Origin of the sequence: Allobosea sp. BH3, assembly GCF_025499465.1 — a bacterium.
Classification (GTDB): Bacteria; Pseudomonadota; Alphaproteobacteria; order Rhizobiales; family Beijerinckiaceae; genus Allobosea.
In genome coordinates, this window is sequence record NZ_JAIMCA010000008.1 from 56,614 (window position 1) to 97,724 (window position 41,111).

At 67.2% G+C, this 41,111-nt stretch carries 31 protein-coding genes and 1 tRNA gene (1 of these 32 running past the window's edge); 19 read left to right on the forward strand and 13 right to left on the reverse strand.

All coding sequences use genetic code 11. The features are described 5' to 3' along the window. The 3 genes from BoBH3_RS23675 to BoBH3_RS23685 form a co-directional block, all read right to left on the reverse strand. Positions 1-1,210, reverse strand: partial view of a xanthine dehydrogenase family protein molybdopterin-binding subunit gene (locus BoBH3_RS23675; RefSeq protein WP_262333327.1) — the 5' portion only. 1,142 nt of this gene lie to the left of the window's left edge; only the first 1,210 of its 2,352 coding nucleotides appear in the window; its start codon is at positions 1,208-1,210; the stop codon falls past the left edge of the window. A 175-nt stretch (positions 1,211-1,385) separates the two neighbouring features. After that, positions 1,386-1,459 (reverse strand) — tRNA-Gly (locus BoBH3_RS23680). An 82-nt stretch (positions 1,460-1,541) separates the two neighbouring features. Then, entirely contained in the window at positions 1,542-2,570 is a 1,029-nt protein-coding gene (locus tag BoBH3_RS23685; RefSeq protein ID WP_262333328.1) for a trans-3-hydroxy-L-proline dehydratase, read from the reverse strand. Positions 2,571-2,808: 238 nt separating this feature from the next. On the opposite strand from BoBH3_RS23685, the gene BoBH3_RS23690 reads away from it, so the two are divergent. The 3 genes from BoBH3_RS23690 (at position 2,809) to BoBH3_RS23700 (ending at position 6,573) form a co-directional block, all read left to right on the forward strand. Next, positions 2,809-4,371, forward strand: a complete 1,563-nt coding sequence (locus BoBH3_RS23690; RefSeq protein ID WP_262333329.1) for a methyltransferase domain-containing protein — start codon at positions 2,809-2,811, stop codon at positions 4,369-4,371. Positions 4,372-4,435: 64 nt separating this feature from the next. Beyond that, a complete protein-coding gene (locus BoBH3_RS23695; RefSeq protein ID WP_262333330.1) occupies positions 4,436-6,217 on the forward strand; it encodes a transglycosylase SLT domain-containing protein in 1,782 nt (593 codons plus the stop codon). Between the two features lie 77 nt (positions 6,218-6,294). Further along, positions 6,295-6,573 (forward strand): hypothetical protein, encoded by a 279-nt coding sequence (locus BoBH3_RS23700; RefSeq protein WP_262333331.1) that lies wholly within the window; start codon positions 6,295-6,297, stop codon positions 6,571-6,573. Between the two features lie 118 nt (positions 6,574-6,691). Here BoBH3_RS23700 and BoBH3_RS23705 read toward each other — a convergent pair whose 3' ends face one another. Genes BoBH3_RS23705 through tssK form a run of 6 tightly spaced genes read right to left on the reverse strand, consistent with a single transcriptional unit; the run spans position 6,692 to position 16,731 of the window. Further along, positions 6,692-8,767 carry a serine/threonine-protein kinase gene (locus BoBH3_RS23705; RefSeq protein WP_262333332.1) on the reverse strand — a complete coding sequence of 692 codons (2,076 nt, stop codon included), beginning with the start codon at positions 8,765-8,767 and terminating at the stop codon, positions 6,692-6,694. After that, positions 8,764-9,588: a PP2C family protein-serine/threonine phosphatase gene (locus BoBH3_RS23710; protein WP_262333333.1), complete on the reverse strand. Its 825-nt coding sequence runs from the start codon at positions 9,586-9,588 to the stop codon at positions 8,764-8,766. The genes BoBH3_RS23705 and BoBH3_RS23710 overlap by 4 nt, the downstream gene beginning before the upstream one ends. Before the next feature lie 10 nt (positions 9,589-9,598). Continuing rightward, positions 9,599-10,306 (reverse strand): type VI secretion system-associated protein TagF, encoded by a 708-nt coding sequence (gene tagF / locus BoBH3_RS23715; protein WP_262333334.1) that lies wholly within the window; start codon positions 10,304-10,306, stop codon positions 9,599-9,601. A gap of 4 nt (positions 10,307-10,310) precedes the next feature. Then, positions 10,311-13,934, reverse strand: coding sequence for a type VI secretion system membrane subunit TssM (tssM, locus tag BoBH3_RS23720; RefSeq protein WP_262333335.1), 3,624 nt, complete (start codon positions 13,932-13,934; stop codon positions 10,311-10,313). A gap of 11 nt (positions 13,935-13,945) precedes the next feature. Next, on the reverse strand, positions 13,946-15,397 hold the full coding sequence (gene tssL / locus BoBH3_RS23725) for a type VI secretion system protein TssL, long form (protein ID WP_262333336.1): 1,452 nt from the start codon (positions 15,395-15,397) through the stop codon (positions 13,946-13,948). Next, positions 15,394-16,731 carry a type VI secretion system baseplate subunit TssK gene (gene tssK, locus BoBH3_RS23730; protein WP_262333337.1) on the reverse strand — a complete coding sequence of 446 codons (1,338 nt, stop codon included), beginning with the start codon at positions 16,729-16,731 and terminating at the stop codon, positions 15,394-15,396. The genes tssL and tssK overlap by 4 nt, the downstream gene beginning before the upstream one ends. A 286-nt stretch (positions 16,732-17,017) precedes the next feature. On the opposite strand from tssK, the gene BoBH3_RS23735 reads away from it, so the two are divergent. Continuing rightward, entirely contained in the window at positions 17,018-17,521 is a 504-nt protein-coding gene (locus BoBH3_RS23735) for a PAAR domain-containing protein (RefSeq protein ID WP_262333338.1), read from the forward strand. 158 nt (positions 17,522-17,679) lie between these two features. Continuing rightward, a complete protein-coding gene (locus BoBH3_RS23740) occupies positions 17,680-18,033 on the forward strand; it encodes a RidA family protein (protein ID WP_262333339.1) in 354 nt (117 codons plus the stop codon). A 124-nt stretch (positions 18,034-18,157) separates the two neighbouring features. Here BoBH3_RS23740 and tagH read toward each other — a convergent pair whose 3' ends face one another. From tagH to BoBH3_RS23755, 3 genes are read right to left on the reverse strand one after another with little or no spacing between them, the layout of a single operon-like run. Continuing rightward, positions 18,158-19,579 carry a type VI secretion system-associated FHA domain protein TagH gene (gene tagH, locus BoBH3_RS23745; RefSeq protein WP_262333340.1) on the reverse strand — a complete coding sequence of 474 codons (1,422 nt, stop codon included), beginning with the start codon at positions 19,577-19,579 and terminating at the stop codon, positions 18,158-18,160. 15 nt (positions 19,580-19,594) lie between these two features. Further along, a complete protein-coding gene (locus tag BoBH3_RS23750) occupies positions 19,595-20,143 on the reverse strand; it encodes a DUF6931 family protein (protein WP_262333341.1) in 549 nt (182 codons plus the stop codon). 21 nt (positions 20,144-20,164) lie between these two features. Next, a complete protein-coding gene (locus BoBH3_RS23755; RefSeq protein WP_262333342.1) occupies positions 20,165-22,021 on the reverse strand; it encodes a type VI secretion system Vgr family protein in 1,857 nt (618 codons plus the stop codon). 118 nt (positions 22,022-22,139) lie between these two features. On the opposite strand from BoBH3_RS23755, the gene BoBH3_RS23760 reads away from it, so the two are divergent. The 10 genes from BoBH3_RS23760 (at position 22,140) to BoBH3_RS23805 (ending at position 34,868) form a co-directional block, all read left to right on the forward strand. Beyond that, positions 22,140-22,697: an OmpA family protein gene (locus BoBH3_RS23760; RefSeq protein WP_262333343.1), complete on the forward strand. Its 558-nt coding sequence runs from the start codon at positions 22,140-22,142 to the stop codon at positions 22,695-22,697. A 74-nt stretch (positions 22,698-22,771) separates the two neighbouring features. Further along, on the forward strand, positions 22,772-24,247 hold the full coding sequence (locus BoBH3_RS23765) for a type VI secretion system protein TssA (protein WP_262333344.1): 1,476 nt from the start codon (positions 22,772-22,774) through the stop codon (positions 24,245-24,247). A 122-nt stretch (positions 24,248-24,369) separates the two neighbouring features. Next, on the forward strand, positions 24,370-24,897 hold the full coding sequence (gene tssB, locus BoBH3_RS23770; protein ID WP_262333345.1) for a type VI secretion system contractile sheath small subunit: 528 nt from the start codon (positions 24,370-24,372) through the stop codon (positions 24,895-24,897). Between the two features lie 33 nt (positions 24,898-24,930). Then, positions 24,931-26,436 (forward strand): type VI secretion system contractile sheath large subunit, encoded by a 1,506-nt coding sequence (tssC, locus tag BoBH3_RS23775; RefSeq protein WP_262333346.1) that lies wholly within the window; start codon positions 24,931-24,933, stop codon positions 26,434-26,436. A gap of 139 nt (positions 26,437-26,575) precedes the next feature. Beyond that, positions 26,576-27,058 carry an Hcp family type VI secretion system effector gene (locus tag BoBH3_RS23780; protein WP_262333347.1) on the forward strand — a complete coding sequence of 161 codons (483 nt, stop codon included), beginning with the start codon at positions 26,576-26,578 and terminating at the stop codon, positions 27,056-27,058. 112 nt (positions 27,059-27,170) lie between these two features. After that, on the forward strand, positions 27,171-27,677 hold the full coding sequence (locus tag BoBH3_RS23785; protein WP_262333348.1) for a type VI secretion system baseplate subunit TssE: 507 nt from the start codon (positions 27,171-27,173) through the stop codon (positions 27,675-27,677). A gap of 4 nt (positions 27,678-27,681) precedes the next feature. Beyond that, entirely contained in the window at positions 27,682-29,643 is a 1,962-nt protein-coding gene (tssF, locus tag BoBH3_RS23790; protein WP_262333349.1) for a type VI secretion system baseplate subunit TssF, read from the forward strand. After that, a complete protein-coding gene (gene tssG / locus BoBH3_RS23795) occupies positions 29,640-30,704 on the forward strand; it encodes a type VI secretion system baseplate subunit TssG (protein ID WP_262333350.1) in 1,065 nt (354 codons plus the stop codon). Before tssF ends, tssG begins: the two co-directional genes overlap by 4 nt. A gap of 10 nt (positions 30,705-30,714) precedes the next feature. Further along, positions 30,715-33,444, forward strand: a complete 2,730-nt coding sequence (gene tssH, locus BoBH3_RS23800) for a type VI secretion system ATPase TssH (RefSeq protein WP_262333351.1) — start codon at positions 30,715-30,717, stop codon at positions 33,442-33,444. Positions 33,445-33,593: 149 nt separating this feature from the next. Then, on the forward strand, positions 33,594-34,868 hold the full coding sequence (locus BoBH3_RS23805) for a peptidoglycan-binding domain-containing protein (protein WP_262333352.1): 1,275 nt from the start codon (positions 33,594-33,596) through the stop codon (positions 34,866-34,868). An 83-nt stretch (positions 34,869-34,951) separates the two neighbouring features. On the opposite strand, the gene glpD is transcribed toward BoBH3_RS23805, so the two are convergent. Beyond that, positions 34,952-36,502, reverse strand: coding sequence for a glycerol-3-phosphate dehydrogenase (gene glpD / locus BoBH3_RS23810; protein WP_262333353.1), 1,551 nt, complete (start codon positions 36,500-36,502; stop codon positions 34,952-34,954). A gap of 170 nt (positions 36,503-36,672) precedes the next feature. Between glpD and BoBH3_RS23815 the strand changes: the two genes are divergently transcribed. From BoBH3_RS23815 to BoBH3_RS23830, 4 genes are all read left to right on the forward strand, one after another. Beyond that, on the forward strand, positions 36,673-38,523 hold the full coding sequence (locus tag BoBH3_RS23815) for a TRAP transporter large permease (RefSeq protein ID WP_262333354.1): 1,851 nt from the start codon (positions 36,673-36,675) through the stop codon (positions 38,521-38,523). A gap of 55 nt (positions 38,524-38,578) precedes the next feature. Further along, complete coding sequence (gene pncB, locus BoBH3_RS23820; RefSeq protein ID WP_262333355.1) at positions 38,579-39,856, forward strand: nicotinate phosphoribosyltransferase; 1,278 nt, start codon at positions 38,579-38,581, stop codon at positions 39,854-39,856. Positions 39,857-40,051: 195 nt separating this feature from the next. After that, on the forward strand, positions 40,052-40,837 hold the full coding sequence (locus tag BoBH3_RS23825; RefSeq protein ID WP_262333356.1) for a hypothetical protein: 786 nt from the start codon (positions 40,052-40,054) through the stop codon (positions 40,835-40,837). Between the two features lie 151 nt (positions 40,838-40,988). Next, positions 40,989-41,111 (forward strand): GTP-binding protein (locus BoBH3_RS23830; RefSeq protein WP_262333358.1); only part of this gene is annotated, 123 nt, incomplete at its 3' end.

A 41,111-nucleotide genomic window follows, 5' to 3' on the forward strand; every position in this document is an offset into this window, starting at 1 on the left:
CCATCTCGGTGGCGGCGGCATCGATCAGCCGCTCCATGAAATAGTTGCCCTCGGGGCGGCCGGCGCCGCGATAGGCCGCGATCGGCACGGTATTGGTGACGACGCATTTGGTCTGCACCTCGACCAGCGGCGTCCGGTACATGCCGACGCTGTTCTTGCCGATGTTGAGCGTCGCCATCATCGGCCCGACCGGCGAGAGATAGGCGCCGAGATTGCCGATGCCGCTGAAGCGCGTCGCCAAGAAGCGGCCGCGCGCATCGAGCGCAAGCTCGGCGTCGAAGACCATATCGCGCCCATGATGGTCCGAGACGAAGCTCTCGGAGCGCAGGTCGGTCCATTTCACCGGCTTCTTGAGCAGGCGGGCGGCGTGCAGCAGCACGACATATTCCGGGAACACCGCCGACTTCATGCCGAAGGAGCCGCCGACATGACCCGTGAGCAGATGCATCCGGTTTGCGGGCACGCCCATCGCCGAAGCGAGGTTGTTGCGCATGCCGAAGGCCCCCTGGCTCGGGGCGCGCAGCACATAGCGCTTGGCCTTGCCGTCATAGCTCGCGATGGCGGAACGCGGCTCGATCGGGTTCACGATGATGCGGTTGTTGACGATCCGCAGCCTGGTGACATGCGCCGCATCGGCGAAGGCGGCGGCGACCTTGCCGGCATCGCCGAAATGGAAGTCGCAGATCAGGTTGCCCGGCACGTCGTCATAGAGCTGCGGCGCATCGCCCGCGAGCGCCTGCTCTCCCGAGGTGATGGCGGGCAGGACGTCGATATCGAGGAAGACGGCCTCGGCGGCGTCGCGCGCCTGCACGGCCGTACGGGCCACGACCATGGCCACCGGATCGCCGACGAAGCGGACCTTACCGGCCGCCAGAGCCTTGCGGACCGGCCGCTTCATCGGCGTGCCATCGCGGTTGGGAACGTCCACGACGCATTTCAGGGTGTCGTAGCCCTGACCTTCCAGATCTTCGGCCGTATAGACCGCGACGACGCCCTTCATGGCTTTCGCCGTCTCGACATCGATGCCCTTGATGACGCCATGCGCATGCGGGCTGCGGACGAAGGCCGCGTAGAGCTGCCCCTCGACGGAGAGGTCGTCGGTGTAGCGGCCGTCACCCTGCACCAGGGTCGCATCCTCGTTGCGGAGGACCGGCTGGCCGATTCCGAAATCCGGCGTGGAAAGCTCGGACGGGGAGGTGCGCATGTTCATGGGGATATACCGCGAAGTGAGCCGGAGGCCGATGCCCCGTAGAATAGAACTAAACTGCCCCGAAAAGGCGGCGCCCGCCTTGCAAGGGCCGCATGGGCGCCATCCCCGCCAGGCCGGCGAATGGCGCCGAACGCAATGCGCGCTTAGGCGGAATCTGATGATGTCGGGGGGATTTTGGAGCGGGTACCGGGAATCGAACCCGGGTATTCAGCTTGGAAGGCTGCTGCTCTACCATTGAGCTACACCCGCATGGGGGCCAAATTCCCCATCGCACCGGCAGGTGTCAAGGGGAGTGCGGCGCCGGCCCCGGCTTTGTTTGCGCTCTCGTCCCTCAGAGCTTCGGCCAGGTATCCGAGAGGCGATAGCCGGCCGGCCAGGGATCGTCGGGGTCGAGCATGAGCTGGTGCGTGCCGGTGATCCAGGCGCTGCCGGTGATGCGCGGGACGATTGCCGGCGTATCGCCGATCCGGGTCAGGCTCTCGATCTCGCAGTCGAAGCGCGAGCCGATGATGGAGAGGCCGATGAAGGGTTCGCCGACAGCGAGCTGCCCGCGGGCATGGAGCACGGCCATGCGGGCCGAGCAGCCGGTGCCCGTCGGCGAGCGGTCGATCTTGCCGGGGCGGATCGCCACCGCATTGCGCCCAGTCAATACGCCGTCGATACGCTCCACCGGGGCGGCGAACTGACAGAAGGAAATATGGTCCCAGGCCGTGTCGCCGGGATGGGCGAAGCCGAGCTGCTCGTTGGCGGCGCGGGTGATCTTCATGCCGGTCTCGGCGATCTCGCGCGCCTCGTCGGGCGCGATCTTGAAGCCGAGGCGCGCCGCATCGACGATGACGAAGCTGTCGCCGCCATAGGCGATGTCCACGGTGAGCGTGCCGAGCCCCGCGACCTCGATGGTCGCATCGAGCTGCGCGGCGAAGGAGGGCACGTTGCGGACGCTGATGGACTGGGCCTTGCCGTTCCGGCAGCTGGCGCGGATCTCGATCAGCCCGGCCGGGGCCTCCAGCACGATCTCGGTCAGCGGCTCCTGCATCGGCAGGATGCCGGTATCGAGCAGGACGGTCGCGACGCAGATCGAATTGGAGCCGGACATGGGCGGCGTATCGGCCGGCTCCATGATGATCCAGCCCATCTGCGCGCGCGGGTCCTTGGGCGGCACGAGCAGGTTGACGTGCCGGAAGACCCCGCCGCGCGGCTCGTTGAGGACGAAGTTGCGCAGCTTCTCGTCGGTGGCGATGAAGCGCGACTGCTCCCAGATCGAGGCGCCCGGCGGCGGCTGCACCCCGCCGACGATGACGTCCCCGACCTCGCCGGCCGCGTGGCAGCTGACGACATGGATGAGCTTGCTGCTGCGCATCTTGCGATCCCGGTGGCGGCTGGCGGCAGCCTAGAGGCCGGCGCAGGGCTTGCACAGCGGGTGCGGAATCCGGTGCTCTGCCGCTGATGACTGCCACGGCCTTTCGGCTATCATCCCGGGTTCCATAGCGGGATCGCCGTGATTTCCTGCCCACCCGCGTCGCCCGATCCTGCGAACGGATGAGGCGCGCCGGGTGCGGCCGGGGTGGAATGATCGCAACCGAGCCGGGCGGGCAACGATGACGAGTGCTTCAACGATCAACCCCTATGATGCGGTGGCCTATCCGGGGCATGCCTTCTCGCAGACCCATCCGGCGCGGCTGGCGACGATAGCGCATTTCCATGGGATGAGCCCGGCGTCGCCCTCGGCCATGCGGGTGCTCGAGCTCGGCTGCGGGCGCGGTGGCAACCTCATTCCGATGGCCGCGCAGTTTCCCGGCAGTTCCTTCCTCGGCATCGACCTGAGCGGGGATTCGATCCGGCAGGCGCAGCAGAACACGGCCGAGCTCGGGCTGACCAATCTCGAATTTCGGCAGGAGGACATCCTGGCGCTGCCGCCAGGGCTCGGCCAGTTCGACTATATCATCGCCCATGGCGTCTATTCCTGGGTGCCGGATGCGGTGCGCGAGCGCATCATCGCGCTCTACGGGGAGCTGCTGGCGCCGCATGGGGTGGCCTATGTCAGCTACAACGCTCTGCCCGGCTGCCGGCTGCGCGATCTGGCGCGGGACGTCATGCTCTATGCGGTGCGCGACATCGAGGACCCGCGCGAACGGGTGAAGGTGGCGCGGGCGGCGCTGAAGGAGGTGGCGGAGGCCAGCGAGCCCGAAAGCTTCCACGGCGTGGCCTTGCGGGAACGCTACAAGCAGATCGAGGGCATTCCCGACAACGTCCTATACCATGACGATCTCAACCCCGGCGCGCGCGCCTTCGCGCTGCATGAGGTGCTGTCGGCGGCGGGGCGGCACGGACTGCAGTTCCTGGCGGAAGCGTCGTTCCCGAATGCTTTCGGTGGGGCGCGGGGGCCAGCGCAGCGGATGCTGGCTCAGATCCCGATCGAGCAGGCGGACCAGCGCGAGCAGATGCTGGACCTGCTGATCGGGCGGGCCTTCCGCGAGACGCTGCTATGCCGGGCCGGGCTGCCGCTGAGGCGCGGCATCGCGGCAGATGCGCTGCGGCCTTATTGGCTCGCAGCCGATGTCCGGCCTGCGCCGCCCGAGGCGGAGAAGGAGGCCAAGCCCGGCGTCGAGCGATTCGTCTTCAAGGAGGGCGTCGGCCTCGCTGTCGATCTGCCGCTCTGCAAGGCTGCGCTCGGAATCCTGGGCGGGGCCTGGCCGGCCAGCGTCGCCTGGGACGACCTCGTCGAACGATCCTGCAACGAGGTCGGGATCGGGAACGGTCCCGAGCGCGCGCAGGAGATCGCCCGGCTGGAAGAGGCCCTGATCGCGATCTTCAAGGCAGGGCTGCTCGACACCCGCCTGGAGCCGCCGGCCTTGACGGCCGAGGTCGGCGACAGGCCCGCTGTCAGCCCGGTCGCCCGCTGGCAGGCGTCGACCGCATCGCTGGTGACCGATCTGCGCCACAGCTCGGTGCAACTCGACAGCATCGTGCTGCGCAAGTTCGTCAGCCTGCTCGACGGCTCGCGTGACCAGCGCATGCTGCTCGACGCGATGAACGCCTTCCTGGCGGAGGCCCGCGCGGCCGGCGCCGGCGCGCCGGATGTTCCCGAGCGCGCGACGGCGGAGGAGGTTGCGATGCACCTGAAGGACATCGCGCGGCTCGGTCTGCTGCGCGCATCTTAATTGTCCTCGGGCTAGAGGCGTCGTAACCTTGCGGAAGGGAGCGAAGGAGCGCGAGACCGGTAGGATGAGCGAGCGCTTCCGGCAATTCCAGGCGCTGTTTCCGGAGGAGGCCTGCCTCGCGGCGCTGATGCGCCTGCGCCATGGCGGGACCAGCATGGCCTGCCCAGCCTGTGGGCGCCCCGCGACGTTCGAGCCGCGCCCGAAGCTGCGCGGCTTTGCCTGCAACCACTGCAACTACCTGATCCATCCGGCGGCCGGGACGCCGCTGGAAAGCCGGCGCACGCCGCTCCAGCTCTGGTTCTTTGCGCTGAAGACCATGGCGGAGCGCCCGGACAAGGGCAGCGTTGTGAAGATTGCACGCGAGGCCGGCGTGCCGCAGCTCACCGCGCAACGGCTCTTTGACGAGCTGACGGCACTTGGAACGAAGGGCGATGCAGGCTGGTTTGCGGGGCTGCGACGCCTCGTGACGGGGGAGGCTGAGCCCTCTGCGCTGCCGGCGGAAGAGAAGCCGGCTCCACGCCCGGCGCCGCCCCCGCCGCCCGCTCCAAAGGCCGCTCCCGTGGCGCCCGCTCCACCGCGCGCCGCAGCTCCACCTCCGAAGGCGGTGGCCCCTGTCGTCGCCAAGCCGGCCGCGGCGCAGGTCGCTCCGGCTGCCGCGCCTGCTGCCGTCGACAAGGCTACGGCCGAGCCTGCCGGCAAGGCAGCGCCACCGAGGAAGGCTTCGTCCGGGCGCCTGGTGATCGCCGGTGTCGTCGCCGGGGTCACCTGTGTGGCGGCGGCTGTGCTCGGTCTCGCCTATGCGCGGCTGCAGCAACAGGACAGGCCGGCGCCGCCCGAGGGCGGCGAGGAGGTCGCAGGGCTCGAGGCTCCGGCGCTGAAGGATGCGCCCGCCCGGCCTTCGCTGATCCTGTCCTCGGTCGAGCAGGATCTGGAGGGAGCGCGGCAGGCGGCGCAGTTCGCGCTCGACAACGACCCGTCGCTGGCCGCGATCAAGCCGCAGGACGATGCGGCGCCGCAGCAGCAGGTGCCTGTGAACCAGCTTCAGCTGCCGTCCAATATCCTGCTGGTGCCGCCGAAGGGTGGTCCGCCCGTTGCCGCAGCGCCGGGCTCTCGCCCGACCGCGCCGCCGATGATCGCCAGCGGCGATCCCGACCAACTCCTGACCTTCGGGCCGATCCGCATCCGCCGGCACCTCGTCGACCTGATCGTGCGGGCGAGCAAGGTGGTCGGGGCGGATCCGACATTGCTGATGGCGGTCGCCGACAAGGAATCCTCATTCTCGACGGCGGTGAAGGCGCAGACCTCCTCGGCCACCGGCCTCTACCAGTTCATCGAGCAGACCTGGCTCGGCGTGATCTACGAGTTCGGGGCGAAGCACGGGCTCGCGGCTGAAGCCAAGCTCATCGGCCGTTCGGGCCGGCAATTCGTTATCGGCGACGGCAATGAGCGCCAGCGCGTTCTCGACTTGCGGCGCGAGCCCTACATCTCGGCGCTGCTGGCGGCGGAAATGCTGAAGCGCGACACGCTCAGGCTGGAGCGGGCGCTGGGGCGCCATCTCACCGGCGGAGAGATCTACCTGATCCATTTTCTCGGGCCCGATGCGGCGCAGACCTTCATCGAGACGATGGAGGAGCAGCCGGGCGTGAAGGCAGCCGAGCTTTTGCCGAAGCCGGCCCAGGCCAATCGGCCGATCTTCTACGCGGATGCCGGCGGCGAGACGAAGACGCTCTCGGTCTCCGAGGTCCACAAGAAGTTCAACGACATGATCAAGGTCCGGCTGGACCGCTACAGCGCGGTCCGGCCGACCATGGGGCCTGGCCTCGCGCGGCCGCAGCCTAAGAAGTGAGATTTCGCCGCGGGCGCTCCTGCGCGCGGCCATTCGCTCCCGGCCTGCCCGGCGAGCCGGAAGAGGAGTGAAGACGCATGGCGGTGAACCGTTTCGAGCAGGTCGACGAGCCGCAGGCCGACGCGATCACGCTCAGCCTGAGCGAGCGCGGCGGAGAGGCCTTCGGACGGGTTCTCTGCCCGGCCGATCTTGCCGGCGGGCATCTCGTCAATGATTTCGTCAGCGACGAACTGGCTGCGAAGGATGCGTTCCGCCAGGCGATCCGCCTCGCCAACGAATTGCAGGCGCCGATCGTCGTCGAGGATACGGCCGGCGTCTGGCAGGACGAGTGGGGCGTGCTGTATCGGGAGAATTGAGGGGCAGCCCAGCGCGGTTGGCCAGCGTCATGCCCGGGCTTGACCCGGGCATCTCTTCAACCAGAGCCTTCTCGTCATGAGATTCTCGGGTCAAGCCCGAGAATGACGCCCAGCATTTTCACTCGATCCGGAAATACTTGATGCCGATGCCGAGGGGGCCGGTCTGGCGGGCGAGATCGAGCCTGAGGTTGGCGAAGAACTCGGCGGAGGGCGCAGGGTTCGGGCCCGACAATGCCGGCAGCGGCTCGCGGCTGACGAGCGCGAGGACGGTCTGCGGACGCTGCGGGCCGCCGGTCGATTCCAGCTTGAGATTGAAGATCACCTTGCCGCCCTCGCGCTTCATGAAGCTGGCGAGGTAGTAGACGAGGCCGTCGTCGCCGATCAGCACGACGTCGAGGTTCTGGCCGCCGCCGGCCTCGACGGAGCCGCTCAGGATGTCGCCGCTCTTCATGTTGAAGGCGCCGATCTGGAGCCGCGGGCTGCGGTCGATCGCGACGCCGGGCCGGCGCAGGAAATCGACCATCGGGCATTGCGCCGCCGTGATCGGCCGCAGGTTGATATGCGCCTCGAAGCCCTGTGCGGCTTTGAAGGCGGTGTCAAAGGCGATGAAGGGCGCCGAGGCGCTGCCGAAGCCTTCCAGTGTCGTGCGTCGCTCGCCGATCTCGACCGGCCAGAGGAAGAAGCAGGGGCCGCCGTCATAGTCCCGGACAAAGCGCTCGATGCGCTCGACCGGAGTGCGCGGCTCGGGCTCCGGCGCGGCCGGCTGCTGTGGCTGAACCGGAGGTTGTTGCAGCGCGGCGGTTGCCGGCGGTTTGCCGGTCGTCTTCGGCTCCGGAGGCTGCTTGACCGGAATCTCGACGGCCGCAAGCGGGGGATTTTCGACGGCGGTCGCCACCGCGCCGGCCGCAGCGCTCGGCTGGGACTGTGCGGGCGGCGGGGCCGGACGCACCGGCGGAACTGATGGGGTGGGCGTGGCTGGCGCCGGCGCCTGTACCTGTGACGGCGTGGCCGGTGTCGGGGCGGGAGCCTGTGCGGCGCTGGCCGGTGGCGGCGACGGCGGGGGCGGGGCGGCAGGTGCGGCCGGCGCCGGCGGTTCCGTCAGCGTCGGCGGCGCGTTGGCGGCGCTGTTGCCCGGGGCGGCCGAGGGCTGCTCCGAAAGCGGCGGCGGATCGTTCAGGCGGGCGCTCTGGCTGCCGGGCGCCGGATTGAGCGTCCTCCAGGCATAGAAGCCGCCGCCTGCCAGAAGGGCGAGGATCGCGATGCCTGCGACGAGCGGCAGGGGCGAGCGGCCCTGCTTGGCCGAGCCGGGCTTCTTGGCCGCAGCCGCCTTCTTGCCGGCTGCCGATTGCCAGGTTGCGACCTCGGCCATGTCGGCGGGGCGGTCGTTCGGATCGGGCGCGAGCATCCGTGCGAGCAGCGGGCGCAGCTGCGCGTCGACGGCGGAGAGATCCGGCAGGCGGCGGCGCTTGTCGAGGATCTGGACCTGGGAGCCGCCCATGTCGAGGGCGCGCCCGGTCACGGCCTCCGCCAGCACCAGCGCGAAGGCATACATGTCCGAGCGGCCCGTCACCTCTCCATCGTAGAGGCCGAGCTGCTCCGGCGAGACGTAGTTGTATTTGCCGGCGAAACCGGAGCCGATCACCGTACCCTCGCCGAGCAAGCTGGACCGGGCGATGCCGAAATCGATGATCTTCGCGCGGGATGGGTCGCCGCCGGGCAGGATGATGTTGTCCGGCGAGATGTCGCGATGGATGATGCCGAGCCGATGCGCGGCATGAAGGCCAGGCGCCACGCGCTGCCGCAGGATGTCGGCTTCCTCGATCGTCAGCGGCTGCTGCTTGATGCGCTCGGAGAGAGGCTGGCCGTCGACGAACTCCATCGCGAGATAGGGCGTTTCCGTCACCGGATCGATGGCGAAGACGTAGTAGCGGACGATGGCCTCGTTATAGAGGTTGTGCAGCGCCGCCGCTTCGCGCCGGAACAGCGCGAGCACGGATTCATCGCGTGCCATGTCGGGCCGGATCATCTTGATCGCGACCGCGTCGCCGGTCTGGATGGCGCGGCCCTTGTAGACCTCGCCCATGCCGCCGACCCCGATCAGGCTCTCGATCTGGTAGATGCCGTTCAGCGTCGTGCCGAGGCGGGCATTGGCGGCGCGCGGTGCGAAGACGGTGCGCTCGGAGTCGTCGCTCATGGCCTAGCGTTCCCTGGCATGGTGCTCCCTGGCGTGGTGCTCCCTCGCACGGGTCGGTTCGGCATCCAGCGTGTCCTCTCAGTCGCAGCCTGTCGATAGCGGACTACGACGATGGTTACGTTGTCGCGTGCGCCGCGCTGAAGCGTCAGCGCCAGCAGCGCGTCGCAGGCTTCCTGCGCGCCGCCGGCCTCGACCGCCTGCAGCATTTCGGCGTCCGCGACATGTTCGGTGAGCCCGTCCGAGCACAGCAGGAAGGCGTCGCCATCGGCGATCTCGCCATTCTCCAGGTCGAGTTCGGGCGTCTCGTGCACGCCGATGGCGTGGGTGATGACGTGGCGGCGCGGCGATTGCTTCGCCTCCTCGGGCGTCAGCACGCCGCGATCGACCATCTCCTGCACTTCGGTATGGTCCCGCGAGATCTGGGTGATGCGGCCGCCGCGGATCAGGTAGATGCGGCTGTCGCCGGACCACAGGCAGGCGAAATGCCGGGCATGGACGAGCAACACCACGAGCGTCGCGCCCATGGTCGCGCCGCGCCGGCTGATCTCCTCACGCAGCGCCTCGTTCGCCTTGAGCACGCCATCTTCCAGCATGGCGAGCAGGGCGGGCGCGCTGTCGGCGGTGCCGACCACTTCCAGGGCGGCGACGACGGTCGCGCTCGCCAGCGCGCCGTTCTCGTGCCCACCCATGCCGTCCGCCACCGCCCAGAGCCCGTATTCGGGGCGCAGCAGGAAATTGTCCTCGTTGGCCTGGCGGACCTTGCCGGTATGGCTGACGCAGCCGGTCTCGAAATCGGCGTCCGGGCTCGCATTGTCGTTCATCGGCCGGCCCTCACGAGATGGCCCGTTCCGGGGCGAGGAAGGCATCGAAGCGGCCGGTCAGCAGGCCGGAGAAGAGGTAAGGATCTGGCAGCCCCTGTCCCGTCAGTGCGAGGGGCTCGAAATTGGGTCCGCCCACCGTCCAGAGATAGGCGGCATGGGCATAGGAACGCGCGTGATCCTCGACCCGCAATGCCGCTAGCCTTTCGGGAAAGTCGGCAGCGGTCGCGGCGCTGACGATGGTGCCGTCCGAGAGGCGCACCATGTCCTTGGGCGGAGCGGCGAGATGATGATCGTCCGGGAGGGGCAGGGCGGAGAGATGCTGCGCCACCGCTTCGTAGCTCGCGGCGGGTTCCAGCGCCTGCAGCAGGAAATCCTCGATCGCGCCGAACCATGCGTCCTGCGGATCGAGCTCCGGCGGCGGGATGGCCGCGCCCGGTGCGGAGATGGCGAAGACGGTCAGCGGGAAATAACGCCCGATGCCGTCGACAGAGGGCATGAAGGCACCCGCGACCGTATGACCGCCATGGGCCGCGCCCAGCCAGAAGCGCCAGATCGGGGCGTTGAGATAGGCCTCCTGCCAGGCCTGGCCAAGTTCGAGCCGGCTCGCGGTCAGGCCGCCCTGAAGCCATTTTTCGTAGACGGTCAGGAAGCCGCCCGGCGCGTTGAGCGCGATGAAGTCACGCTTCGCCGGGAGCTTGCCGAAGAGGCCGCAGGGCACCGGGTCAAATCCCGCTGGGGCAGCGGATTTCCCGCAGGGCCGGCAGGATCAGCGGGTTCTTGAGCGAGCCGACACCGAAGGAATATCCCACTTGGCGGCCGCCGGCATTGAGGTTGAAGCCGACATTGTCTCCCTGCTTCAGTACAGAGCCGGCATCGAGCAGGCGGAAGAAGGACCAGGTGCCTTCCTTCTCGAAGAGCTTCGCCTCGCCCTGGGGGGCGGCCTGCGAGCCCGAGGAGAAGAAGCCGCCGCCGAAGGCCCCGCCCTGGCTGCTGCCGCCGAGCGTTAGCGTCACGGCCGTCTTGCCGACGCCGCCACCCGGCCACATCACCGGGGTCGGCGTGTTGACGCCCTGCTGGCTCGTGACGGTGAAGCCGTTGATCTCGAGCTTGGCGCTGGCGGCATCGGCCGAGAGCGCCGTCGGCGTCACCACCATCTGGAAGGAGGGCAGGTTGCCGCCGGTCGGGAAAAAGGCTTCCTTGATCTCGCTGGCGCGCTGAAATTCGCGGAGCGTCGTCGGCGAGAGGGCGCGCGCGACGCGGCTGTCGACCCGCCAGTTCCACTGCGCCTTCGAGGTGTCGACGAAGGGCTCCAGCCGGTCCTTGTAGAACTTGTCGAGGATCTGGCCGGGGGCGAAGAGCCGGGCGAAATCGGCGAGCGGCACGTCGCGGGTGCTGGCCTTGGTGAAGGGGTAGCGGTTGTTCATCACCTCGTTGCAGACGCGGGTGACCTGCTCCGCCAGCGCCTGCCGAAGTAGGGCTACCGTGGCGCCCGTCGCATCGCCCTCGAAGTCGTTCACGGCCTGGATGACCATGGCGTCGAAGGGGGCGGGGTAGCGCGAGGAATTGGCGCGCAGCGTCGCGATCAGCGGCACCAGCGCGGCGTTCGCCGCTGCCGATTGGGCCGGGTTGGTCGCGGCGGTGGCGAGATTCTGATTGATCTCCGCAAGCGTCTGCAGAAGCTGGTCGACGGGTCGGCGGCCGAGATCGCCGTCGACGAGGACGTGGAAGGGCTTGAACTGCCCCTCGATATCGGCGCCCAGCGCCGCCTCGTTGCCGCTCGAGAGCACGCGGTCGACGCCAGGGGCGGCCAGCGGCAGATTGGTGCCGAGCCGGCCGAGCGCGTCGTTCGCACGCTGCTCCAGCGTCTGTGCCGCGGCCTTGGTAGCGGCCTGCGCGGCCGCCTTCTTGATGTCCGGCCGCTCCTTGGTGAGCTGCGTCTCGTCGCGCAGCGATTCCAGCACCTGCTTGAAAGGTGAGGTCGGTGCGGCGATAGCGCTCAGCGCGACATAGCGTGGCTTGTCGGCGTTGAGGGGGCGCAGCTTCAGGCGCCTGAGCGAGCGCTGCCAGGTCGCGACATAGTCGCGGCTGTAGAGCTTCATCAGGTCCTGGAAGAGCGTGGCGTATTGGGCGGTGATCGCCTGCTGGTCGACATTGTCGCCGAGAACCCAGCGTTCCTTCTCGATGCGGTCGCCGATATCGCCGAGGCGCTCGATGAAGGCGCGCTGGAAGCCGTCATAGGTGTAGAAATAGGGCACGCGGACCTGATCGAGGTCTTCGCCGCTCATGCCCTCGAACACCAGGCGCGCATCGGAGCCGCCGCGCTGGGAGGCGACCCAATCCTTCTGGCTCTGGCTGCGGGCCTGGGTGCGCAGCAGCTCATAGGCGCGCTCGGCGATGCTGAGGCGGCGCAGGGTGCGCTGGCTCTGCTCGATCAGGGACTGGTTGAGCTTGACGATGGGCTCGGCGTCGCCCTCGTCGAGATCGAGCATGGCGGAGAGATGCTCCTCCAGCGCCTCGCGGCCCTTGGCGTTGGCGGCGCCGGGGAAGAGGTTCTCGGCCCAGTCCAGCCGCATCCAGGAGGTGACGAGCTCAGGGTCCAGCTTCGCCTGGCCGCCGACCATCATGTAGACCTTCAGCGCCTCGTAGACGAAGCCGGGATTGTTGGCGTTGGCCTCGAGCTGCTCTTCCAGCCGGAAGATGATGCGCGAGCGCATCAGGCGCTCCAGTGCCTCGCGATAGGTAATCGTGCCGGCGTTCTCCAGCCGCTCGCGCTGGCTGAGGCCCAGCCCCGCCAGCGCCGGCGTCGGCTCGTCCTTGGTGGCGTAGCCGGCCGGCATGTTCCTGAGCTTGTGCAGCAGCGGCAGGATGCGGCTGAAATTGCGGTCGGAGACGGTCGCCTCCTGCAGCACGGGGGCTGCGGAACTGCGATAATCGGAGAGGCCGTAATTCGTGGCGGTGATGAGATCGCTGTTGCGCGAGAAGCTGATCCACCACAGGCCGAGCGCGGCCAGCGACAGGATCGCGACCGTGGCGAAGCCGGCGACGCGCAGCGCCGTCGAGCGGCGGGCGGCGCCGAGATCGGTCGAGACCCAGCCGGATTCGCCGATCACCACCTTCTGGATCAGGTCGGTGAGGAAATAGCTCTTGCCCTTGCCGGAAAAGGCGGCTGCACCAGCATGGTCGGAGCCGAAATTGCGGGAGAGCGCACCGATCAACTGGTCGATCGGCGTGCCTTCCTGCGTGCCGGAGGTGAAGTAGAAGCCGCGCAGCGTGGCGTTGGCACGGTAGCGCGTCGGCTCGAAGACGCGCGTCAGGAAGTCGACGAGCGTGTGCTTCAGCGTCGCCATCTGGCTCGGGAAGCCGAAGATCTGGGCGCGGGCCGTCGGGTTGTGCTCGTCCTGCAGCCGGTCTGCGAGGCGCTCGTTGAGCCGCTCGATCAGTGCGTCGTATTCGGGCGGCACATCGCCGATCATGTTGCGGGTCTTGTCGGCGGTCTGGAAGCTGTGGCCCCAGACCATGCGCCGCTGCGGCTCCGTCAGCGAGCCGAAGAACTCGTTGAAGCCGGCGATCAGGTCCGACTTGGTGAAGACCGCATAGACCGGGAAATCAACCTTGAGCCGCTCATGCAGCTCCAGCAGGCGCGAGCGGATCGCGTCGGCATGGGCGGCGATCTCCTCGGGCGTTGAGGTCAGCAGATCCTCGACGCTGATCGCGACGAGCACCCCATTGATCGGCTGGCGCGGGCGATTGTTCTTGAGCAGGTCGAGGAAGGAGAGCCAGCTCGCTTTCTCGGCCTTGGAATCGGTATCCTGCGTAGTGTAGCGGCCAGCGGTGTCGATCAGCACCGCATCCTCGGCGAACCACCAGTCGCAATAGCGCGTGCCGCCGGAGCCCGCGACGGCGGCCGGCGTCGCGCCGCGCGCCAGAGGGAACTTGAGGCCGGAATTGACCAGCGCCGTCGTCTTGCCGGCGCCGGGCGGCCCGATGATGACGTACCAGGGCAGATCATAGAGATAATCACCGCCATTCTTGCCGCGGGCGCTCTTCAGCGTCGCGAGCGCGTCCTTCATGGCGTTGGAGATGGCGGCACCGTCGCCGGTCGACTCCTCCTTCTCCAGGGCCTCGGCGAGCGCGGCGGTCGCCTTGCGGCGGCGGATGACGATGAAGGCGATCCAGGCCAGCGCACCGACCAGCAGCAGCAGGACGACTGGCAGCCGGACCCAGACGGATTCGAAGGGGCGGACCTCGCCGAAGGCGAGGAAGGGGCCGCCGAACCAGATCAGCGCCGCCATAGCCAGCGTGCCGATCAGGATCGCGACGATGCGCAGCCAGGTGGCGAGATTCATGGCGACAGACCCTAGCCTTCGCGTTGGATCAGGATCTCGACGCGCCGGTTCTGGGCGCGTCCGTCGGCGGTGTTGTTCGGGGCGATGGGCGTGTCAGCGCCCTTGCCCTCGAAGCTGATGCGGTCCGGCTTGCTGAGCTTGGTCTTCAGCACGTCTCCCACCGCCTTGGCGCGCGCCTGCGAGAGCACGAGGTTGGAGGGGAAGCGGGCGGTGCGGATCGGCACATTGTCGGTATGGCCGACGACCTTGATCGTGCCGCCCTCCTGCTCGAGCACGGACGAGATCCGCTCGATCAACGGCTGGAACTCGGCGCGCACGGCGGCCTGGCCCGGCTCGAACAGGGTAATGCCGACGAGGCGCACGATGATGACGTTCGGGGTCACCAGACAGACGATGGGCGGCTGCACCGCGCCGCAGACCTTGGGTGGCTGGGGCGGTGGCGGGGGAGGCGGCGGCGGGGCGGCGAAGACCTTGCGCATGATGCCGATCTCGCCCTTGGGATGGACCGAGAGCAGGGCGGTGGAGGCCGCCTCGGCATTGCCCGCCAGCAAGGCGCGGAAGACGAAATAGACGCCGAGCAGCGCGACGGCTGCGATGGCGGCGACCGACCAGACCGGCACCTTGAAGCCCGCTACGGCGGCCGCGATCTCCTGCCCGCGCCAGCGTGGCGACAGATCGGGGTCGGGCTGCTTCACCCGGCGCAGCGTCTCGAAGAGGCTGCGCTGGATCATCTGGAGATTGTTGGCGCCGCCGGAAGAGGTGCGGTGAATGCCTTGAAAGCCGAGCGCCAGGCAGGCGTGCATCAGTTCCAGCAGGTCGTAATTGACGCTCGGATCGGCCTTAGCGCGATCCAGCTCCTCGAAGAAGCGCACGCCGCCTGTACGCTCGCCGAAGAAGCGCGAGAGCATGCTGTACTGCGTCCAGACATGGCGGTCGTCGCCGGGGATGTTCTGGACGATGTCGTCGGCCGTGGCGGCCAGGATGTATTTTGCCGTGCGAGTGGCTTCGGCCGAGGCACCGGAGCCTCGCACGTCATGCTCGAAGGCCTCGATCGAATCGCCGACCTGGCCGAGAAGCTGCGCGAAGGGTGCGTTGGAGAGGTTTGCGCGCATGCGCCCGAGCAGCAGCAGGAGCGGGCCTGCGGCGCGCAGCAGCGGGTTGGCGTTCGGGGTCAGCAGTTGCTCGCGGCGCGGCAGAGACTGGCCGCCGGCCGGAGGCGGCGGGGCCTGCGGCCGCTGCGGGATGGGCGCGGGCTGCGACATCCATTCGTCGCCAGTACCCGGCACGCCGGGCGAGGGAGCTTGCGGCGGCGCATAGGGTTGAGGCGCCTGCGGAGCAGGGCTGCCCGGCGCGGGGGCGGCTGGAGCAGGTGGCAAGGGCGCGCGGCGCCCGCCGGGGTTCGGCCGGATGATCGTCCGTTCGGAGCGGCCGAACGGATCGGATGGCGAACCCGGATCGCTCATCGCCTGCCCTCGAGAACGGCCCAGAGCTCGAGCTCGAGATCGGGCCAGTCACCGGAAAAATGCATGCCGATCGAACTTGCCGTGCTGAACTCGGGCCAGAGCGGCGAGGTCCGGTCGAGATAGAAGTATACATGATCCGTCAGCGCGCGGATCTGCGGCGGTGGCGTCGGCAGATGGACAAGGTTCACGCCCGGCAAATGGGCATGGACGATCTCGTTCATCTTGGTGTTGGGGCCGACCTTGAAGAGCTGCGGGAACTGAGCCTGGATTTCGGTCAGGGGGCGGCGCGCCGCCACTTCCAGCACCAGCGTGGCGTTGCGCACGAGGCTGCGGTCGCGGATCGTCGACATGAAGGCGTTGGGCGCGCGCTCGACGATCTCCAGCCGGATGGCGCGGCGGCCGAGATTGGCCGAGAGATAATCCTGGATGTCGCGCACCACCGGGGCGAAGCAGTTCTCCAGATCGTCGTGGTCGTAGGCCGGGTAGTCGCGGGCGCGACGCTCGGCGGTGGTGAAGGTCGCGAGCTCGCCCGCCAGCGCGAGGAACGTCGAGAACAGCCGCTCCGGATGGATGAAGCGCGAGCGGCGCATGTGCTTCAACACCGGGATGTTCCGGTTGAGGAGCTGGAGCACGAAGTAGTCGGCGCTCTGCAGGCCGCCGCCCGCTGTCGGGTCGGCGGCGTAGCGGGCGAGTTCTTCCAGCTTGTTGTCGATCCAGCCGATGACGCGGTCGAGCCAGCCCTCGATGACGGGGTAGGCGGAGCAGACCAGCACGGGCGGGGCGAACTTCTCGTCGAACAGGACGGCACGGTCCCGCACCTCGAGGATGCGGCCCAGCGCCAGGCCGACATACCCGGCCTTCGAGGTCTTGCGCAGCTCCAGCGCCAGGCGCGGATGGGCGACGTCGATCTCTTCTTCCGTCCGCAGCGAGGCGGTCGAATCGATCAGCATCTCGGTGGAGGGCAGGTAGCGGCTTGCCGAGCCGTTCAGGGTGTCGTCGACCTCACGGGTATTGGCGGCGGCCAGCGGCAGCGAGAGCCAGACGATCTGGCCGGCGGCGTTCTCGGGCACCTCGATCGCGGCCGGAAGGGGTGTGTTGTCCGGCATGGAGAAGGGTGTGCCGTCCGGCATCACACCGACGGCGCGTCGCAGACCGATGCGGCTCTGCTGCGCGAGGTCGCGGTCGATCTCCAGTACCGAAAAGCCCCAGGGGTAGGGCGAGATCGATCTGACGCGGCTCTCCAGCAGGTTCTCGAGATAGCGGTCATTCTGCTGGAAGTGGTGCGGCCTGAGGAAGAGCCCTTCCGACCAGACCACCTTGCTGTACCACGACATCCCGGTCTCGCTCACTCGAAGGCAGGCTGGATCACGCGCCGATCAGATTGCGCGCAATCTGATCGGATCACGCGTTCTCCATCGTAAGCTTGGAGTCGGATTCACCGATCAGGTTGGTTCAACCTGATCGGATCCGGCTCTGGCAAGTTTACATGGCTACTGACCAAGCGTCATTAAGGCAATGCTAGAGCGGCCATTTGTGGCCGCCGTCATTGACTCGAAGGACGCCTGTTTGAAAACCTCATGACAGGCTCACCAAGAGCAATCCGCCAGGCGGGAGACGACCATGCCCAAGGGACCGGCTGCGCGCACCACGGACCCCGTGCTGCATCCCCTGCCGGGTATCCTGACCCCGGGACCAGGCAGCCCCACCGTGCTGATCGGCGGCCTGCCGGCCTGGCGCGGCGTGCCGGCCGCTGCCGCCGCGGCGATCCAGGCGGCGAAGAACGTGGCCGATGCGACCGTCCAGGCAGCAGAGGCCGCGACGCTCGCCGCTGCCGGCACTCCCGGCGCGCCAGCGGCGCTGGCCGCCGAGATCGCGACGAAGAACGCCGTCTCCGCCAGCATGGCCGGCATGATCAGCGGCGCCTCCGGCGGCGCCGACATCCACAACTGCCTCACGCCCGTGCCGCCGCCCGTGCCGCATGGCATCGGCGTCGTCGTCGACGGCTCGGTGACGGTGCTGATCAACAATCTGCCGGCCTGCCGGCTGGGCGACACGATCGTCGAGACGCTCGGCCCGCCCAACAAGATCGTCATGGGCCTGCCGACCGTCATCATTGGCGGCTGATCGCACGGCGATTCAGGAACGCCGCGCAAGCGTCTGATCCGGAATCGGTCTTTGGCCGGCAGTCGCGGCTTATGTCGCGCGGCTGCTGCCGGCTTGACCGGACGGGGCGGGGAGGCCAAGCCCGCCATCCCGTTCCCTCCTTCGACCAGGACCTTGCCATGACCATCGAACGCATCGGGCTGACGGCCCGCTGGTGCGACGCCGCCATTTTCAACGGCATCGTCTTTCTCGCCGGCCATGTCCCGGAGAAGACAGAAGGGCTTTCGCTGACCGAGCAGACGCAGGAGGTGCTGGCGCTGCTGGAGGAGACGCTGGCCGATGCCGGCAGCGGCAAGGAGCGCATCCTCAGCGTCCAGATCTTCCTCACCGACATCAGCAAGATCGGCGAGATGAACGCGGTCTGGGACAAGTGGGTGGCGCCAGGCCATGCGCCGGCACGCGCGACGGTCGAGGCCAAGCTGGCCTCGCCGGGCTACGGCATCGAGATCACGGCGGTGGCCGCGAAGCGGTAATCGCGACCGCTGCCATAGCGTCATTCTCGGGCTTGACCCGAGAAGCTCCTGTTGGATCAGGCGCCGGAGCTACTGCGTCACGAGATGCTCGGGTCAAGCCCGAGCATGACGGCTGCGCCAGCCGTCACTTGCCGCCGCGGTCGTAGCACTCGGCGAAATAGATCATGAAGGCGTCGACCAGCCCGTTCTCGTAAGGGGCGGTCTTCGCTTCCCAGCGCGCGACATAGGCGTCCCACATCTTCGCCTTGCGCGAGCCGATCAGCCCGCCGATGCCGCCCTCGGGCGCCGTCGCCTCGGCAACGGCCTGCGGATCCAGGTCCTCGACCAGCATCTTCAGCGCGTGCTGCATGGCCGAATAGGTCTTGATCTGGTGGGCCTTCAGGTCGCGGAAGCTCTCGTCGAAGGCGCGCTTGGCATCGAGATAGCCGCTGCGCGGCTGGCCGAAGATCAGCTGCAGCGCGTCGTCCACCGTGGGCGAGAACTTCAGCGGGTTGTTGTCGTGCGCCTGGATCATCGTCTGGTTGGTGCTGCGGGCGATGCGCTTGCTCTCGGCGCGCGCCGCGAGCAAGCCCTTCAGTTCCTCGGCGACCAGCCGCATCAGCCCGCCGAGCTGTTCGGCGAAGGCGCCGGAATCCTGGGACGACAGCATCTGCGGCGAGACGCCCGCGCCCTTGGCGAAGCGCTGGATGAACTCAGCCGCAGAGATGGACATGGCTGGGGCCTGCGGCACCGGCTCGGGCGCGAAGGCGGGAGGCTGCGGGGTAGGAGGAGGGGCCGGAGCGAGTTCGGGCTCGGCGGCGCGCATGGGCTCCGGCGGCAGGGCCTCCGATTCGGAGGCGGGCTCGTCCCAGGGATTGGCAGCTGTCGGGTCGTTCGCGGCCGGGCGGCGCGGCGTCGGGATCGGCGGCATGGGCTCGATCGCCGGAGCGGGCTGCTGCTGCAGCGGCGCCCAGGCGAAATCGTCTCCCTGCGGCGGCGAGGGCAGAGCTGGCGGGGTGGACCAGCTTGGCGCGGGCGGTGGAGGTGGCGGCGCGGGCGCAGCGTCCGCCGCCGGGATGTCGGCGGCCCAGTCGATGAAGCTGGCATGGACCGGCTTGGCGTGGCTCGGCGGCATCAGGTCGCGACGGGAGATCGGCGGCGCGGCTTCCTCGCTCGGGGCCCAGAGCGATTCGGGCTGTGCGGCATAGGTCGGGGGCGGCGGCGCGGACATCGCTGCCTGCCCGGCCTCCTCGTCGATCACGACCGCGATGATGTAGTGGCCGATCTCGAGCCGGTCGCCATGCTGCAGCCGATAGGGCGACTGGACGCGATGATCGCCGCCGTTGACATAGGTGCCGTTGGTCGAGATGTCGCGCAGCCAATAGGCGCCATCGCGGAAGCGGATCTCGCAATGGCGGCCGGAGACGGCGCGCGTGGGATCGGGCAGGGCCCAGTCGAGATGCTGGTCGCGGCCTATATCGAGGCCGCGCCCGCCGCTGGTGGTGACGCTCAGCGGGCCACCATCGGGCAGCGAGGTCTCGTTCTCGATCGTCAGTGTCAGCGCCATGGCGGCGAACAGCCTCTAGCCTTTGCCCGTCTCGTCCTTGGCCAAACGAATGCACGCTTCGACGGAAGCACGCAATGCGCCCTCGCGGTCCCGTGCAGAGAGGCGGTTGATGGCGTTGAGCACGGCGATTCGGGCCATCTTGGCCGTCAGGTCGGGCGGGCAGGGCACGCCATGGCTTTCGACCATGCTGCCGCCGGAATAGCCCGCCGCCCAGGCGACCCAGGTTCCGGGCCGGGCGCGGTCGCCCGTCTGCGCGAGCTTCAGGGCATCGAATCGCGTGCGGTCGCCGGGCTCGCGCACCCAGGCTTCGGCCGCGGCGAGGCCGGGGTCCTGCTGGCCCGGCGGCTGCATGCCGCGCACGGCCTGCAGCGCCCACCAGACGGCTTCGCGCCGGGGCAGCACGAAGGCGCAGAAGCCGACCGCCTCCATCGGAGCCGGCCCCATGACGAGGCGGCCGAGGAAGGCGAGCGGAGGCTCGGTCGTGGGCGGGGTCAATATGACCTCGGCCGCGGAGGGAAAGGTCTCGAAGACCTCGCGCGTTGTGTTGAAGCGAAGGCGGGACATGATGGTGCCGATCTCTCTGCCTCAGTTGATCTGCACCATGGCGCCCTTGACCACGACGATGGCGTCGCTCTGCACGTCGGTCTGGGCGATGCTCTTGATGCGGATGGTCGGGGAGGAGATTTCGATGCTCGTCGGCGTCATCTTGATCGTGCTCTCGCCGACCTTGAGGTTGATCTCCATCATCGCCTCGACGTCGAGCTTGCCCTGCTGGATATCGAGCTTGTCGTCGCCCTTCTTCAGCGTGGTCTCGCGCGAGTAGCCGCTGCCCCGGAAGTTCGAGCCGATCTCGCGGGTCTCGATGTTCTGGACGATGACCTTGTGGTCTTTCTCGGCGTGCATTTCGAAAACCTCTTCGCCATCGAGGTCCTCGAACTTGATCTCGTTATAGCGGCCGCTGATGCCGCCACCGCTGGTCGATTCCGACTTGAGGCCGGACTGGGTCTTGTTGCCGGGCAGGTCGTAGGGCGGCTTGTGCTGGTCGTTGACCACCGCGCCGGTGACGAGCGGCAGGTCGGGATTGCCCTCGATATATTCGACGATTACCTCCTGGCCGATGCGCGGAATGACCTGGCCGCCCCAGTTCTTGCCCGCCCACATCTGCGCGACACGTGTGCGGCAGGAGGTCGATTCGTCCTCGCGGTCCCAGTGGAAGCGCAGCCAGATACGGCCGTACTCGTCGACGTCGATGTCGCCCTCCTGGCCCTTGTTCTTCTCGCCGACCACCTTGGCGGTGTGCGGCCCGTAGACGGTGGGGCGCGGGGTGACGATCGGCGCGCGGAAGCGCCGGTCCGCCTTCTGCAACTCGTAGGTGCCCTGATAGACCCCGTCGTCGCCGCCCCCGGAACGATAGCTCTGCGAGCCATAGGCGTGGTTGGCGCGGACGACGAGATAATCGCCATTCTCCGCGCCGGTGGGATGCTCGGCGAGTTTCATCAGCGCGCCGGGATAGAGGCTTGGGGCATCGCCGGCGGCGTGGCGGCGGTCGTCCTGGGCCTGCTCGGCCTGCGCCATCACGCGGGCGAAATGCTCGCCCTTGTCGCGTTCGGTATAGGCAGCCGGGTAGTCGTAGGCTTCGTAGGACTTGGCTTTCTTGAAGCCTTCCTCGGCGTTGGCCGTGAGGTCGGATTCCGATTTCTCGAAATCATAGTCCTTGAGCTGGAACTTGCCGGTGCGCAGCCGGCGGATCGTCTGCCATTGGGTTACGTGCTCGATCTGCGTCCATGACATGCGGCTGCCGGACGGCACATAGGCATAGGCGGAGGCGGTGCCCTTGAAGCTCGGCTCGGCCGCCGCCTTGACCTCGTCATGGCCCGAGCGGGAGTCGCAAAGCACCATCTGGTGATCGCCGTCGCTGTGCTTGAAATAATAGTAGATGCCGTACTGCTCCATCAGCCGCAGCACGAAATCGAGGTCCGTCTCACGGTACTGCACGCAGTAGGGGATCGGATCGGGCGATTCGCTGGTGCGGTCGCGGAAGCTGGCCGAGCTCTCCTTGCCGAAGATCTTCTTGATGATGTCGACCGGCGTCATGTTCTTGAAGATGCGGCAGTCGGCGCGTTGCGAGAGCAGCCAGAGCCAGGGCCTCAGCGTGAAGCGATAGATGTACAGGTCGTCCTGCTTGCCGAGCCATTGCGCATCGATCAGCGTGCCGTTGAGCACGCGCTCACTCTTGTTCTTGAGCGTGAACTTGATCGAACACTTCTCGCCGATGATGTTTTGCAAGTCGGCATTTTCCGTCTTGCTCGCGGCTTCGATGCTATATGTAAACAATTCGCTCAAAGCTTCGTCGGCTTCAAAGCGGATAAGCGCAAATTCATCTTGGCCAGAAGGCGTCACAAAAGACGCGGTTCTTTGACCTTGCCCTAAACTGGCAGACATCAATAAGTCCTCTCGCCAATTGAACCTATTTTTGCCTTGACGCAACTAACGGTCAGAGTCATCGTCGATGCCTCAAGTTTTCATTCGCCGAACGGCGCAACTTATCGGGAGGGTTCCCATGCGCAAGTTGACCGTGTTCATGACCTTTGTCGCGCTGAGCGGCATTTCGGTTCTCTCCGCGGCGGTGCCTGCCGCAGCGCAGACCTACAAGGCCGACGACATCATCAAGCATTTCGGGCCGGCGGCGGCGCCCAAGCCCCCGGTGACGCGCGGGCTGTGCATCGGCACAGAGGCCGAATGCGCCAAGGCCGGCCATGTCGTCGAGGCTGCCAAGCCGCCCTCCGGTTTCGATCTCGTCGTGAGGTTCAAATACAACTCCGACGTGCTGGAGCCGGATGCCAAGCTCAACCTCGACGAATTCGCCAAGGCGCTGAAGACGCCGCAGCTCTCCAGCCAGACCTTCATGGTCGAGGGGCACACCGACGCTGCCGGCTCGGCAGGTTACAATCTCGAGCTGTCGGAACGTCGGGCGCAGGCCGTCGTGCGCTATCTTGGCGAGCGCGGCGTGAGCGCCGCCAAGCTCGTCCCGAAGGGCTTTGGCCAGAGCCGGCCTGTCGTGTCCGACCCGCTCTCCGGCGACAACCGCCGCGTCGAGACCCGGCTCCGGACGCAGTGAAGACCTAGATCCAGAAATTCTCAGTACGGCCCGGGCGATGTCCGGGCCGCATTTTTCTGCAAACGGGGAGTGCGATGGCGGCCCTGAATTTCGCCGAACTGACCAAGCCGATCTCGGCCGACGAGCCCTGTGGCCCGGATCTCGAGGACGATCTCGATTTCAACAATGTCACGGCGCGACTCGAGGTCGTGCTGCCGGCGTCCTATTTCCGGCGCGACGACGAGGGGCGGCAGGTCGCCTTCGACCGCACCAGCATCGAGTTTCCTCCCGCCTTCGCCGACCTCGGCAAGCTGTTGGCGCGCACACGGGATCTGCGCGTGCTGGTGCTGGCGGCCAAGCTCATCATCCTCAACCGCGATGTCGCGGGCTTTGCGGCCACGCTCTCGGCCATCGCCGATCTCCTCGGCAGCTACTGGGAGGAGATGCATCCGCGCGCGCTCGACGGGGATTACATCATGCGCGAGGTCGCGCTGCAGGGTCTCGACGAGCTGCCGACGATCGTGCTGCCGCTGCAGCATGCGCCGCTCTTCGTCAGCCGCCGCATCGGGCCCTTCATCTTCCGCAGCCAGCTCGTCGCCAGCGGCGAGACGCGCGTCGTCGAGGGCGAGCAGCATCCCGATGCCGGCGCGATCCAGGCGGCGCTCGGCGACATCGATATCGACGACCTGACCGGGGTCCTCGGCCATGTGAACGCCGCACGCGACGCGCTCGTGCGGCTGCGTGCGATCTGGCTCGAGAAGGTCGGGGCCGATCATCCGCTCAGCTTTCCGCGCCTGGCGGCAGTGCTGGACCAGATGGCCTCCTTCCTGGACTCCGCGGTTGCGCGGCGTGTTCCGGGCCATCAGGCGGCCGGGGCGGAGCCGGAGGCGCCCGTCGCGCCGGGGGGCTCCGCGGTCGCTCGCAGCGCCGCGCCCGGCAGTCTCACCGATGTCATCCAAGTGAAGGATACGCTCGCTGCCTGCCTCGCCTACTTTCGAAAAACCGAGCCATCGAGCCCGGCCGTCCTGCTCATCGGGCAGGCGCAGCAGCTGATCGGAAAATCCCTGATCGAAGTGATCCAGATCATGTTTCCCGACCATGTCGACAAGGCAGTGTTCGAGATCGGCGAAGCCCGCCGGTTCCAGCTGCCCCTCGAAAGGCTACCCGCGTCCGATAGTGGCGGCGAGGAGAGCTACAGCGAGGAAACATATACTGAGGAGAGCTACGCCCAGGAGAGCGATGGCGAGGAGGCGGAGACGGAGGCTGCGGCCGATGAGAACGCCGAAGCCGGGGAGGGCGACGAGGGGAATGGCGGCGAGACTGCCGTCGATGAGCCCGCGCCCGCCCTGCTTCCCCAGCCGGTCCAGGCTGCCACCGCAGTCGTGATCGGCAACCGCACGGATGCCGTGAGCGCCATGAAGGCGGTCGCGTCCTTCTACCGTCAGGTCGAGCCTTCGCACCCGACGCCGCTGCTGATGGACAAGGCTTGTGCGCTGGCGCAGCATGACTTCATGTCGCTGCTCGGCTCCATCCTGCCGGATGTCGCACAGATTCCGCAGGCCGACAGTTAGGGAAGTTTTCTGTCGACCGCTTGAACCTTTCGCCTCGATCGAGCGACTATATCGATGACGGACGAAAACAGATAGGCTGTCACGCTACGTCCGCGTGACTCGAATGCAGAGGGGCATGTCACATGGCCGGAGATTCGGGACAAAAGTTCATCCGCCGCAATAGGCCTCCTCGGGTGCACATCACCTATGAGGATCCCTACAATGCGGAGCAGAAGGTCGAGCTGCCTTTCGTCATGGGCGTGCTGGCCGATCTCTCCGGCAACGCCTCGGCGGTCGAGAAGTCGGATATCGCGCAGCGCAAGTTCCTCGACTTCGACATGGACAATTTTGACCAGCGCATGGCCGCGATCGAGCCGGCGGCGTCGTTCAACGTGTCCAACAAGCTCTCCGAGAACAGCGACGACAAGCTCCCGGTGGCGCTGAAGTTCACGAAATTCGATGACTTCAACCCGGCGTCCATCGCCCGCCAGATCCCGGCGACGGCGAAGCTCCTGGAGGCGCGCGAGCAGCTCGCCAACCTGCTGCGCTACATGGACGGCAAGATGGCGGCCAGCGACCAGATCAAGGCGCTGCTCGCGGATCCGCAGCTCATGGCGGCGCTCAAGGACAAACTCGGCAAGCCCGAGGCGTCCGAAGACAAATCGAACTGATACGGCCAGCAGGCGAAAGCGAGCGAGGCGGCAATGGCAGCGGAAGCACAGTCCCAGCAACCCGGCGGCGCAGCCGTTGAGACCCGTGAGGCGGAGGACTTCTCGTCACTCCTGAAGCAGAGCTTCAAGCCGAAGACGGAACGGGCGGCGACGGAAGTCGAAAACGCGGTGGCGACCCTGGTCAACCAGGCGCTGGCGGACACGACCCTGATCAAGGGCGACGTCATCGACACCATCGAGGAGATGATCGCGCGTCTCGACGCGAAGCTCTCCGAGCAGATGAACGAGGTGCTGCACGCACCCGAATTCCAGAAGATCGAGAGCGCCTGGCGCGGTCTCAACTACCTCGTCTTCAACTCCGAGACCGACTCGCAGCTGAAGATCAAGGTGATGAACGTCTCCAAGAACGAACTCGCCCGCAACCTGAAGACCTATCCCGGCGCGCGCTGGGACCAGAGCCCGCTGTTCAAGCAGGTCTATGAGCAGGAGTTCGGTCAGCTCGGTGGCCAGCCCTTCGGCTGCCTGGTCGGCGACTATCACTTCAGCCACACGGCGACGGACGTGCAGCTCCTGCGGGACCTCTCCAAGGTTGCCGCTGCCGCGCATGCGCCCTTCTTCGCCGGCGCCGAACCGACCCTGATGGGCATGGACAGCTGGACCGAGCTTTCCAACCCGCGCGACCTCGGCAAGGTGTTCGATACGCCGGACTATGCGGCCTGGAAGGGCCTGCGCGACGCGGCGGACTCCCGCTATGTCGGCTTGTGCCTGCCGCGGGTCCTGTCCCGGGTTCCCTACGGCGCCAAGTCCGAGCCGGTCGAGGAGTTCGCCTTCGAGGAGGACACCGACGGCCACAAGGGCGAGAAATACGCCTGGATGAACGCGGCCTACGCCATGGCGGTGAACATCAACCGCGCCTTCAAGGAATATGGCTGGTGCACGCGCATCCGCGGCGTGCAGTCGGGCGGCGAGGTGCTCAACCTGCCGACGCATACCTTCCCGACCGACGATGGCGGCGTGGACCTGAAGTGCCCGACCGAGATCGCGATCAGCGACCGGCGCGAGGCCGAGCTGGCGAAATCCGGCCTGATCCCGTTGATCCACCGCAAGAACACCGACAAGGCCGCCTTCATCGGCGCCCAGTCGCTCTACAAGCCCAAGGCCTTCTCGGGGCCGGACGGCGCGGCGGCCACCGCATCCGACAATCTCTCGGCGCGGCTGCCCTACATGTTCGCTGTGTCGCGCTTCGCGCACTACCTGAAGTGCATGGTTCGCGACAAGGTTGGCTCCTACAAGGAAAAGGAGCCTCTGCGCCGCTGGCTGCAGGAATGGATCACCGACTACATCGACGGCGATCCGATCAATTCCAGCGAAGATACGAAGGCCCGACGCCCGCTCTCCGATGCGCGCATCGACGTCTTCGAGGACGAGGAGAACCCTGGCTACTATTCGGCCAAGTTCTATCTCCGGCCGCACTTCCAGCTCGAAGGCATGGATATCGGCCTGAGCCTGGTGTCGCGACTGCCAGCTCCCAAGCAATGACCGCCACCTGACCAGCAGGTGACGGCAACAAGAAAAATCTTCGGCGCGCCCGCCGCTCGAGGCAGCGCGACAGGAGAAGTGTGTCCGCAAACCGCTCGCATGAGCGAGCTTCACGACAAGTCAGATACCGGAGGTAAAAATGGCTAGCGACTTCCATCTCGAGATCGACGGCGTCAAGGGCGAAAGCGAGGACGGCAAGCACAAGGACCAGATCGAGGTCCTGTCCTTCTCCTGGGGTGCCACCAATGCCGGCTCGCATGCGGCGGCAGGCGGCGGCGGCGCCGGCAAGGTGTCCTTCCAGGACGTCCACTTCACGTCCTATGTCTGCAAGGCCTCGCCGCTGCTGATGGCGTTCTGCGCCAACGGCAAGCACATCACCAAGGCCACGCTCCACGTCCGCAAGCAGGGCGAGAAGCAGCAGGAGTTCTATACGGTCACGCTCGAGGACCTGCTGGTCTCGAGCTACCAGTCCGGCGATGCCACCGGCGGCTCGGTCCCGACCGACCAGTTCTCGCTGAACTTCGCCAAGATCAAGTTCGAGTACAAGCCGCAGAAGAAGGACGGCACGCTCGACGCGCCCGTCACCCAGGGCTGGGACGTCAAGAAGAACGAGAAGACCTGAGCCGAAAGCGCCGGCCCCGGCATCGCGCCGGGGCCGGCTCTCCTTCCCACCGCGACGCAGACCCGAGGCCATGGTCGATCCGATCTCGAAGAAGCGGCTGAGGCCGCCTTTGATGTTCGCATTCAGGGAAGCGCATCTGGAGAAGGATGCGAGAACCGCGCTCGACCTGCGGGACGAGGGCGGCGAACGCGTGATCGCGCAACGCCGCGCCGCGCCCCGCGCCGCCATCACCGAACAGAAGCTGAGGCGCGAGATCGCGATCGACCTCGATGCGCTGGTCAACACCATCAACCTGGAGTCCGCATTCGACCTCTCCGGACGAGAGAACGTGCGCCGCTCCATCCTCAATCACGGCTTCCCCGACATGACCCGGCTGACGATCGACGAGCATCGGGTCGACAGCATCCGCGTGGATCTGGCGGCCGTGCTGCTGCGCTACGAGCCAAGGCTGATCGCCAAGTCGATCGCCGTCGAGCGCGATACCTCGCTCGATCCGGCCGAGCTCAAGGTGCGCTTCCTGGTCCGGGCCGATCTCAATTGCGAGCCGCTCAACGTGCCGGTCGAGTTCGTCGCCGATCTCGAGCTCGATACCGGCAAGATCGCGATCAAGGGGCGCTGAGGCTGTGAATCAGGAGTTTCTCGACCTCTACGACCAGGAACTCCGGCTCTTCATGGAGCACAGCAAGGAGTTCGCCGAGGAATATCCGGGCATCGCCGAGCGGCTGGGCGGGCTCGCTGGCGAGCGCATGGACCCGATGGTCGGCGGCCTTCTGGAAGGCGCGGCTTTTCTCGCTGCCCGCGTGCAGCTCAAGCTCAAGCACGAGTTCCCCGAATTCACCAACAACCTGATCGAGCAGATTCTGCCGAACTATCTGGCGCCGACGCCTTCGGCGCTGCTCGCGGGCGTGACGCCGCCCTATTCCGACCCGGGCTTACGCGAGGGCGTGCGCATTCCGCGCGGTTCCTATCTCGATGCCACCTATCTGGAGCGCGAGCGGCGCGTGGCCTGCCGCTACAGGCTCGGCGGCGACGTCACGCTCTGGCCTTTCGAGATCACGGCTGCGGAATACATCCCCGCGCCCGGGCCGCTGCAGGCGCTCGGGCTCAAGGTGGGGCCGCGCGCGCTGGCGGGCCTGAGGCTCACCCTGACACATCGCGTCATGGCCGATCCGGAGCAGGAGCCTTCGCCGGCGGAGGCGCTCAAGAACCCGGCGAGCTGGTTTGCAGGCTGCCGCACGCGGGAGCTGAACTTCAACCTTCTCGGCACCGAGGGAGAGGCCGTCGCGCTCTACGAGCAGCTCTTCGCCAATTGCACCGGCATCCATTTCCGCCATCTCGACGAGTTCGGCGATCCGGTCGTGACCCCGGCCGAGGGCTGCCGGCTGGAGCAGATCGGCTTCGAGGAGGACGAGGCGCTGCTGCCCGGAGACACGCGCGTCTTCCGCGGCTTCGACCTGCTGCGCGAGCTGTTCTGGTTTCCGCGCAAGTTCCTCGGCTTCCAGCTTACCGGCCTCGCGCCGATCATGCCGAAGCTGACGGCCAAGACGGTCGACATCGTCTTCATCTTCGACGAGGTGAACGCCCGCCTGCCCGGCGCTGTGCGCAAGGAGATGTTCGCGCTCTATGCCGCGCCGGCCGTCAATCTCTTCGAGAAGACGGCCGATCGCATCCCGGTGAAGAGCAACCAGCACGAGTTCCATGTCGTGCCGGACCGGAGCCGCCCGCTCGACTATGAGCCGCACAGCATCCTCTCCGTCCATGCGCATTATGTCGGCGGGCAGGATAAGCAGCCGGTCCATCCGCTGTACTCGTCGCCGGAAGGGGCCTCGCCGGTGCATGGGCTGCATTACACGCAGCGGCGGCTGCCGCGGCGCCGCTCGGCAGCGGAACGCCGGCACGGCCAGGTTTCCGACTATACCGGCACGGAGATGTTCATCTCGCTCGTCGAGCCGGCCCGGGTGAACGACGCCGCCTCAGTGGCCGAGCTCAGCGTGCGTGCGCTGTGCTCGAACCGCCACCTGACCGAACATCTGCCGACCGGCGTCGGCGGCGCCGATTTTCGCCTGATCGATTATGTTTCGCTGGATGTCGTCTGTCTCGCCGGGCCGACCGCGCCGCGCGAGCCGATCGTCTCCCAGCTCAAGCTGCGCTCCGAGACGGCCTCGACGGGCGTCGTGACATGGCGGCTCATCAACCTCATCAGCCTCAACCAGCTCGGCCTCGTCCAGCGCGGGGCGGGGCAGAATGGCGAGGCGCTGCGGGAGCTGCTCTCGCTCTTCGCCGATCTCGCGGACAGCGCCACCGAGCGGCGCATCCGCGGCATCAAGAGCGTCGACAGCCGCCCGGTGGTGCGCCGCTTTCCGCAGCGGGCCGGGACGGGCGCCGGGCGCGGCCTCGAGATCACCGTGCTGCTCGACGAAAAGGCCTTCGAGGGTTCCGGCGTCTTCCTGCTCGGGGCGGTGCTCGACCGCTTCTTCGCCGAATACGCGGCGATGAATCATTTCACCCAGACGGTGATCCGCACCGTCGAACGCGGCGAGGTGATGCGCTTTCCGCCGCGTGCCGGAGCGAGGCGAATCCTGTGACAGAGGACGCCGCTGCCCCGATCGAGAAGGAGGCGAGCTATCAGGCGCGGCTGGAGGCCGAGCCCTGGCGCTTCGACTTCTATGCGGTGATGCGCCGGCTGGAGCGCAGCTTCCCTGATCGTCCCCGCATCGGCGAGGTCGCGACGCGGCGGGAGGAGTATGTCGCGCTGGGCGAGCAGCCCTTCCTCGATTTCCCGGCCTCGACCATTGCCGAGGCGGACCGCGATCTGCAGGGCCGGCTCAGGCTCTTCGTCAAGTTCCTCGGCTTGCTCGGCCCGCAAGGCGCGCTGCCGCTGGCGACGACGGAGGAAAGCTATCAGTGGGGCATCGCCCATGACGATGCGTTCCCGCGCTTCCTCGACATCTTCAACCACCGCTTCCTGCAGCTCTTCTATCGCGCCTGGGCCAATTCGCGGCCGATCGCGCAGCATGACCGGCCCGATCTCGACCGCTTCGCCGCCTATATCGGCAGCATGATCGGCCTGGGCTCGAAGCCCTACGCCAACCGGGACACGGTGCCCGATGCCGAGAAGCTCGCCCATGCCGGGCTCATGGGCGCGCAGGCGAAATCGGCCTCGCGGCTGCGGCGCTTCCTCGCCGGGCTGTTCAAGGCCGATGTCGAGATCGAGCAGTTCGTCGGCATGCGGCTCGTCTTCGACCCCGCTGACCGGACGCGGATCGGGTCTGTGCATTGCACGCTCGGCGGCGACGCGTTGCTGGGGGCGAGCGTCTACAGCGTCGAGGACAAGTTCCGCGTGAAGATCGTGGCGCGCGACCTGAAGCAGTTCGAGCGCTTCCTGCCCAACGGCGACCGCTGCGAGCCGCTGGCCGATGCCGTCTTCTTCCATCTCGGCGATCAGTTCGAATGGGATGTGGAGCTCGCGCTGCCTGTGGGCGAGGTGAAGCCCGTCACGCTCGGCCGTTCCGGCCATCTCGGCTGGACGAGCTGGATGGCACCCAATTGGGATGTCGAGGCCGGTGCGCTGCGCCGCGACGCCCGCTTCCACCCCGCAGAAAGCCTGCGCCTGAAACGAAGCCGCGCCGCGGCCGGCAGACATTGAGGGAATTTCCATGGCCGACATCAGCCTCGAAGCCGTCACGGGCAAGCTCAACCGTATCGGCTACGATACCTTCCTGCAGGCGCTTCGGCAGGCCAAGGGCGCCGGCAACCGCAATGTCGAGCTGGCGCACTGGCTCGTCCAGGTTCTGCAGGGCGGCACCAACGACCTGACCCTGACCGCGGACCATTACAAACTCGACCGCGCCAAGCTCCTGATGGATCTGGGCGGTGTCGTCGAGGGCTTCCGCCGCAACGAGACGGAGATGCCCGGCATCGCCAACCACATCGTCGATATCCTCGACCGTGGCTGGCATTACGCCACGCTGTTCTTCGGCGAGACGCAGATCCGGACGGGCCATCTCCTCGTCGCGGCGCTGAAGTCGAACGATCTGCGCCGGACGCTGACCGGGCTGTCGAAGGAATTCGCCAAGATCCCGGTCGACGAGCTTGCCGCGGGCTACGGAAAGATCTGGGAAGGCTCTGAAGAGGAGAACCTGCGGCCGATGGACGGCTCGGGCCTGCGTGCCGCCGGCACGCCGGGCGCGGACGCCGCCGAGGGGCCGAAGGGCACGACTGCGCTCGACCGCTTCTCGCAGGACCTCACGGCCAAGGCCAAGACCGGCACGATGGACCCGATCCTCGGCCGTGATGAAGAGATCCGGCAGGTCATCGACGTGCTGATGCGCCGGCGCCAGAACAACCCGATCCTCACCGGCGAGGCCGGCGTCGGCAAGACCGCGATCGCCGAGGGCTTCGCCCAGCGCGTCGCGGCCGGCGACGTGCCGCCGCCGCTGCGCGGGGTCAAGGTCTGCTCGCTCGACATCGGCTTGATGCAGGCCGGCGCCTCTATGAAAGGCGAGTTCGAGCAGCGGCTGCGCTCGGTGATCGACGAGGTGCAGTCCTCGCCGACGCCGGTGATCCTCTTCATCGACGAAGCGCATACGCTGATCGGCGCCGGCGGGCAGGCAGGAACGGGCGATGCCGCGAACCTGCTGAAGCCGGCGCTGGCGCGCGGCACGCTGCGCACCATCGCCGCGACGACCTGGTCGGAATACCGGCAGTATTTCGAGAAGGACCCGGCGCTGACCCGCCGCTTCCAGCCGGTGCAGGTCGACGAGCCTGACGTGGCGCGCTGCTGCACTATGCTGCGCGGACTGATCGGCCCGATGGAGAAGCACCACAAGGTGCGCATCTCGGACGCCGCCATCGTCGCGGCGGTGAGCCTGTCGCATCGCTACATCCCGGCCCGGCAGCTTCCCGACAAGGCGGTGAGCCTGCTCGACACGGCCTGCGCCCGCGTCGCGATCAGCCAGAGCGCGACGCCCGCCGCCATCGAGGATGCCCGTGTCGCCATCAATGCACTGGAGCAGGAGAAGGCGGCGCTGACGGCCGATGCCGACCTCGGCACCGAGAGCGAAAAGCGGCTCGGTGAGATCGCGGCGGAAGTCGCCGAGAAGCAGGAGAAGCTGGCCGCGCTCGAAGCCGCCTGGGCGAGCGAGCTCGCCGTCGTCGAGGAGATCAAGGCGCTGCGCACCAAGCTCGGCGAGGCGGGCGACAGGGGCAATGGCAAGGCAGCTCCTGCAGAGGCGGGGCCTGCGGCTGAGGGCGAGGCTCCTGTGGCCGAGGCCGCTGCGGTCGAGCCGGCCGCCGATCCGGCCGAGACGCGCGCAGCGCTCAACGCGAAATTCGCGACGCTCGGCGAGATCGATCCGGCCGAGCGCATGATCTACGCCCATGTCGACGAGCAGTCGGTCGCTTCGGTCGTCTCGGACTGGACCGGCATCCCGGTCGGCCGGATGGTCAAGGACGAGATCGAGACCGTGCTCAACCTCGCCGAGACGCTGAACAAGCGCGTGGTCGGGCAGGGGCATGGCATCGGCATGATCGCGAAGCGCATCGAGACCAACCGCGCCAAGCTCGACAACCCCAACAAGCCGATCGGCGTCTTCATGCTCTGCGGCCCCTCAGGCGTCGGCAAGACCGAGACCGCGCTGGCGCTGGCGGAATCGCTCTATGGCGGCGAGCAGAACGTCATCACCATCAACATGAGCGAGTTCCAGGAGGCGCATACCGTCTCGACGCTGAAGGGCGCGCCTCCCGGCTATGTCGGCTATGGCGAAGGCGGGCGGCTGACCGAGGCGGTGCGGCGCAAGCCCTATTCGGTGGTGCTGCTCGACGAGGTCGAGAAGGCGCATCCGGACGTGCACGAGCTGTTCTTCCAGGTCTTCGACAAGGGCGTGATGGAGGACGGCACCGGCCGGCGCATCGACTTCAAGAACACGCTCATCATCCTGACCTCCAATGTCGGCACCGACGAGATCATGAGCATGTCCGCCAACGGCGCGGCCAAGCCCGATCCGGAGGCGATGGCGGTGAGTTTGAGGCCCGCGCTGCTGAAGGTGTTCCCGCCGGCGCTGATCGGGCGTCTGGTGCCGATCCCCTATTACCCGCTGTCTTCGCAGATGCTGGGCGGCATCGTCAGGCTCCAGCTCGGTCGCATCGGCCGGCGGCTGGCCGAGAACCATCAGGCCCGCTTCACCTATGACGATGCGGTGGTGGAGCACATCGTCGAGCAGTGCAATGACCCGGATTCGGGCGGGCGCATGATCGACAACATCATCACCAACTCGATGCTGCCCGCGCTCTCCCGCGCGATCCTCAACCTCCAGCTCGAGAAGAAGCCGCTGACCGAGGCGAAGGTCTCCGTCGAGAATGGCGGCTTCGCCTATCAGGTGTCGTGAACCGCGGCCGCCGGCGCTGCGACTAAGGGTGGCTGGAGGCCGCTCGCCCGCTCGGGCGAGGTCCGCGCTCCGGCTTGTCTATGGATAAGCGACTGGTCGTGCGGCGGCTTTCAGCTGCCCGACCGGGTGCTGCGGGCCGTGAGGAATCGATGGTTGCTCTTTCCAAATACGCCGATTGGTGGGACCAGCAGAAAGCTCAGACCGAAACGATCCTGAACGAATGGGTACAGGACAATCCGCAATGGTGGGCGGTTGCGGTCGCGACGAGCGTACAGACCTCCATGGATCTGGGCGCCGGATTCGTCGATGTGCTGCGTTTCGGCGAGGGCATGTACGAGGGTGGCGTGAAGGGCTACGGCAAGGATGCGTTGCGCATGCTCGCCATCCTCGGCCCGCTGGGCAGGGCCGGCGGGGTGCTGTCGCGTGTCCTGAACATGCAGATGATCAGGCTGGCGGTGAAGGTGAAAGGCGTCTCCGGGCCCTGTACCTTCCAGGCGGTGAACAACCTCACTGCGATCATTCGCGGCAAGAGCTACTTCATCACCGTAAGGGACATGGCGGCCGCGGTGGGGCGGCCGATCGGCTCGCTGGTGCGGAATGAAGCGGGCAATCTTCAGCTGAGCTCGTCGGTCGAAAAGGCGATCGAGTTCATGATCTCGCAGGGCATCAAGGTCTCGCGGATGGCCCAGGCGAAGACCGTCAAGGACGTGGCCCGGCTTGCCGAGACCGAGGACGGGGTGGTGATCTTCGCCATCCGCTGCGTGGTCAAGACGCCTGCGGGCAAGCTCAAGGATATCAAGCACACCGTCATTGCCGTGCGGGACGCCGTGGGCCAGGTGCGCTTCGCGGACTATGGCGCCCAATACTTCACATCACTGGAAGCTCTTGTGGCGAGATGGGGCACGCTGCAGGGCAGCATGGGCCTCATGCAAAATCAGGTCGTCGGCGTGGTGCGCACCATGCAGATCACCTCGTTGCTCGAAAGCTCGCTTTCGCTGGTGCCGGGATCAACCATGCTGATCGCGGGGGTGACGGCGCTGGAGACGCCGGACGGAGTCGAGTTCGCGGCGCCGGTCGCCATCACGGCGACGTCGGCGCCAGCTCAGCGCGACCCGGCGCCTCCCGAGATCGTCAAGGCAAGCTTCGACGCCTACAAGGAACGCAGGCAGGGCAAGACGGTGATCCGCATGCCGGAGATCGTCATCAAGGCCGGCCAGAAGACCGCGCCGCGCCCGGAATACCTCACCGGCGTGCAGTTCCGGCTGAATGCGCTCGGCTTCGGCGCCGGGCGGGTCGATGGGATCAAGGGGCCGAAGACCAGCCGGGCGGTAACGAAGTTCCAGAAGGCCTATCCGCCGCTCAAGGTCGACGGCATCCCCGGCCCGAAGACGCAGGAGAAGCTCGTGGAGATCTGTGGCTTCTGAGGTCTCGGCTCAAACGCCTCGGGCTCCTTGTCGAACTGATTCCGTATCGGCGCGCAAATATCTGTGCCGATGCGGAAATCCGCTCAGGCAGGGACGCTGGCGCCTTGCTGCATGAAGGCATCCAGCGCTTCCCGTTCCTGCTGCGAGAACCGCAAGCCGAGCTTACCCCGACGCCAGAGCACGTCCTGCGCAGTGCGTGCCCATTCCGCCTGCATCAGGTAGCGCACCTCGCGCTCGTAGAGACCGGCGCCGAAGTGGCGGCCGAGATCGGCGATGCCCTTCGCGTCGCCGAGGATGTCGCGGGCGCGCGTGCCGTAAGCGCGGACGAGGCGCGTCGCCGTCTTCGGTTCCAGCCAGGGATGGGCGGCGGCTATCTCGCCGACCAGCGCCTCGAAGTCGCCGATGGGAAAATCGCCGCCGGGCAGGGCGCCGGCAACCGTCCATTGGGCGCGGGCGGCCCAGGGAGCGTGGGGCGTGAGCTTCTCGATCGCCGCTTCGGCAAGGCGGCGATAGGTGGTGATCTTGCCGCCGAAGACCGAGAGCATCGGGGCTAAGCCTTCCGGGGCGTCGAGCGTCAGCACATAGTCGCGCGTCGCCGCCTGGGCCTTCGAGGCGCCGTCGTCATAGAGCGGGCGCACACCGGAATAGGTCCAGACCACGGAATCCGGCTCCACCGGCCGGCGGAAATACTCGCTCGCCGCCGCGCAGAGATAGGCGATCTCGTCGGGCGTCGCCGCGACATCCGCCGGATCGCCGTGATAGTCGCGGTCGGTGGTACCGATCAGGGTGAAGTCCTGCTCGTAGGGGATGGCGAAGATGATCCGGCCATCCGCATTCTGGAAGATGTAGCAGCGGTCGTGCTCGTAGAGCTTGGGCACGACGATATGGCTGCCCTGCACCATGCGGACGGCGGCCTTCGCATTGGTATGGACGACGCCATTCAGCACCTCGCCGACCCAGGGGCCGGCGGCGTTGACGAGCGCGCGGGCCCAGACCGTCCGGCTGCCCTCCGGGCCTTCCGCCACGAGCTGCCAGAGGCCGTTATCGCGGTGCGCCGAGACGACGCGGGTGCGGGTGTGGATCGCGCTGCCGCGCACGGCGGCGTCCATGGCGTTGAGCACGACGAGGCGCGCATCCTCGACCCAGCAATCGGAATATTCGAAGGCCTTGGCCCGATCATCCTTGAGCGGCCGGCCCGCCACGTCACGGGCGAGGTCGAGCGTGCGTGTCGGCGGCAGCAGCTTGCGGCCGCCGATATGGTCGTAGAGGAAGAGCCCGAGCCTCAGCAGCCAGGCCGGGCGCAGGCCCTTGTGATGCGGCAGCACGAAGCGCAGCGGCCGGATGATATGCGGGGCGATGGCCCAGAGCCGCTCGCGCTCCATCAGCGCCTCGCGCACCAGCCGGAACTCGTAATATTCGAGATAGCGCAGCCCGCCATGGATCAGCTTGGTCGAGCGGGAGGAGGTGGCGTTGGCGAGGTCGTCCTTCTCGAACAGCACGACGGAGGCGCCGCGCCCGGCCGCGTCGCGGGCGATGCCGCAGCCGTTGATGCCGCCGCCGATGACGGCGAGGTCGTAGGGAGAGCCGGGATCGCTGCCGAAGCCGGGGGCGGGCGGAGTCTTCTCGGAGGCCATGCCTGTCTTCTGGAACCGGGAATCGGAGCGGCAGTGGTCATCCAAGCCCGGCCGGGCCGATGCCACAAGCCCGCTCCTGCCGCCAGATCATGGGCGCTGTCAATTCGGATCGCTTGACGCAGGCGCCGCGAGGCCGGAACTGGGCTGAGGGCTCGGGGCGCGACGGCAGGATGAACGCAGCGGAACAGCAGGGGGGAAGGGCGCAGGCGGCCGCGTGGCTGGAGGCCGGGCTGCGGCGAGGGCTCGGAGCGTTGGGCGCAACCCTGCTGCTGGCGCTTTTCCTCGTGGTGATGGCGGCTGTGCTGCGGCGTTACCTGTTCGGTGGCGGCTTTATCTGGTCGGACGAACTCGCGATCTGGCTGCATCTGGCGCTGATTGCGACGGGCGCGCCGCTGGCCGTCACGGGCACGCTGGCGATGCGGCTCGACGCAGTGGTGCGGCTCCTGCCGGAGCGGCTCCGGCGTATCGCCGCCGTGCTCGCCGAGGCCATTGCCTTTCATGGCGCGCTGGTGCTGGCGGCCGGCGGCTTCAGTGTCGCGACGCTCGTCGGCGGCCATTCTACCGTGCTCGGCCTACCGGAATGGTTGCGCTTCGCCATCTTTGCCTGCGGTGGTGGGCTGACGGTGCTGGCGCTCTTCCTGCGAGCCGGGCTCGAACGGGGGTGGCTGAGCGCGGCAGCGTCGCTTGCGCTCGGCCTCGGGCTCTACGGGCTGGCGCAGCTCTCCTTCGATCTCTTCGCGACGTCGAGTCTCATTGCGGCGCTCGTGGCCGGGGTGGGGCTTCTGCTCGGCGCGCCGCTGCCCTTCGCCCTGCTGGCCGGCGCCTCGCTGACTGGCCCGTTCGGCGCGCTGCTGCCGGAGCCCGCCATCGTGCAGACCCTGATCGGCGGTGTCGGCAAGTTCCTGCTGCTGGCGATCCCCTTCTTTCTGCTAGCCGGCGAGCTTCTGACCGCTGGCGGGCTGGCCGAGCGGCTGATCCGCTTCGCCGCGACGCTGGTCGGGCATTGGCGGGCGGGGCTGGCGCAGACGGCGCTGGTCGCGAGCGTGCTGTTCTCGGGCGCTTCCGGCTCCTCAGTGGCGAACGCCGCCTTCGGGGCGAAGGTGATGGCGCCGACGCTGGTGGCGCGCGGCTATCCGCCGGCCAATGCGGCGGCCATCGTCGCGGGCGTCTCGATGCTCGACAACATCATCCCGCCCTCGATCGCCTTCCTGATCCTGGCGAGCGCGACCAACCTTTCCGTCGGTTCGCTGCTCGTCGGCGGCTTCGTGGCGGGCGGCGTGCTGGCGCTGGCGCTCGCCATCGGCATCCATTTCAGCGTCCGCGGCGTCGTCGATGCTGCGCCAAAGGCGAGCGCTGCCGAGCGGGGCAGGGCGCTGATCGGCGCCATTCCCGCCATCGGGCTCGGCATCGTCGTCGTGGTTGGCATCCGTTTCGGGCTGGTGACGGTGACCGAGGCGTCCGCGCTTGCCGTCGCCTATGCTGCCGTCGCTTGTCTCGCCCTGCGCAGTCTGAATGCACGCGGTGTCCTCACCGCCTTGCGCAAATCGGCTGCGGAGGCCGCGGCCATCGGCCTGCTGATCGGTGCGTCGGCGCCTTTCGCTTTCCTGCTAGCGGTGGACCGCGTCTCGGAGCAGATGGCCGGGTTGGTCACGGCGCTCGGCGCCGGCCCCTATGCGGTCATGCTGCTGGCCAATCTCGTGCTGCTGGTCGCCGGGCTCTTCCTCGACATCGGCGCCGCGATCCTGCTGCTGGCGCCGCTCCTGCTGCCGGTCGCCATCGCCGCAGGGCTCGACCCGATCCAGTTCGGCGTCGTGCTCGTCGTCAACCTGATGATCCACGGGCTGACGCCGCCGCTCGGCATCCTGGTCTATGTCGTCAGCGGCATCATGCGCGTGCCGGCCGGCGCCGTGTTCCGGGCTGTGCTGCCGCTGCTCGCCACGCTGCTGGCGGCACTTGCGGCGCTATCGCTTGGCATGGCTGCGTGGCCGGCGCTTGCGCCGCGGCTCGCGGCGTTGTTCTGATGCGGCCAGCTTTCCAACGCCTGAGCGCGCGAGCCTGCCCGGACCTGATGCCGTCATGATCTACACCGATATCGCGACGCGGACCTACAATCATGGCTGGCGGCTCGACCCGATCATCCGCAGCCTGCTCGACACGGATTTCTACAAGCTGCTGATGCTGCAGATGATCCGCGCCTTCCATCCGCAGGTGCAGGTCACATTCTCGCTGATCAACCGCTCCAAGCACATCCGCCTCGCCGACATCGTCGACGAGGGCGAGTTCAGGGCGCAGCTCGACCACGCCCGCTCGCTGCGCTTCACCAAGAACGAGCTGATCTGGCTGGCGGGCAACAGCTTCTACGGCAAGACTCAGATGTTCTCGCCGGAGTTCATGGCCTGGCTCGCCGACTTCCAGCTGCCCGATTACGACCTGCGCAAGGTCGATGGGCAGTATGAGCTGCATTTCGAGGGGCCCTGGACCCACACCACCATGTGGGAGGTGCCGGCGCTCGCGATCATCAACGAGCTACGTGCGCGCCGCGTCATGGTTGGCCAGAAGCGCTTCTCGCTCGATGTGCTCTATGCCCGCGCCAAGGCCAAGATGTGGGACAAGGTCGAGCGGCTGCAGAAGCTGCCGAATCTCAAGCTCTCCGATTTCGGCACGCGTCGGCGCCACGGCCATCTCTGGCAGCGCTGGTGCGTCGAGGCGCTGAAGGAGGGGTTGGGACCGGCCTTCACCGGCACCTCCAACGTGCTGCTCGCCATGGATGCCGATCTCGAAGCGATCGGCACCAATGCCCACGAGCTGCCGATGGTGCTGGCCGCGCTCGCCGATACCGACGAGGAGCTGCTGCGCGCGCCCTATCGCGTGCTCGACGAATGGCGGCAGGTCTATGGCGGCAACCTCCTGATCGCGCTGCCGGACGCCTTCGGCACCGGGAGTTTCCTGCGCCATGCGCCGGACTGGGTCGCGGACTGGACCGGCTTCCGCCCCGACAGCGCCCCGCCGATTCCCGCCGGCGAGACGATCATGAAATGGTGGGAGGAGCACGGGCGCGATCCGCGCGAGAAGATGCTGGTCTTCTCCGATGGGCTCGACGTCGATGCGATCGAGCGCGTCTACCGCCATTTCGACGGCAGGGTCCGCATGGCCTTCGGCTGGGGTACTGATCTGACCAACGACCTCGTCGGCTGCTCGCCGGACGGCTCGCGCGCGCTTGATCCGATGTCGCTGGTCTGCAAGGTCTCGAAGGCGAACGGCCGACCAGCGGTGAAGCTCTCCGACAATCCCGAGAAGGTCTCAGGCGATCCGGAGGCGGTGACGCGCTATCGGCGGGTGTTCGGCGTAAAATGACGTAACGTCAGAAATTCATGTTGCTATTATGTTCTCTGCGCGCGATGCTGCCCTCGGGTTGGGGAACTCGACATGCTGCGCTTACTGGTTGTGTTGCTCGCGGCTGCAGCCGTGCTTGCCGCTACGGCGGTTTCGATCGCCGAAACGATAGGACGTGAACGTCTGAACGAAGCTCGGCCTCTCAGCGAGGCCGATATGGCAGGGCTGATCACGACCATGCTCAAAGGTCGCGCGGGCGTCAGCGCCGTGCGCGTCGAAGCCGGCGATTTGGTCTTCAGGGCATCCGGTCACGATGTCCGGATGGGGTTGGCCCCGCTCAGCGCGCAATTCAACGCCTTGCCAGACGCGAAGAGCCGACAGGGCGCTTTGGACAAGCTGATGCAACGCGTCACCGAGGCGGCGGCCGGCCAGTCCGCACCCAAGCCCGATGCGGAGCGCAAGCGGTTCATCGCGGCTCTGATCCCTGTCATGAAGAACCGATCCTATGTTGAGCAGTTCGCCGCGGCGGCTCGCAAGCGCGGGGATCTCAACGCGCGGTTGCTGCATGTTCCGCTGGAGGGCGACATCATCGTCGCGATGGGGCTCGATCTGCCGAAGATCACGCGCTTCGTTGCGGTCGGCGAGGGCGGCTCTTATGGAATGAGCGACAAGGACGTGCTTCGGGCGGCCCTGGACAACTGGGTCCGGCGCGTCGACCGGATGCAACTCCGTGACTTTGGAAAGCTGCGGGCCTTCCATTTCGGCGAGGGCGACTACAACGCGTCGATCCTGCTCCTGGAGAACCCCTGGAAGGACGTTCCGAATTTGCCGCGGAATGTCGCCATCGCCGTGCCATCGCGCAGCGTTCTCGCATTTGGAGACGCTGACGATCCCGAGGCGGTCGATGCGCTGCGCGAATTGACCAAAGCTCCGGACAACGGCTTCCCCGTCAGCAAGCTGCTCTACAAGCTAGGTCCGAAAGGCTTTGCCGTAATGCCCTGAGCCTCTCGGCGCGGATTTTGGAGCCATGCCGCGGCCGATGGAGGCAAGTCGGCGCTGTGTGTATGCGCGCTGCCTTGCATCCCGCTTCAAAACACCCTAATGCGACCCCGTTTCAAGGGCCCGGAGGGCCGCCTTCGAGGACAAGGGTGTCATGGCCAAAGAGAAGTTTTCGCGGAACAAGCCGCACTGCAACATTGGAACGATTGGTCACGTTGACCATGGCAAGACGTCTTTGACGGCTGCGATCACGAAGGTTCTGGCCGAGACGGGCGGC

Excerpts from the sequence above, each read along its gene's own strand:
- BoBH3_RS23740 (WP_262333339.1), top strand. The coding sequence starts at position 17,680 with ATGACCATCGAACGCATCGGGCTGACGGCCCGCTGGTGCGACGCCGCC.
- tssB (WP_262333345.1), top strand. The coding sequence starts at position 24,370 with ATGGCCGGAGATTCGGGACAAAAGTTCATCCGCCGCAATAGGCCTCCT.
- tssK (WP_262333337.1), bottom strand. The coding sequence starts at position 16,731 with ATGTCGTGGTACAGCAAGGTGGTCTGGTCGGAAGGGCTCTTCCTCAGG.
- BoBH3_RS23685 (WP_262333328.1), bottom strand. The coding sequence starts at position 2,570 with ATGCGCAGCAGCAAGCTCATCCATGTCGTCAGCTGCCACGCGGCCGGC.
- tagH (WP_262333340.1), bottom strand. The coding sequence starts at position 19,579 with ATGGCGCTGACACTGACGATCGAGAACGAGACCTCGCTGCCCGATGGT.
- BoBH3_RS23700 (WP_262333331.1), top strand. The coding sequence starts at position 6,295 with ATGGCGGTGAACCGTTTCGAGCAGGTCGACGAGCCGCAGGCCGACGCG.
- BoBH3_RS23780 (WP_262333347.1), top strand. The coding sequence starts at position 26,576 with ATGGCTAGCGACTTCCATCTCGAGATCGACGGCGTCAAGGGCGAAAGC.
- tssL (WP_262333336.1), bottom strand. The coding sequence starts at position 15,397 with ATGAGCGATCCGGGTTCGCCATCCGATCCGTTCGGCCGCTCCGAACGG.
- BoBH3_RS23750 (WP_262333341.1), bottom strand. The coding sequence starts at position 20,143 with ATGTCCCGCCTTCGCTTCAACACAACGCGCGAGGTCTTCGAGACCTTT.
- tssM (WP_262333335.1), bottom strand. The coding sequence starts at position 13,934 with ATGAATCTCGCCACCTGGCTGCGCATCGTCGCGATCCTGATCGGCACG.
- BoBH3_RS23735 (WP_262333338.1), top strand. The coding sequence starts at position 17,018 with ATGCCCAAGGGACCGGCTGCGCGCACCACGGACCCCGTGCTGCATCCC.
- BoBH3_RS23710 (WP_262333333.1), bottom strand. The coding sequence starts at position 9,588 with ATGAACGACAATGCGAGCCCGGACGCCGATTTCGAGACCGGCTGCGTC.
- glpD (WP_262333353.1), bottom strand. The coding sequence starts at position 36,502 with ATGGCCTCCGAGAAGACTCCGCCCGCCCCCGGCTTCGGCAGCGATCCC.
- pncB (WP_262333355.1), top strand. The coding sequence starts at position 38,579 with ATGATCTACACCGATATCGCGACGCGGACCTACAATCATGGCTGGCGG.
- BoBH3_RS23755 (WP_262333342.1), bottom strand. The coding sequence starts at position 22,021 with ATGTCTGCCAGTTTAGGGCAAGGTCAAAGAACCGCGTCTTTTGTGACG.
- tssC (WP_262333346.1), top strand. The coding sequence starts at position 24,931 with ATGGCAGCGGAAGCACAGTCCCAGCAACCCGGCGGCGCAGCCGTTGAG.
- BoBH3_RS23705 (WP_262333332.1), bottom strand. The coding sequence starts at position 8,767 with ATGAGCGACGACTCCGAGCGCACCGTCTTCGCACCGCGCGCCGCCAAT.
- BoBH3_RS23760 (WP_262333343.1), top strand. The coding sequence starts at position 22,140 with ATGCGCAAGTTGACCGTGTTCATGACCTTTGTCGCGCTGAGCGGCATT.
- BoBH3_RS23825 (WP_262333356.1), top strand. The coding sequence starts at position 40,052 with ATGGCAGGGCTGATCACGACCATGCTCAAAGGTCGCGCGGGCGTCAGC.
- tssH (WP_262333351.1), top strand. The coding sequence starts at position 30,715 with ATGGCCGACATCAGCCTCGAAGCCGTCACGGGCAAGCTCAACCGTATC.
- BoBH3_RS23805 (WP_262333352.1), top strand. The coding sequence starts at position 33,594 with ATGGTTGCTCTTTCCAAATACGCCGATTGGTGGGACCAGCAGAAAGCT.
- BoBH3_RS23785 (WP_262333348.1), top strand. The coding sequence starts at position 27,171 with ATGTTCGCATTCAGGGAAGCGCATCTGGAGAAGGATGCGAGAACCGCG.
- BoBH3_RS23690 (WP_262333329.1), top strand. The coding sequence starts at position 2,809 with ATGACGAGTGCTTCAACGATCAACCCCTATGATGCGGTGGCCTATCCG.
- BoBH3_RS23815 (WP_262333354.1), top strand. The coding sequence starts at position 36,673 with ATGAACGCAGCGGAACAGCAGGGGGGAAGGGCGCAGGCGGCCGCGTGG.
- BoBH3_RS23765 (WP_262333344.1), top strand. The coding sequence starts at position 22,772 with ATGGCGGCCCTGAATTTCGCCGAACTGACCAAGCCGATCTCGGCCGAC.
- BoBH3_RS23695 (WP_262333330.1), top strand. The coding sequence starts at position 4,436 with ATGAGCGAGCGCTTCCGGCAATTCCAGGCGCTGTTTCCGGAGGAGGCC.